Annotated in this window: 56 protein-coding genes and 1 pseudogene (1 of these 57 cut by a window edge); 9 read left to right on the top strand and 48 right to left on the bottom strand. The window is 61.1% G+C overall.

What is annotated here, in order from left to right; all coding sequences use genetic code 11:
* Nucleotides 1-441 precede the first annotated feature (441 nt).
* The 10 genes from ACF8FB_RS15570 to ccmA are packed head-to-tail and all read right to left on the bottom strand — an operon-like array spanning nt 442 to nt 7,787.
* Nucleotides 442-858 (bottom strand): hypothetical protein, encoded by a 417-nt coding sequence (locus ACF8FB_RS15570; protein WP_003254373.1) that lies wholly within the window; start codon nt 856-858, stop codon nt 442-444.
* 12 nt (nt 859-870) lie between these two features.
* Entirely contained in the window at nt 871-2,067 is a 1,197-nt protein-coding gene (gene ccmI / locus ACF8FB_RS15575) for a c-type cytochrome biogenesis protein CcmI (RefSeq protein ID WP_392511535.1), read from the bottom strand.
* Entirely contained in the window at nt 2,060-2,536 is a 477-nt protein-coding gene (locus ACF8FB_RS15580; protein WP_392511536.1) for a cytochrome c-type biogenesis protein, read from the bottom strand. Before ACF8FB_RS15580 ends, ccmI begins: the two co-directional genes overlap by 8 nt.
* A complete protein-coding gene (locus tag ACF8FB_RS15585) occupies nt 2,533-3,069 on the bottom strand; it encodes a DsbE family thiol:disulfide interchange protein (RefSeq protein ID WP_392511537.1) in 537 nt (178 codons plus the stop codon). The genes ACF8FB_RS15580 and ACF8FB_RS15585 overlap by 4 nt, the downstream gene beginning before the upstream one ends.
* Entirely contained in the window at nt 3,066-5,054 is a 1,989-nt protein-coding gene (locus ACF8FB_RS15590) for a heme lyase CcmF/NrfE family subunit (RefSeq protein ID WP_392511538.1), read from the bottom strand. The genes ACF8FB_RS15585 and ACF8FB_RS15590 overlap by 4 nt, the downstream gene beginning before the upstream one ends.
* Nucleotides 5,051-5,506, bottom strand: coding sequence for a cytochrome c maturation protein CcmE (gene ccmE / locus ACF8FB_RS15595; protein WP_003254379.1), 456 nt, complete (start codon nt 5,504-5,506; stop codon nt 5,051-5,053). Before ccmE ends, ACF8FB_RS15590 begins: the two co-directional genes overlap by 4 nt.
* The gene (gene ccmD, locus ACF8FB_RS15600; RefSeq protein ID WP_003254380.1) at nt 5,503-5,679 is read right to left on the bottom strand and encodes a heme exporter protein CcmD; all 177 of its coding nucleotides are present in this window, start codon (nt 5,677-5,679) and stop codon (nt 5,503-5,505) included. Before ccmD ends, ccmE begins: the two co-directional genes overlap by 4 nt.
* Complete coding sequence (locus ACF8FB_RS15605; RefSeq protein WP_010955058.1) at nt 5,676-6,443, bottom strand: heme ABC transporter permease; 768 nt, start codon at nt 6,441-6,443, stop codon at nt 5,676-5,678. The genes ccmD and ACF8FB_RS15605 overlap by 4 nt, the downstream gene beginning before the upstream one ends.
* A gap of 46 nt (nt 6,444-6,489) precedes the next feature.
* Complete coding sequence (ccmB, locus tag ACF8FB_RS15610; protein WP_012273477.1) at nt 6,490-7,158, bottom strand: heme exporter protein CcmB; 669 nt, start codon at nt 7,156-7,158, stop codon at nt 6,490-6,492.
* Nucleotides 7,155-7,787, bottom strand: coding sequence for a cytochrome c biogenesis heme-transporting ATPase CcmA (gene ccmA, locus ACF8FB_RS15615; RefSeq protein WP_003254385.1), 633 nt, complete (start codon nt 7,785-7,787; stop codon nt 7,155-7,157). Before ccmA ends, ccmB begins: the two co-directional genes overlap by 4 nt.
* A 170-nt stretch (nt 7,788-7,957) precedes the next feature.
* Here ccmA and ACF8FB_RS15620 point away from each other — a divergent pair, with 170 nt between their 5' ends.
* The 3 genes from ACF8FB_RS15620 to ACF8FB_RS15630 all read left to right on the top strand — a co-directional run bounded on the left by ACF8FB_RS15620 (nt 7,958) and on the right by ACF8FB_RS15630 (nt 12,629).
* A complete protein-coding gene (locus ACF8FB_RS15620) occupies nt 7,958-9,514 on the top strand; it encodes a flagellar hook-length control protein FliK (protein ID WP_392511539.1) in 1,557 nt (518 codons plus the stop codon).
* On the top strand, nt 9,511-9,849 hold the full coding sequence (locus ACF8FB_RS15625) for an EscU/YscU/HrcU family type III secretion system export apparatus switch protein (RefSeq protein ID WP_010955060.1): 339 nt from the start codon (nt 9,511-9,513) through the stop codon (nt 9,847-9,849). The genes ACF8FB_RS15620 and ACF8FB_RS15625 overlap by 4 nt, the downstream gene beginning before the upstream one ends.
* 68 nt (nt 9,850-9,917) lie before the next feature.
* Nucleotides 9,918-12,629 carry a dermonecrotic toxin domain-containing protein gene (locus ACF8FB_RS15630; RefSeq protein WP_392511540.1) on the top strand — a complete coding sequence of 904 codons (2,712 nt, stop codon included), beginning with the start codon at nt 9,918-9,920 and terminating at the stop codon, nt 12,627-12,629.
* A 107-nt stretch (nt 12,630-12,736) separates the two neighbouring features.
* On the opposite strand, the gene ACF8FB_RS15635 is transcribed toward ACF8FB_RS15630, so the two are convergent.
* The 14 genes from ACF8FB_RS15635 to flhA all read right to left on the bottom strand — a co-directional run bounded on the left by ACF8FB_RS15635 (nt 12,737) and on the right by flhA (nt 26,938).
* Nucleotides 12,737-13,132, bottom strand: coding sequence for a DUF2802 domain-containing protein (locus ACF8FB_RS15635; RefSeq protein WP_010955062.1), 396 nt, complete (start codon nt 13,130-13,132; stop codon nt 12,737-12,739).
* Between the two features lies 1 nt (nt 13,133).
* Complete coding sequence (locus tag ACF8FB_RS15640) at nt 13,134-13,613, bottom strand: chemotaxis protein CheW (protein WP_003254393.1); 480 nt, start codon at nt 13,611-13,613, stop codon at nt 13,134-13,136.
* 41 nt (nt 13,614-13,654) lie between these two features.
* Complete coding sequence (locus ACF8FB_RS15645) at nt 13,655-14,551, bottom strand: CheW domain-containing protein (RefSeq protein ID WP_012051648.1); 897 nt, start codon at nt 14,549-14,551, stop codon at nt 13,655-13,657.
* Nucleotides 14,551-15,339 (bottom strand): ParA family protein, encoded by a 789-nt coding sequence (locus ACF8FB_RS15650; RefSeq protein WP_010955064.1) that lies wholly within the window; start codon nt 15,337-15,339, stop codon nt 14,551-14,553. The genes ACF8FB_RS15645 and ACF8FB_RS15650 overlap by 1 nt, the downstream gene beginning before the upstream one ends.
* A 184-nt stretch (nt 15,340-15,523) precedes the next feature.
* A complete protein-coding gene (gene motD, locus ACF8FB_RS15655) occupies nt 15,524-16,381 on the bottom strand; it encodes a flagellar motor protein MotD (protein WP_010955065.1) in 858 nt (285 codons plus the stop codon).
* 3 nt (nt 16,382-16,384) lie between these two features.
* A complete protein-coding gene (locus ACF8FB_RS15660; RefSeq protein ID WP_392511541.1) occupies nt 16,385-17,125 on the bottom strand; it encodes a flagellar motor protein in 741 nt (246 codons plus the stop codon).
* Nucleotides 17,125-18,237 carry a chemotaxis response regulator protein-glutamate methylesterase gene (locus ACF8FB_RS15665; RefSeq protein ID WP_010955067.1) on the bottom strand — a complete coding sequence of 371 codons (1,113 nt, stop codon included), beginning with the start codon at nt 18,235-18,237 and terminating at the stop codon, nt 17,125-17,127. Before ACF8FB_RS15665 ends, ACF8FB_RS15660 begins: the two co-directional genes overlap by 1 nt.
* 46 nt (nt 18,238-18,283) lie before the next feature.
* The gene (locus tag ACF8FB_RS15670; RefSeq protein ID WP_392509077.1) at nt 18,284-20,521 is read right to left on the bottom strand and encodes a chemotaxis protein CheA; all 2,238 of its coding nucleotides are present in this window, start codon (nt 20,519-20,521) and stop codon (nt 18,284-18,286) included.
* A gap of 12 nt (nt 20,522-20,533) precedes the next feature.
* Nucleotides 20,534-21,322: a protein phosphatase CheZ gene (locus ACF8FB_RS15675; RefSeq protein ID WP_010955069.1), complete on the bottom strand. Its 789-nt coding sequence runs from the start codon at nt 21,320-21,322 to the stop codon at nt 20,534-20,536.
* 21 nt (nt 21,323-21,343) lie between these two features.
* Nucleotides 21,344-21,718, bottom strand: coding sequence for a chemotaxis response regulator CheY (locus ACF8FB_RS15680; protein ID WP_010955070.1), 375 nt, complete (start codon nt 21,716-21,718; stop codon nt 21,344-21,346).
* Between the two features lie 107 nt (nt 21,719-21,825).
* The gene (gene fliA / locus ACF8FB_RS15685) at nt 21,826-22,566 is read right to left on the bottom strand and encodes an RNA polymerase sigma factor FliA (RefSeq protein ID WP_003254406.1); all 741 of its coding nucleotides are present in this window, start codon (nt 22,564-22,566) and stop codon (nt 21,826-21,828) included.
* Nucleotides 22,563-23,396: a flagellar synthesis regulator FleN gene (gene fleN / locus ACF8FB_RS15690; protein WP_003254408.1), complete on the bottom strand. Its 834-nt coding sequence runs from the start codon at nt 23,394-23,396 to the stop codon at nt 22,563-22,565. The genes fliA and fleN overlap by 4 nt, the downstream gene beginning before the upstream one ends.
* A gap of 93 nt (nt 23,397-23,489) precedes the next feature.
* Complete coding sequence (gene flhF / locus ACF8FB_RS15695) at nt 23,490-24,797, bottom strand: flagellar biosynthesis protein FlhF (protein WP_010955071.1); 1,308 nt, start codon at nt 24,795-24,797, stop codon at nt 23,490-23,492.
* An 11-nt stretch (nt 24,798-24,808) separates the two neighbouring features.
* A complete protein-coding gene (flhA, locus tag ACF8FB_RS15700) occupies nt 24,809-26,938 on the bottom strand; it encodes a flagellar biosynthesis protein FlhA (RefSeq protein WP_088513375.1) in 2,130 nt (709 codons plus the stop codon).
* A gap of 414 nt (nt 26,939-27,352) precedes the next feature.
* Between flhA and ACF8FB_RS15705 the strand changes: the two genes are divergently transcribed.
* Entirely contained in the window at nt 27,353-28,048 is a 696-nt protein-coding gene (locus ACF8FB_RS15705; protein WP_049586776.1) for a GntR family transcriptional regulator, read from the top strand.
* Here ACF8FB_RS15705 and ACF8FB_RS15710 read toward each other — a convergent pair.
* Nucleotides 28,043-29,101 carry a D-alanine--D-alanine ligase family protein gene (locus ACF8FB_RS15710; RefSeq protein WP_392510194.1) on the bottom strand — a complete coding sequence of 353 codons (1,059 nt, stop codon included), beginning with the start codon at nt 29,099-29,101 and terminating at the stop codon, nt 28,043-28,045. The two genes, ACF8FB_RS15705 and ACF8FB_RS15710, sit on opposite strands and share 6 nt — an antisense overlap.
* A 93-nt stretch (nt 29,102-29,194) precedes the next feature.
* On the opposite strand from ACF8FB_RS15710, the gene ACF8FB_RS15715 reads away from it, so the two are divergent.
* The 5 genes from ACF8FB_RS15715 to ACF8FB_RS15735 are packed head-to-tail and all read left to right on the top strand — an operon-like array spanning nt 29,195 to nt 34,988.
* Nucleotides 29,195-30,823, top strand: a complete 1,629-nt coding sequence (locus ACF8FB_RS15715; RefSeq protein ID WP_392511542.1) for a B12-binding domain/radical SAM domain-containing protein — start codon at nt 29,195-29,197, stop codon at nt 30,821-30,823.
* Nucleotide 30,824: 1 nt separating this feature from the next.
* Nucleotides 30,825-31,991, top strand: a complete 1,167-nt coding sequence (locus tag ACF8FB_RS15720; RefSeq protein WP_049586791.1) for a PLP-dependent transferase — start codon at nt 30,825-30,827, stop codon at nt 31,989-31,991.
* Between the two features lie 33 nt (nt 31,992-32,024).
* Nucleotides 32,025-32,903, top strand: coding sequence for an LPD16 domain-containing protein (locus ACF8FB_RS15725; RefSeq protein ID WP_010955077.1), 879 nt, complete (start codon nt 32,025-32,027; stop codon nt 32,901-32,903).
* Nucleotides 32,904-32,913: 10 nt separating this feature from the next.
* Entirely contained in the window at nt 32,914-34,077 is a 1,164-nt protein-coding gene (locus ACF8FB_RS15730) for a cysteine desulfurase family protein (RefSeq protein WP_010955078.1), read from the top strand.
* Entirely contained in the window at nt 34,074-34,988 is a 915-nt protein-coding gene (locus ACF8FB_RS15735) for a D-alanine--D-alanine ligase (RefSeq protein ID WP_049586774.1), read from the top strand. Before ACF8FB_RS15730 ends, ACF8FB_RS15735 begins: the two co-directional genes overlap by 4 nt.
* 180 nt (nt 34,989-35,168) lie before the next feature.
* Here ACF8FB_RS15735 and ACF8FB_RS15740 read toward each other — a convergent pair.
* From ACF8FB_RS15740 to ACF8FB_RS15850, 23 genes and pseudogenes are all read right to left on the bottom strand, one after another.
* Nucleotides 35,169-35,405, bottom strand: a pseudogene (locus ACF8FB_RS15740) (FHIPEP family type III secretion protein); the annotation flags it as partial.
* 380 nt (nt 35,406-35,785) lie between these two features.
* Entirely contained in the window at nt 35,786-36,928 is a 1,143-nt protein-coding gene (gene flhB / locus ACF8FB_RS15745; RefSeq protein WP_010955079.1) for a flagellar biosynthesis protein FlhB, read from the bottom strand.
* 2 nt (nt 36,929-36,930) lie between these two features.
* The gene (fliR, locus tag ACF8FB_RS15750; RefSeq protein WP_010955080.1) at nt 36,931-37,707 is read right to left on the bottom strand and encodes a flagellar biosynthetic protein FliR; all 777 of its coding nucleotides are present in this window, start codon (nt 37,705-37,707) and stop codon (nt 36,931-36,933) included.
* Nucleotides 37,708-37,714: 7 nt separating this feature from the next.
* Nucleotides 37,715-37,984 (bottom strand): flagellar biosynthesis protein FliQ, encoded by a 270-nt coding sequence (gene fliQ, locus ACF8FB_RS15755; RefSeq protein WP_003254414.1) that lies wholly within the window; start codon nt 37,982-37,984, stop codon nt 37,715-37,717.
* Between the two features lie 21 nt (nt 37,985-38,005).
* Nucleotides 38,006-38,761 (bottom strand): flagellar type III secretion system pore protein FliP, encoded by a 756-nt coding sequence (gene fliP, locus ACF8FB_RS15760; RefSeq protein ID WP_003254415.1) that lies wholly within the window; start codon nt 38,759-38,761, stop codon nt 38,006-38,008.
* The gene (gene fliO, locus ACF8FB_RS15765; protein ID WP_010955081.1) at nt 38,761-39,195 is read right to left on the bottom strand and encodes a flagellar biosynthetic protein FliO; all 435 of its coding nucleotides are present in this window, start codon (nt 39,193-39,195) and stop codon (nt 38,761-38,763) included. Before fliO ends, fliP begins: the two co-directional genes overlap by 1 nt.
* Before the next feature lie 12 nt (nt 39,196-39,207).
* Nucleotides 39,208-39,675: a flagellar motor switch protein FliN gene (fliN, locus tag ACF8FB_RS15770; RefSeq protein ID WP_029615633.1), complete on the bottom strand. Its 468-nt coding sequence runs from the start codon at nt 39,673-39,675 to the stop codon at nt 39,208-39,210.
* A gap of 47 nt (nt 39,676-39,722) precedes the next feature.
* A complete protein-coding gene (gene fliM, locus ACF8FB_RS15775) occupies nt 39,723-40,691 on the bottom strand; it encodes a flagellar motor switch protein FliM (RefSeq protein WP_003254418.1) in 969 nt (322 codons plus the stop codon).
* 9 nt (nt 40,692-40,700) lie between these two features.
* Nucleotides 40,701-41,198: a flagellar basal body-associated protein FliL gene (fliL, locus tag ACF8FB_RS15780; RefSeq protein WP_010955083.1), complete on the bottom strand. Its 498-nt coding sequence runs from the start codon at nt 41,196-41,198 to the stop codon at nt 40,701-40,703.
* Nucleotides 41,199-41,549: 351 nt separating this feature from the next.
* A complete protein-coding gene (locus ACF8FB_RS15785; RefSeq protein WP_392511543.1) occupies nt 41,550-42,815 on the bottom strand; it encodes a flagellar hook-length control protein FliK in 1,266 nt (421 codons plus the stop codon).
* Nucleotides 42,816-42,886: 71 nt separating this feature from the next.
* The gene (locus tag ACF8FB_RS15790) at nt 42,887-43,234 is read right to left on the bottom strand and encodes an Hpt domain-containing protein (protein ID WP_004577674.1); all 348 of its coding nucleotides are present in this window, start codon (nt 43,232-43,234) and stop codon (nt 42,887-42,889) included.
* 48 nt (nt 43,235-43,282) lie between these two features.
* On the bottom strand, nt 43,283-44,974 hold the full coding sequence (locus ACF8FB_RS15795) for a fused response regulator/phosphatase (RefSeq protein WP_010955086.1): 1,692 nt from the start codon (nt 44,972-44,974) through the stop codon (nt 43,283-43,285).
* An 8-nt stretch (nt 44,975-44,982) separates the two neighbouring features.
* Nucleotides 44,983-45,288: an STAS domain-containing protein gene (locus tag ACF8FB_RS15800; protein ID WP_003254426.1), complete on the bottom strand. Its 306-nt coding sequence runs from the start codon at nt 45,286-45,288 to the stop codon at nt 44,983-44,985.
* 176 nt (nt 45,289-45,464) lie between these two features.
* Entirely contained in the window at nt 45,465-45,917 is a 453-nt protein-coding gene (gene fliJ, locus ACF8FB_RS15805; RefSeq protein WP_392511544.1) for a flagellar export protein FliJ, read from the bottom strand.
* Between the two features lie 6 nt (nt 45,918-45,923).
* Entirely contained in the window at nt 45,924-47,279 is a 1,356-nt protein-coding gene (gene fliI, locus ACF8FB_RS15810; RefSeq protein WP_010955088.1) for a flagellar protein export ATPase FliI, read from the bottom strand.
* Nucleotides 47,269-48,060 carry a flagellar assembly protein FliH gene (gene fliH / locus ACF8FB_RS15815; protein ID WP_392511545.1) on the bottom strand — a complete coding sequence of 264 codons (792 nt, stop codon included), beginning with the start codon at nt 48,058-48,060 and terminating at the stop codon, nt 47,269-47,271. Before fliH ends, fliI begins: the two co-directional genes overlap by 11 nt.
* Before the next feature lie 162 nt (nt 48,061-48,222).
* Nucleotides 48,223-49,242 (bottom strand): flagellar motor switch protein FliG, encoded by a 1,020-nt coding sequence (gene fliG / locus ACF8FB_RS15820; protein WP_003254434.1) that lies wholly within the window; start codon nt 49,240-49,242, stop codon nt 48,223-48,225.
* Nucleotides 49,235-51,013, bottom strand: a complete 1,779-nt coding sequence (fliF, locus tag ACF8FB_RS15825) for a flagellar basal-body MS-ring/collar protein FliF (protein ID WP_010955090.1) — start codon at nt 51,011-51,013, stop codon at nt 49,235-49,237. Before fliF ends, fliG begins: the two co-directional genes overlap by 8 nt.
* 15 nt (nt 51,014-51,028) lie before the next feature.
* Nucleotides 51,029-51,361: a flagellar hook-basal body complex protein FliE gene (gene fliE, locus ACF8FB_RS15830; RefSeq protein ID WP_003254438.1), complete on the bottom strand. Its 333-nt coding sequence runs from the start codon at nt 51,359-51,361 to the stop codon at nt 51,029-51,031.
* 261 nt (nt 51,362-51,622) lie between these two features.
* Entirely contained in the window at nt 51,623-52,978 is a 1,356-nt protein-coding gene (locus ACF8FB_RS15835) for a sigma-54 dependent transcriptional regulator (protein ID WP_064491809.1), read from the bottom strand.
* The gene (locus ACF8FB_RS15840; RefSeq protein ID WP_064491810.1) at nt 52,978-54,195 is read right to left on the bottom strand and encodes a PAS domain-containing sensor histidine kinase; all 1,218 of its coding nucleotides are present in this window, start codon (nt 54,193-54,195) and stop codon (nt 52,978-52,980) included. Before ACF8FB_RS15840 ends, ACF8FB_RS15835 begins: the two co-directional genes overlap by 1 nt.
* Before the next feature lie 439 nt (nt 54,196-54,634).
* Nucleotides 54,635-56,110, bottom strand: a complete 1,476-nt coding sequence (gene fleQ / locus ACF8FB_RS15845) for a transcriptional regulator FleQ (RefSeq protein WP_010955093.1) — start codon at nt 56,108-56,110, stop codon at nt 54,635-54,637.
* A 170-nt stretch (nt 56,111-56,280) separates the two neighbouring features.
* Nucleotides 56,281-56,509 carry the 3' portion of a flagellar protein FliT gene (locus ACF8FB_RS15850; protein ID WP_100774184.1) on the bottom strand. Its footprint extends 65 nt past the window's final position, so the window shows 229 of its 294 coding nt (coding positions 66-294); its start codon lies off the right edge, out of view — the gene reads right to left on this strand; the stop codon is at nt 56,281-56,283.

Genomic DNA, 56,509 nt, shown 5'->3' on the forward strand with positions numbered 1-56,509 from the left:
GGACGGTTCGCTGAGTCAAAACAGACGAGTTCGCATCTTGCTTCTTGCTTCTTGCTTCTTGCTTCTTGGATGTGGGCATCCACATCGCGTAGGTATTCATTCGCGCAGGGGGCGCATAGTCACCTTTCCGCCCTTACGGCGGGTCACTTTTTGTCAAACGCGACAAAAAGTAACCAAAAAACGCTGGCTCCTATCATCCGGCCCCTGCGCTACGCTCCGGGGTTCCCTCGCTACGGTCTTGCTCCCGGGAGTACGCGCTGCAGGCCCCATCCATGGGGCCTCAGCGCTTGACGGGCATCCATGCCCGTCACCTCCCTTCGCAAGCCCTGCGCTCGGCCTTCTGAAGTCGCAATCTGCGTCGCCTGAACTACCGCGCGCTTACAAGCAAAAGCAGAAGCAGAAGCAGAAGCAGAAGCAGCAGAAGCAGATACAGAAACAGTGTTACTGTGCGAACGCCCGCCCTAACCCACCTGGTACACCACTGCTGTCAGTTTCCTGCCAAGGCCCATTCGGGCTCAACGACCAGCTCCAGCCGTTATCAAACCGATAGTAGGTACGCTGCCGGTAGAAGGTATTGGGCTGCTTCTCCAATACATATACACCCAGCTTGGGATCCCAGTGGCTTGCCCCGCCAGGCGGTGGCGCAAAGCTGGCCGAGGTACGCGGCATGGGCTTGGGTATCGCCGCCGGCTTGCTCGGCGAAGTGGCAGGCTGCCTGCCCGGCAAGGGCTTGACCACCGGCCCCGACGGCGGCACACGCTCGATCGGTGGCGCGGGCTGCTCGTACGGCTCATGCACCGTACACGCAGACAAACCCAAGGCCAGGGTAATCAGGGTCAGGCGGACGGTGCTGTGCATGGCATTGCTCTCTTACTGGTCTGGAGTGTCGATGGTCAGGCGCTGGGTAGCCTGGGTGGCGCTAGACAACGGAGCACCCCGGCCAACCCACTCACCCTGGGTAGGCTGACCCGCGCGTGAAACACGTGCAACCAGTTGGACTTCGGCATACTGCGACAGTTTCATCTGCGGCATCATCGCATCAGCATCAGACAACTCCACCTCGATCGGCAACTGCGCCACGGTCACCCGCTTGGCCGCCAGCGGCATCGGCGGGCCATTGCTGGCGCGAGCGAAGATAAACACCGTGTCGTCCGGCTGAACCTTGTCCTTCAAGGCAGCCGCCAGTTCCACCCGCACTTTCAGGCGAGCCGCCACAGGTGCAGGCTCGGTCGCCTCTGCTGGCACCCCACCCAGGCGCTCGGCGGCGCGGTCGATACCACCCTGCAACGCCGCTCGCGATGCATCACCTTCTGGCAACTGCGCCAGCAAACGCTTCCAGTAGTCGATGGCTTCCTGATAACGCTCGCCTTCAAACGCAGCAATACCGCGCAGGCCCAGGCTGGTCACCTCGTTGGGGTCAGCCTTCAACGCTTCGTCAGTCAGCGCCTGCAATTGCGGGCTCCACTGCTTGTTGGCGGCAAAGTACTGGGCCTGGGCCCACTGCCCCAGCAGCTCGGGCTGGCGGCCAGCCAAGGCCACGGCCCGTTCGAACGTACGCGCGGCATCGGCCGGGCGCTGCTCGGCCATGTAGGCCCGGCCAAGGAAATACATGGCCTCGGCCGAATCCGGCTGGGCCTGCACCACGCGTTCAAGGCGCGTAGTCATTTCCTCCATCGACTTGGGTGCCTCGGCAAACTCCTGGGTCAGCGCCACCTTGTCGGCCGCCCCAAAATGCAGGTACAGCCCCAGCGCCATCAGCGGCACCAGTACCGCAGCCAGCAGCGGCAGGGCCTTGCCCAAATGCCCCTGGCGCGGGGCCTCGGCACCTTCGGTATCGGCCAGCAGCTCGCGGGCAGCCTCGTCCCGGCCCTTGGCCATCTGCGCCTCATCGAGCACACCGGCGGCTTGCTGGGCCGCCAGTTCGGCGACACGTTCCTGATAAAGGGCCACGTTCAAGGCCGTGCGGTCTTCTTCCTGCTGGCGACGGCGGCCACGCAGGATCGGGAGCAGCAAAAAGCTGAGGGCAGCGAGCAGCAGAAGGCCCGCGCTAAGCCAGAATTCAATCATGGGTCTGTTCTTTTTCCAGCAGTTTGGCGAGACGCTCGCGTTCTTCGGCAGACAACTCATCGGCGCCCTGCACGGCCGTAGCACGGCGCCGGCGTACGATCACCGCCAGCACCACGAAGCCACCGGCCAGCAAGATCCCCGGGCCAAACCACAGCAGCCAGGTACGCCCGCTGAGCGCCGGCTTGTAGCGCACGAAGTCGCCATAGCGGTCGACCATGAAATCGATGATCTGCTGGTTGCTCTGGCCTTCGCCAAGCATGCGGAAGATTTCTCGACGCAGGTCGGCAGCAATCGGCGCGTTGGAGTCGGCAATATCCTGGTTCTGGCACTTGGGGCAGCGCAGTTCCTTGGTCAACTGTTGGTAACGCTCGCGCTCTGCCTCGTCGCGAAACTGGTAGGTGTCGATAGCCGCCTTGGCCACACCGGCCAGGGTCAGGCCCAGCACCGCAGCTGCCAGCCAGCGCCTCATGGCTTGGCCTCGTCGATCAGGCCCTGGTACAACGGCGCCAGCTGTTCACGCCAGACCGTGGCATCGATGATGCCGACGTGCTTGTAGCGGATGATGCCCTTGGCATCGATCAGGAAGGTTTCCGGCGCCCCATACACCCCAAGGTCCAGGCCCAGACTGCCCTGTTCGTCACGAATATCCAGCTGATAGGGGTTGTGGAACTCGGCCAACCACTTCTGCGCGGCGGCGTTGTCATCCTTGTAGTTGACCCCATGGATCACCACACCCTGCTGTGCCAGCTGGTTCAGGTACGGGTGCTCGACCTTGCACGACGGGCACCAGGTGGCCCACACGTTGACCAGTGCCGGGCGCCCCTGCAAGTCGGCCTGAGTCAGGGTGCGGTCCCCCTGTGTCGACGCCAGGGAAAACGCCGGGAACGGTTTGCCGATCATTGCCGAAGGCAGCTCGTCGGGCTTGAGGAAAAGCCCCTTGTAGAGGAACACCGCCACCAGCAGGAACACTGCAAGGGGCACTACCATGATCCAACGCTTCATGCAGCTGCTCCAGACACGCCCAGGACATCACGCACCCGGGTCTTGACCTTGACGCGGTAGCGCCGGTCGAGGGCCGCCAGCAACCCGCCCAGGCCGGTCAGCAGACCGCCCAGCCAGATCCAGCGGACGTAAGGCTTAATATGTACGCGCACAGCCCAGGCGCCATTCTCCAGTGGCTCGCCAAGCGCGACGTACAGGTCGCGGGTAAAGCCGGCGTCGATGCCTGCTTCGGTCATCATCGACTGCTGCACGGTGTACAGGCGTTTCTCCGGGTACAGTGTGGTCACTTCACGGCCCTCGCGGCTGACCACGATGGTGCCCTTGTCAGAGATGAAGTTCGGCCCCTCGAAGTGCTTGGCGCCCTGGAACAGGAAGTGGTAGCCACCCAGCTCCACGCTTTCGCCCGGCACCATGCGCAGGTCACGCTCGGCGCTGTTGTTGCTGGACAACACCACGCCCAGCGCACAAACCGCCAGGCCCAGGTGCGCCAGTTGCATGCCCCAGTAGCTGCGGCCCAGGCCCGGCAGGCCTTTGACCAGGCCCTTGTGGCGGGTCTTGTCGAAAATGTCACGCAGCCCGCCAAGCACCACCCAGGCGGCCAGGGCGAAGGCCGTCAGCGTCGGCCAATCGAAGTCGTCGACGATAAAGCCGGCAACCGGGGCAAGGATGGCACTGCCGATCAATACCGGGGTCATCATGCTGGCCAGCCATTTGCCTGGGGTGTCCTTCCAGCGCACCACCACGCCCACGCTCAGCACCACCATCAGCAGCGCCATCAGCGGCAGGAACAAGGCGTCGAAATAGGGCGGGCCGACCGACAGCTTGGCCCCGGTCAGGGCATCGAGCACCAATGGGTACAGGGTACCGAGCAGAATCATCGAAGCCGCGACCACCAGCACCAGGTTGTTGGCCAGCAGCAGCGTTTCACGCGACCACAGGGCGAAACCGACCTGGCTCTTGACCACCGGTGCGCGCAGGGCGAACAGGGTGAGCGAGCCGCCGACCACGAACAGCAGGAAAAACAGGATGAAAATACCCCGCGACGGGTCGGCGGCAAACGCGTGCACCGAGGTCAGCACTCCGGAACGCACCAGGAAGGTACCCAGCAGGCTCAGGGAGAATGCGGCAATTGCCAGCAGCACGGTCCAGCTCTTGAACACCCCGCGTTTCTCGGTCACCGCCAGCGAGTGGATCAGTGCGGTGCCCACCAGCCAAGGCATGAACGAGGCGTTTTCCACCGGGTCCCAGAACCACCAGCCACCCCAGCCCAGTTCGTAGTAGGCCCACCACGACCCCAAGGTGATGCCAACACCCAGGAACGCCCAGGCGACGATGGTCCACGGCCGAGACCAGCGCGCCCAGGCAGCGTCCAGCCGGCCGCCGAGCAAGGCGGCAATCGCGAACGCGAAGGCCACCGAGAAGCCCACGTAGCCCATGTACAGCATCGGCGGATGCACGATCAGGCCAAAGTCCTGCAACAGCGGGTTGAGGTCACGGCCATCGGTCGGCACCTGCGGCAGCAGGCGCTGGAACGGGTTGGAAGTAATGATCAGGAAGCTCAGGAAGCCCACGCTGATCATGCCCATTACTGCCAGCACGCGGGCCAGCATCACCTGCGGCAACTGCCGGGAGAACACCGACACGGCAAAGGTCCAGCCGCCGAGGATCAGCGCCCAAAGCAGCAACGAACCCTCATGGGCGCCCCACACCGCACTGAACTTGTAGTACCAGGGCAAGGCGCTGTTGGAGTTGCTGGCCACATAGGCGACCGAGAAATTGTCTGTCATGAAGGCATGGGTCAGGCAGGCAAAGGCAAACGCCAGGAAGGCGAACTGCCCCCACGCTGCCGGCCGCGCCAGGCTCATCCACAGGCTGTCGCCACGCCACGCGCCAAGCAACGGCACACTGGCCTGTACGACGGCAAAGCAGATGGCCAGAATCATCGCCAACTGGCCCAGTTCGGGGACTACCAGTGCTGCGTTCATGGCTTCGTCTCCCCGCCGGCAGCGGCCTGGCCGCTTTCCTTCAGGGCCTTGGTGACTTCGGGCGGCATGTATTTCTCGTCGTGCTTGGCCAGCACTTCATCGGCTACCACCACACCGTCGGCATTGAGCTTGCCAAGGGCGACGATGCCCTGCCCTTCGCGGAACAGGTCGGGGAGGATGCCGCGGTAGGTGATGGGTACCGACTTGTTGAAGTCGGTTACCACGAAACGCACGTCCAGCGAGTCGGCCGAACGCTGCACCGAGCCTTTCTCCACCATGCCGCCGGCGCGGATGCGCGTGTCCAGCGGGGCTTCGCCGTTGGCGATCTGGGTCGGTGTATAGAACAGGTTGATGTTCTGCTGCAATGCGCTCAAGGCAAAGCCGACGGCAACCCCGACGCCGACCAGCAGGCCGACGATGAGCAACAGGCGTTTCTTGCGCTGCGGATTCACTGGTTGTTCTCCCGGCGCAAACGGCGCGCCTCTTCTTGCAAATAGCGACGACGGGCCAGCAGTGGCGCACCGACATTCAGCGCCAGCACCGCCAGGCAGATGCCATAGGCCGACCACACGTACAGGCCATGGTGGCCCATGGCGAGAAAGTCACCGAAGGTGGCAAAGCTCATTGTGCGGCCCTCCGCCCCAAGCTGTTCAATACTTCGTCCCTGACCCAACTGGCGCGTGCTTCGCGCTTGAGCACTTCAAGGCGCATGCGCAGCAGCAGTACGGCGCCGAAGAAACAGTAGAAACCCAGCGCCGTGCACAACAGCGGCAGCCACATTTCGGCCGGCATCGCCGGCTTTTCGGTAAGGGTGAAGGTGGCCCCCTGGTGCAGGGTGTTCCACCACTCCACCGAATACTTGATGATCGGGATATTCACCACACCGACAATCGCAAGCACCGCACAGGCCTTGGCTGCACTGTCACGATTACTGATCGCCTGGCCCAGCGCAATAATGCCGAAGTACAGGAACAGCAGGATGAGCATGGACGTAAGGCGGGCATCCCACACCCACCAGCTGCCCCAGGTCGGCTTGCCCCAGATGGCGCCGGTAACCAGCGCCACGGCGGTCATCCAGGCGCCAATGGGCGCGGCACACTGCAGGGCGACGTCGGCCAGTTTCATCTTCCACACCAGCCCCACCACCCCGGCCACCGCCAGCAGCACATAGCAGGACTGCGCCAGCATCGCCGCCGGCACATGGATATAGATGATGCGGAAGCTGTTGCCCTGCTGGTAGTCCTGGGGGGCGAAGGCCAGGCCCCAGGTGATGCCGACCAGCAGCAGGAGCACGGCAGCACCGGCCAGCCACGGCAGCATGCGGCCGCTGATGGCATAGAACCATTTCGGGGAGCCCAGCTTGTGGAACCACGTCCAGCTTATTTTCATCAGGGTACATCCAGGGTATTTGCCGGGCTTGAGAGCCCGGGACTCGTTATTCGCCGACGCTGATCTTCAGGCCGGCCGCTATCGCAAAGGGTGCCAGGGTAACGGCCAGGGCCGTCAGGCTGGCGAGCCAGAGCAGATGGCCGGTTGCCGGCATATTTTGCAACGCCGCTTGCAACGCACCACTGCCCAGGATCAATACAGGGATATACAACGGCAGAATCAGCAACGCCAGTAACAAACCTCCGCGTTTAAGGCCGACGGTCAGTGCCGCACCTACCGCGCCCAGCAAGCTCAATACCGGCGTACCCAGCAGCAGCGAACCGAGCAGCACCGGCAGGCAATGGCTTGGCAGCCCCAGCATCAGTGCCAGCAGTGGCGCCAACAATACCAGCGCCAGCCCGGAAAAGATCCAGTGCGCCAGCACCTTGGCCAGCACCAGCAGCGCCAGTGGGTGCGGCGATAGCACCCATTGCTCCAGCGAGCCGTCTTCGAAATCGCTGCGGAACAGGCCGTCCAGCGACAACAGCACGGCCAGCAACGCTGCCACCCAGACCAGGCCCGGCGACAAGGTTTGCAACAATTGGCTTTCCGGGCCGACCGCCAGCGGGAACAGGGCCACGACGATGGCGAAGAACACCAACGGGTTGGCCAGTTCGGCCGGTCGACGGAACAGCAGGCGCGCTTCGCGGCGCAGCAGCAAAATGAATACGCTCATGCAGCCCATTGCCCCAGGTTCAGTTCTCGGTAACCGGAGGGCTTGCGTTCCAGTGTGTGGTGAGTCGTCAGCACCACCGTGCCGCCCTGCTCGCAGTGGGCTGCCAGGTGCGCTTCAAGCTGCGCCACGCCTTGCTTGTCCAGCGCGGTGAACGGCTCGTCGAGAATCCATAGCGGCGGGCAAGCCAGGTGCAGCCGGGCCAGCGCCACGCGGCGCTGCTGGCCGGCCGACAGGGTATGGCAGGGGACGTCTTCGAAACCGCGCAGGCCGACAGCCTCCAGCGCCGCCCAGATCGCCTCGCGGCTGGCCGGCTGGTGCAAGGCGCACAGCCAGGTGAGATTCTCCTCGGCGGTGAGCAAGTCCTTGATGCCGGCGGCGTGGCCAATCCACAGCAGGGCGCTGGCCAGGGCATGACGCTGCTCTGCCAGTGGCTTGCCACCCAGCAGAATCTGCCCGGCCGTCGGCTGCATCAGCCCGGCCAACAGGCGCAACAGGCTGGTCTTGCCGCTGCCGTTGGGGCCACTGATCTGCAGCATGTCGCCGGCGCCCAGCTCGAAATCGAGCTGTTCGAACAGCAGGCGCCAGTCGCGCTCGCAGGCCAGGCCTGCGGCTTGGAGGTGAAGGGTCACGGTTTCGCCTTATCTTCAGTAGGGCTTTGAAGCAGCCAACACCGCTCCAGAACCCTTGTGTCTCAAGTCGCCCCGCGCGCTGCCGTTATACTGGCAACCACAGGCGCGCGGCATTATTACACGCGCCGCCGCGCTGCCAAGAGGCCGGGCTCGACAGGTTGTATACAATCATGACTGAAATCAATAGTCTCGGCGCACAAACCGCGATCAACAGCCAAGCCATGAAGGCGGGCATGACCGGCGATCTGCTGCGCCTGATCCAGGCGCAGCCTGGGTTGCTGGCTCCTGGCGAAACCGCGCAAGCCGAGGTTTTATCGTTGCGTCAGACGGGCCAGGACTTTCAGCTGGTGCTACGGCTGATGCAGGCCAACGGCGTGCAGACCCAGCTTCAGGCCAACGCCAGCCAGCCGCTGCCACAAGGCAGCCAGATCACCGTCAGTCAGACCGAAAGCAACCGCCTGGCGATCATGCTGCAACAGGCCAGCGCCAGCCAGGTCGCCACCCTCACCCAGCTGGACACCAGCAAGGTGCCGGTCGGCACCTTGCTGCAAGGCAAGGTCCTGACCAACCAGCTGCTGGCCCAGGCACCCGGCCAACCGGCCGTGTACCGGGCGCTGGTCAGCCTGCTCAACAGCAACCAGGCCGGTGCCACGCTGAGCATCGACAGCCCGCGCCCGCTGGCCATTGGCAGCCTGCTCAGCGCCCTGGTGCAGGGTGATCAGTCATTGCGCTTCGTGCCGCTCAGCGGCAGGCAGGACCAACTCAGCATTGCCCAACAGCTGCTGACCCAGCAAAACCGCCAAGCCTCGCTACCCGGCCTGCTCAACGCCCTGCAACAGCTCACCCGCGACCCAGGCGTCGATGGCGACCTGCGCGCCAGCGCCGAACGCCTGCTGGCAAGCCTGCCGGACGCCCGACAACTGGGCGACGCCAAGGCAGTGGCCCAGGCCCTGAACAACAGCGGCAGCTTTCTCGAAGCGAAGCTGCTGAGTGGGTCCACCGCCAGCGTCGCCACCGACCTCAAGGCGCATTTGCTGCGGCTGATGGCCCAGGCCCCTGCCCTCCCGGCAAGCACTGCCAATCTCAACCCCGCCAGCCTGGCCGTGACTATGCCGGCTTTGGCGCGCAGCGCACTGGGCATGCTCGAGCGGGTCAGCCCCAAGCCGCAGCCGGGCGCGTTCCCATTACCGTCGCGCCTGCTCAAGGCCATGGAAGAGGAAGGCGACCTGCAACAGCTGCTGCGCCTGGCTGCCGCTGCCGTTTCACGCTTGCAGAGCCACGCCATGAGCAGCCTGCAACAAACCGGCACGCTGGAAAACGGCAACCTGCAGACCACCTGGCAAACTGAAGTGCCGATCCGCCACGGCCAGGACTTCATCCCGCTGCAAGTCAAACTGCAGCGCGAAGAAACCCCACAACAACAGGCCGACCGCCAACATGAAGCCCAAGACCCTCGACAAGCCCTGTGGCGCATCGAGCTGGCCTTCGACCTGTCCCCGCTCGGCCCCCTGCAAGTGCAGGCACAACTGAGCGAGGGCCGCCTGAGCGGGCAGCTATGGGCGGAGCGTGAGCAGACCGCGCGGTTGATCGACACCCAGCTTGGCGCGCTGCGCGCGCGCCTGCTGGCCCGGGGCCTGGAAGTCGGCGACCTGGAGTGCCACCCGGGCATCCCGCCGCAGGGGCCACGCACACGGATGGAACAACGCTGGGTGGACGAAACCGCATGAACGATACGACACCACGCCAAGCCATAGCGCTGAACTACGACGGCCATCAGGCACCGACCCTCACCGCCAAGGGCGACGAGGACCTGGCCGAGGCCATCCTTGCGCTCGCCCGCGAACACGAAGTGCCGATCTACGAAAACGCCGAGCTGGTGCGGCTGCTGGCGCGGCTGGAGCTGGGCGAGCAAATACCCGAGGCGCTGTACCTGACCATTGCCGAGATCATCGCCTTCGCCTGGCACCTGCGCGGCAAGGTACCCGCCGGCTTCGATGATCCGGGCCCGGCAGAGCGCGATATCACCCCACCATTGCCCCCGCTGCCCGGCACTGGCCAGTAACTATCTACCACCCCCTCCGCCTCCATGCGCCCAACCTTGTCGGCCTCCCACGTACAAGGTGTACCGTCATGATCGACAGCAGAATCAACGCCAAAGGCGTGCAGTTCGTAGTAGACCATCTGGCCAACATCCCTCGCCCGGACCGCGAAGCCCATCGCTTGATCCGGCAGTGGCTTGCCGGGCAAGGTGTGCATATCGACCCCGATCGCGTCGATGTGGTCACCCTGCACTACCGGCCGGATGACCAAGGGTATGTGGCAGCGGTCCAGCAGACCCAGAGCATGACCCAGGCGCTGCTGGGCAACTGGCAAGGGGAGTCCGATAACAACCTCATCGGCGCACTGTTCGCCAACCCTTGGGCAGGCACCTTCCCCCAAGGGCCGTTGAAGCTGGTCGATCGCCTGCCAACGCTGGGCTTTGGCCATCAGGGCGCCGCCTTCGAGGTGTATAACGGCCTGTTCCAGCGATCGTCCCCCGCCCGTTACGATGCCTCGACCCACATTCAGGTTCCGGCTGAAGCCTTCCAGCGGTTCATCGAAGCGCTGGACTTTCACCAGCCGTTCAAAGTCATGCTCGACGCTTACTGGCAGGAGCATCAGGACACTCACCGCCTGGCCAGCAAGCTCAATTTCATCGCCGCCTGCAACGCCCAGGTCAGCCAGGGGCGCCTGAGCAATGCTGCCAGGGAGCTGGCATGGCAAGCCGCCGGCATGATGCCGCAGCGCTTCAAGATACGGGTGAGCACGCTGAGCATCTATGGCTATGCGGCCACCGACCTGCTGTACATCAATGCCCCCCACAGCGATCTGACCCTGCTGTACATGCCAGGTAACAGCTCGCCCTTGCTCGAATTCGCCAGCGAGAACCTGCTCAAGGACTGGGTGGGCGATCAGTGCAAGGACCCCGCCCGACGCGAAGCGCTAAAGCAACACTTCAGGCTCGCCGACCGTCCCCAGGGCCTGGATTTCAGTGGCCTGGACACCGCGCTCGAGGGCCTTGGCGACTATCCGGACCGGCACCGGCTGCCGCCTGAACACGGTTATTTCAACGATGATGGCGTCTGGCCCCCCAGAACCTACGTGAACTACAAACCTGGCAAATACAACCCCAAACTGACCGGGGATATGTTCGCAGCCCTGACCGAGCGCCAGCGCCAGCGCAGCTATGACGATGCCGATTTTGTCATCACCACCGACAGCCAGGTTACCAAAGCCAAATGGCGAGGCTACCTCACCAATACGCTCAACCTGCTAGCGCCACTGTGCCTGGTGGTGCCGGGGCTGGCGCCACTGCTGGCGCTCGGTGGCATTGCCCAGTTGGGCCTGGGCCTGGATCAGGTGATCAACGGCCACAGCCTGAAAGCCAAACAGGAGGGGGTGGGCGACATCGCCTGGGGGCTGTTCAACGCCGTACCGCTGGCAACGGAGGGCACAGCAGGCATCAAGGCCCTGTTCGAGTTCAAAAGCGATGGTTTTGTCATGCCGCGCGAGGTCAACGGGCAGCTCGGCTATCCGCTAAGCCCGACCAGCCCACCGCGGCTTCCAGAGCCAGAAGGCGCGGAGTACTTCCACCACCACGAGCCGATTACACCGCTTGACGAAGGCGACCCGGCTGTTGCCGGCGCGGTGATACGCTTGCCACACTACGATGGCGAACTGGACGACCTGGAATGCAGCATCGAAACCTACAATGCACGCGTGGTCTATGACCTGGAGCACGACGCATTCATCATCAAGGAAACCGTCAACGAGGTCGAGCCGCAAGCCTACATCGCAGTGCCTGGCAGCCGTGACCTTGTGGCGCTCGACAGGCAGCGCCCAGTCACCGACGCCATGCGCACCCGAACCTTGCGCGCGCTGGGTGTCGACCTGCCACTGCCAGTCACCATTCCGACACCGGCCCCGGACAGCGCCCCCATCCCCAAACTTATCTCCAGCCTCTGGGTCGGCGACAAAGTCATTAGCGAGCCATTGCTGGCCAACCTTGCCGCCAACGCCGCGCGCCTGAGCGACAGTGAATACAGCATGCGCCTGTTTCTGTCGAAGGCTTCGCCTACCGCTTACGAACAGAACGCAAGGCTATTGGCAGCCCGGGCCCCAGGGCTGCAGGTATTGCCGCTTGAAGAGCAAGGCTTCTTCCGGGCCTTCTGCCAGAGCCGCTATTACGCGCAGTACGAGGCAGCGCTGGATGGCAACGGTGGCATCGCCACCAATTACGCGTCTGCGACCGATGTGCTGCGCTACCGGATGCTGCACCATGAGGGTGGGCTGTACATGGACGTGGACGACTTCCTGCTGCCGGACGGCAAGGGCGAAACGATCGATCAGGTCGAGCTGCGCACCCCACCCGATGGGCTGCTGCTGCCACCGCCGATGTCCAACGAGAAAATGAGCATGAATTGCCTGTACAACACCAGCCTCATTGGTAGCCACCCAGGCAACCCACTGCTGGATGCGATCTCCGATGAAATGCTCGCACGTTTCCAGACCCATGCAGACTTCTACGAAAGCCGACCGAGCCTGGAACAGGACCCGAGCGGTTTCTACCGCTATGCCAACACGCTCAGCTACCTCACCGGGCCGGCACTGCTCACTGAAGTGGTCGATCGCCATCTACCCGGGTTGCGGACCCTGCGCCAGATCATCAACCTGCACACCATGCCACGCGTCAACACCTATCCATTCATCAACCCTTCGCAAGCCAATACAGCCCTGAAGCAACTGCTGCCCCTGAACCGGTTCGCCGGCGTGGGCGGCAATCACTCCTGGGTTCGCAATTGAAATGAACAGCGGGTACTGAACGAGCCTGGCGACACCTTTCAGATCGAGCGGAGCATGGGGCGCCGCTCGATTTCCCATGCGACGAACCTGCTGCCGAGGGTACCCCGTCAAGGAGCCCGGTACACCTTGCTCATCAACTCCGCCTCGGCCTGGGTCAGGCCGCAGCTCTGGGTCAACTCATCGATACTCGCCCCCATCCCCACCAGCTTGGCCGCCTGGCTGAAAGTTACGTTGCTGGGGTCGCGCTGCTCGAGGCGTTCCAGCCGGTCCGGCAGGGTGGCCACCGCCGCACGCAGCTCATGGATGGCCTCACCCATGCGCACCGTGCCGTTCTGGTAGTCATCCAGACGCTTGGCCAAGTCCTTGATGCGCTGGTCACGCAGCGCATCCCCCTCGGCCTGCTGCGCAGCCAGCTCGCGCTGGCGCTTGCTGTAGTTGAGGAAAAACCACAGGCTCAGCGCCCAGGCCAGCGCCAGGAAGATGACAGCAACCTCTAGGATCAACTCAGATGTTCTCCAGCTCGGACCACTCTTCCTCGGTCATCATCTTGTCCAGTTCGACCAGGATCAGCAGTTCGCCATTCTTGTTGCACACGCCTTGAATGAACTTGGCCGACTCTTCGTTACCCACGTTCGGCGCGGTTTCGATTTCGGACTGGCGCAGGTAAACCACTTCGGCCACGCTGTCGACCAGGATGCCGACCACTTGCTTGTCGGCTTCGATGATGACGATACGGGTGTTGTCGGTCACTTCGGTCGGCATCAGGCCAAAACGCTGACGCGTGTCGATCACCGTCACCACGTTGCCGCGCAAGTTGATGATGCCCAGCACGTAGCTCGGCGCACCCGGTACCGGGGCAATCTCGGTGTAGCGCAGGACTTCCTGCACCTGCATGACATTGATGCCGTAGGACTCGTTGTCCAGACGGAAGGTAACCCACTGCAGGATCGGATCTTCGGAACCTTGTGCAGACGACTTTTTCATTCCCCTACCCTCAAAATCCGCCGTTGGCGGTATGTTCTGTGTCATTTCTGTTTGGCGTGCATCTGCTTGACCGCACCGCTGGCGATCAGCTCGGCCAGTGCGGCGACGTCGAGCAGTGCGCACATGTGTTCGATTACGGTGCCGGCCAGCCACGGGCGCTGGCCACGCTGGCTGCGCCACTTGATCTCCGACGGGTCCAGGCGCAGCGAGCGGCTGACCTGATGCACCGCCAGCCCCCATTCATAGCCCTGAACCGAAATCACGTATTGCAGGCCCTGGCGAAAATCATCGCGGTAGCGGTCGGGCATTACCCAACGCGCAGTGTCCAGCACCTTCAGGTTGCCGGCCTGGCAGGTCAGGATGCCGAGGAACCAGTCGGGCTGGCCGAACAGTGGCGTCAGCTCCTGGCCAGCCAGGGTGTAGATCGAGCCCAGGCACACCAACGGCACCGCCAGGGTCAGGCCGGCAACGTCGAACAGCAGGCATTCGAACGGCTCGGCCGCCCACACCGGACGACCGTCGACAGTGGCCGGGGGCACGGGCAGGTTGGGTGCCGGCAGATGCACATCGACCAGCGGCACAGCCGGTTCCACGGTTTGTTCTTCGACCAGTACCGGGATGCTGGCTTCGGCCACGACCTCCTGCTCGACCACCGTCACCACCGGGGCTTCCACCGGCATCACGCTGGGCAGTACCGCCAGCCGGGGTTCGGCGAACGGCCGCGGGGCAAAGCTGGCGGCGGCGGCTTCGGCGGGCTCAGGCCGGGCTGGCTGTCGGGCATCGCGTGCCTGCTCCTCGCGCACCGCCTCGGCGAACTCATCCGCCACTGCCGGCTGCTCGCTCAGGTCTTCGGCCTCGGTGGCCTCCTGCAGCAGGCCGTCCAGGTACGATTGCAGGGCCATCTGGGGCCGGGTGCTGGTTTGCCGGGTTTGAGTCATCAGGCTACCTGCACTGCGTTCTTGTAGGTGAGCAGGTGCTTGAGCAGCGCCCTGTAGGCGATCAACCCACGGCTCTTGCTGTCGAACTGCGAAGGCGTGACGCCCTTGCGACTGGCATCGCGCAGGCGCGTATCCACCGGAATGTAGCCCTGCCATACATGCTGCCCGTAGGTGTCACGCAGCAGCTTGAGGGTGCCCAGCGACGCCTGGGTACGACGGTCGAACAGGGTCGGTACGATCTGGTACGGCAGCGCCTGCTTGCGCGAACGGTTGACCATGGCCAAGGTGCCGACCATGCGTTCCAGGCCCTTCACCGCAAGGAATTCGGTTTGCACCGGGATCACCAGCTGCTGGCTGGCGGCCAGGGCATTGACCATCAGCACACCCAGCAAGGGTGGGCTGTCGATCAGGGCATAGTCGAAATCCTGCCACAGCTGCGCCAGACTCTTGGCGATTACCAGGCCCAGGCCATTCTGCCCTGGCGACTGGCGCTCCAGCACCGCCAGGGCGGTACTCGACGGCAACAGCGAAATGCGCTCATCGCTGGTGGGCAGCAGCAGTTGCCCGGGCAAGCCTTCGGGCACCGTGCCCTTGTGCAGGAACAGGTCGTAGCAGCTGTGCTCCAGGGCATCCGGGTTGTGCCCGAAGTAGCTGGTCATCGAGCCGTGCGGGTCGAGGTCGACGACGACCACGCGCTTGCCGGCCTCGGCCAGCAGGCCGGCCAGGGCAATGGTAGTGGTGGTCTTGCCGACACCACCTTTTTGATTGGCTACTGCCCAGACTCTCATCAAGCAAACTCTATCTATTGATTTGGCAGGGACACTGCCTTGCTCAAAATTCGAAAGCTCGCGCAATCAATGTAGGAGCGGGTTTACCCGCGAACACCGGTGCAACCGGTGCCATACACCGCGTCGCCCGGCTCGCGGGTAAACCCGCGCCTGCAGGGGACAGCGGCGACGGGGAATTGACGTATCACGGCCTCGCTACCGTTGCTTGTATTGCCGGTGCACTTTGTGTGCCAGCCCGGCGCAATGCGGCATCCGGTGTGGCATTGGCGCTGCCCGAGCCGGTCAGGCTGCGGCGCACTTCCAGGTTACGGGAAATCACCAGCACCACCCGGCGGTTGCGTGCGCGCCCTTCGGCGGTATCGTTGCTGGCCACCGGCTGGTACTCGCCATAGCCCACCGAAGCCATGCGTGCCGGGTTGACGCCCTCCATGGCCAGCAGCCGCACGATGCTGGCCGCGCGCGCCGAGGACAACTCCCAGTTGGTAGGGTACTGCGCGGTGCGGATTGGCAGGTTGTCAGTGAAGCCTTCGACGTGCACCGGGTTGGCGAACGGCTTGAGGATGCTGGCCACCTTCTCGATGATCGCAAACGCCTTGTCACTGGGCATCGCGTCACCACTGCCAAACAGCAGCGAAGAGTTGAGCTCGATCTCGATCCACAGCTCGTTGCCGCGCACGGTCATCTGGTCGCTGTTGATCAGGTCGCCGAAGGCATCGCGCACGTCATCGCTGATGGTTTTCAACGGGTCGACATTGGTCGCCGCCAGGCCCGCTTCGGTCTGCTCGCTGTCTTTGACCAGCGGTTCGGCCGGGCGCACGCTGAGCGGCTGCTCATCGCCAATCGGGATCGGCTTCATGCTGCGCTCGGGATCGTTGAATACCCCGAGCAAGGCCTGGGAAATAACCTTGTACTTGCCCTCGTTGATCGAGGAAATGGAATACATCACCACGAAGAAGGCGAACAGCAACGTGATGAAGTCGGCGTACGACACCAGCCAGCGCTCGTGGTTTTCGTGTTCCTCGGTATGACGACGGCGACGCATGGGTTACTCCATGAAGCCTTGCAGCTTCAGCTCGATCGAGCGCGGGTTTTCACCTTCGGCAATCGACAGCAGGCCTTCGAGCAGCATTTCGCGGTAGCGCGACTGGCGCATGACGATGGACTTGAGCTTGCTGGCGACCGGCAATAGCACAAGGTTGGCACTGGCCACACCGTAAATGGTCGCAACAAAAGCCACGGCAATGCCATTGCCCAGTTGCGACGGGTCGGCCAGATTGCCCATCACATGGATAAGGCCCATGACCGCACCGATGATGCCGATGGTCGGCGCATAGCCGCCCATGCTTTCGAATACCTTGGCTGCCTGGATGTCACGGCCCTCCTGGGTAAGGAGGTCGACCTCAAGGATGCTGCGGATGGCTTCCGGCTCGGCGCCATCCACCAGCAGTTGCAGGCCCTTGCGCGCATAGGGGTCGGGCTCGCTGTCCGCTACCCCTTCCAGGCCCAGCAGGCCTTCTTTGCGAGCGGTCAGGCTCCAGTTCACCACGCGGTCGATGCCGCCCGCCAGGTCGACCCGCGGAGGAAACAGGATCCAGCGCAAAATCTGCAAGGCGCGCTTGAACGACGTTAGCGGCGACTGCAACAACGCCGCCGCCAGGGTGCCACCCAGCACGATCAGAGCCGCCGGGCCATTGACCAGAGCACCGACATGACCGCCTTCAAGGAAGTTGCCACCGACAATGGCAACGAAAGCCAGGATCAGACCGATCAGGCTGAGGACGTCCATCAGACGCACGCCTCCACCAGGTGCTTGCCGATTTCGTCGAGGCTGTACACGGCATCCGCCAGGTTCGCCTTGACGATGGCCATGGGCATGCCATAAATCACGCAGCTGGCTTCATCCTGGGCCCACACCGTGCTGCCCCCCTGCTTGAGCAGGCGCGCGCCCTCTCGGCCATCGGCGCCCATGCCGGTGAGCACCACCGACAACACCTTGTCACCGTACGACTTGGCCGCCGAACCGAAGGTGATGTCCACGCACGGCTTGTAGTTCAGGCGCTCGTCGCCGGGCAGGATCTTCACCGTGCCACGGCCATCGATCATCATCTGCTTGCCACCGGGGGCCAGCAGGGCCAGGCCCGGGCGCAGCATGTCGCCGTCTTCGGCTTCCTTGACGCTGATGCGGCACAGCTTGTCCAGGCGTTCGGCAAACGCTTTGGTGAAGGCCGCCGGCATGTGCTGGATCAACACGATCGGCGCCGGGAAATTGGCCGGCAGCTGGGTCAGTACCCGCTGCAGCGCCACCGGCCCCCCCGTGGAGGTACCGATGGCCACCAGTTTGTAGGGTTTGCGCTTGGGTGCCGGCGACTGCGAGGCCGCCGGCGTCGGGGCCGCCGCACGGGCAGGCGCTGCCGGGCGCGTCTGCGCCTGGCTGGTAAAGGTGCTGGCCGGCGCTGGCGCGGCGACCGGCGCCGTTCTGGCATAGCTGCCGATCCGGCGGTTGCTGCGCGAAATGGTGTGCACCTTCTCGCACAGCAACTGCTTGACCTTGTCAGGGTTGCGCGAGATGTCCTCGAAGTTTTTCGGCAGGTAGTCCACTGCGCCGGCATCCAGCGCGTCGAGGGTGACGCGGGCGCCTTCATGGGTCAGCGACGAGAACATCAACACGGGCGTCGGGCAGCGCTGCATGATGTGCCGCACGGCGGTAATGCCATCCATCATGGGCATTTCGTAGTCCATGGTGATCACATCGGGCTTGAGCGCCAGCGCCTGGTCGATTGCTTCCTTGCCGTTGGTCGCGGTACCCACTACCTGGATCGTTGGATCCGCCGAGAGGATTTCCGAGACACGGCGGCGGAAGAAACCAGAATCATCCACCACCAGGACCTTGACTGCCATAAACACTCCATTAGGCGGCGCAACCCGCCAGGGCGCGCCACCGAAATCAAATACGCCGCGCGGCGTAACGCTTGAGCATGCTCGGGACGTCGAGAATCAACGCGATGCGACCGTCGCCGGTAATGGTGGCCCCGGACATGCCCGGGGTGCCTTGCAGCATCTTGCCCAGCGGCTTGATGACCACTTCTTCCTGGCCCACCAGTTGGTCGACGACAAAACCGATGCGCTGGGTGCCGACCGACAGAATCACCACGTGGCCCTCGTGCTGCTCTTCGTGCACCTGGCCCTGGACCAGCCAGCGCTTGAGGTAGAACAGCGGCAGCGCCTTGTCGCGCACGATCACCACTTCCTGGCCGTCGACCACGTTGGTACGCGACAGGTCGAGGTGGAAGATCTCGTTGACGTTGACCAGCGGGAAGGCAAACGCCTGGTTGCCCAGCATCACCATCAGGGTGGGCATGATCGCCAGGGTCAGCGGCACCTTGATGACGATCTTGGAGCCTTGGCCCTTGGCCGAGAAAATGTTGATCGAGCCGTTGAGCTGGGAGATCTTGGTTTTCACCACGTCCATGCCCACGCCACGCCCGGACACATCGGAAATCTCGGTCTTGGTCGAGAAGCCAGGGGCGAAGATCAGGTTGTAGCAGTCCGACTCGCTCAGGCGCTCGGCGGCGTCCTTGTCCATCAGGCCCTTTTCCACGGCCTTGGCACGCAGGATGTTCGGGTCCATGCCCTTGCCGTCGTCCGAGATCGACAGCAGGATGTGGTCGCCTTCCTGTTCGGCCGACAGCACTACGCGGCCGGTACGCGCCTTGCCAGACGCTTCACGCTCGTCGGGCATCTCGATACCGTGGTCGACCGCATTGCGCACCAAGTGCACCAGCGGGTCGGCCAAGGCTTCTACGAGGTTCTTGTCAAGGTCGGTCTCTTCGCCGACCAGTTCCAGATTGATCTCTTTCTTCAGCTGGCGCGCCAGGTCGCGAACCAGGCGCGGGAAGCGGCCGAAGACCTTCTTGATCGGCTGCATACGGGTTTTCATCACCGCGGTCTGCAGGTCGGCGGTGACCACGTCAAGGTTGGACACGGCCTTGGACATGGCCTCGTCGCCGCTGTTCAGGCCCAGGCGCACCAGGCGGTTACGCACCAGCACCAGTTCGCCGACCATGTTCATGATCTCGTCCAGGCGCGCGGTGTCGACGCGCACGGTGGTTTCCGCTTCGCTGGCGGCGTGCTTCTCGGCGGCCGGGGCCGGCGCGCGAGGCGCCGCGGCAGGTTTGCTGGCCGGCGAAGGCGCTGGCGCGGCAGCGGGCTTGGCCACCGGCTGGCTTTCGGCCTTGGCGGCAGCCGGCGCTTGCGCCTGGACAGCAGCCGGGGCTTCTACAGCGGCAACATCGCCACCGAACTTGCCCTTGCCGTGCAACTGGTCCAGCAGGGCTTCGAACTCGTGCTCGCTGATTTCATCGCTGGCGGCACTGTTGTCGGGTGCGGCAGGCGCTGGTGCCTGGACGGCTGGCAAGGCGCCAGCCTGGAAGGTGCCCTTGCCATGCAGCTGGTCGAGCAGCGATTCGAATTCGGCGTCGGTGATCTCATCACTGACCGCTTCGCTGCTGACGGCCACCGGCGGCGCGGCAACCTCGGCATTGAACTGGCCCTTGCCGTGCAACTGGTCGAGCAGCGATTCGAACTCGGCGTCGGTGATTTCATCACCCGCACCGCTGACAGTCTCGCCCTGCATCTGCTCGTCGGCCGCCGCTTGCGCCTTGACCGCATCGAGCGAATCGAGCAACTGCTCGAATTCACTGTCAGTGATGTCCTGGTGTTGCTCCTCGGCCTCAGCCGGCGCGGCAACCGCCACGTCGGCAACCGGTGCCGGTGCTGCAACAATTTCGGCTGCGCCAGGTTCGGCCAGGCGCGACAACGCTGCCAGCAGTGCGGGGGTGGCCGGTGTCACTTCGGCACGCTCGCGCACCTGGCCAAACATGCTGTTGACCGTATCCAGTGCCTCGAGCACCACATCCATCAGTTCCGCATCGACCCGGCGCTCACCTTTGCGCAGGACGTCGAACACGTTCTCGGCGATATGGCAGCACTCCACCAGCTCGTTCAGCTGGAGGAAGCCGGCGCCCCCTTTTACAGTGTGGAAACCGCGAAAGATCGCATTGAGCAGGTCGGCATCGTCAGGTCGGCTTTCCAGCTCGACCAGTTGCTCGGACAATTGCTCAAGTATTTCGCCGGCCTCTACCAGGAAATCCTGGAGGATTTCTTCATCGGCGCCGAAGCTCATCAAACGTGCTCCTTAAAAACCAAGGCTGGACAGCAGATCATCGACATCGTCCTGACCGGACACGACGTCTTCACGCTTATCGGCATGAATCTGCGGACCTTCACCCCGAGTCGGATGTTTTTCTCGATCTTTTTCTGCACGCAATTGATCGTGGTCATGTTTTATACCGGCAAAGCGGTCGACCTGGCTGGCCATCAGCACCAGCTTGAGCAGGTTGCTTTCCACCTCGGTCACCAGTGTGGTGACGCGCTTGATCACCTGGCCGGTCAGGTCCTGATAGTCCTGGGCCAGCAAAATGTCGTTGAGGTGCCCGGAAACCTTGCGGTTACCCTCGGCGCTGTGCGTCAGGAAACTGTCGACTCGCTTGACCAGATCACGAAATTCCGGCGCAGCCACTTCGCGGCGCATGAAGCGCTGCCAGTCGGTGCTCAGGGCCTTGGCCTCGTTGGCCAGCTCATTGAGCACCGGTGTGCTTTCCTCGACCAGGTCCATGGTGCGGTTGGCCGCGCCCTCGGTGAGCTTGACCACATACGACAGGCGCTCGGTGGCGTCGGTAATCTGCGACACCTCTTCTGCCTGCGGCATGGTGGGGTCGATCTGGAAACTGACGATGGCACTGTGCAGCTCGCGAGTCAGCTTGCCGACTTCCTGGTACAGGCCGCGGTCGCGGGTCTGGTTCAGTTCGTGAATCAACTGCACCGCCTCGCCGAAACGGCCCCGCTCCAGGCTTTCGACCAACTCCTGGGCATGCTTCTTCAGGGTCGACTCGAACTCGCCCAAAGACGTTTGTGATGAATCCATGACGCGCCCCCCTGACGTGACTCAGCCGTTGACGCGTTCGAAGATCTTCTCGATCTTCTCTTTGAGCACCTGAGCGGTGAACGGCTTGACCACGTAACCATTGACCCCGGCCTGTGCCGCTTCAATGATCTGGTCGCGCTTGGCTTCAGCGGTCACCATCAAGACCGGCATGCTTTTCAGCTTGTCGCTGGCACGCACTTTACGCAGCAGGTCGATGCCGGACATGCCCGGCATGTTCCAGTCGGTCACCAGGAAGTCGTAGTGACCGTTTTCCAGCATCGGCAACGCCGTGGTGCCGTCATCGGCTTCGTCGGTGTTGGTGAAACCCAGGTCACGCAACAGGTTCTTGATGATCCGCCGCATCGTCGAAAAGTCGTCAACGATGAGGATTTTCATGTTCTTGTCCAATTAGACCTCCAAGCAGTCTCAAACGCGCTCGGCCTACCGAGCACGCACTCATTCAATTCGGTACAACGTGGAAAACGACTGCAACGACAGTGGGCTCAACGCGCCCGCCATTCCCCCAGGCGGCTGCGCAGGCGCGCGGCACACTGGCTGTGCAACTGGCTGACCCGCGACTCGCTGACACCCAGCACCTCACCGATTTCCTTGAGGTTCAGCTCTTCGTCGTAGTACAGCGCCAGCACCAGGCGCTCACGCTCCGGCAGGTTGGCGATAGCCTCGGTCAGGGCAGCCTGGAAGCGCTCCTCCTCCAGGCCGCGCGCAGGTTCGACCTGGCCACTGGCGCCATCCTCATGCAGCCCTTCGTGCTCGCCGTCCTGCAACAGGTCGTCGAAGCTGAACAGGCGGCTGCCCAGGGTATCGTTCAAGATCCCGTAGTAATCATCGAGACTCAATTGGAGTTCGGCAGCAACTTCATGATCTTTAGCGTCACGGCCTGTTCTGGCCTCAACTGCACGCATGGCATCACTGACCATACGGGTGTTGCGGTGTACCGAACGCGGTGCCCAATCGCCTTTGCGCACTTCGTCCAGCATGGCCCCGCGGATGCGGATGCCGGCGTAAGTCTCAAAGCTGGCGCCCTTGCTGGCGTCGTATTTGTTGGCCACTTCCAGCAGGCCGATCATGCCGGCCTGGATCAGGTCCTCGACTTGCACGTTGGCCGGCAACCGCGCCAACAGGTGGTACGCGATGCGCTTGACCAGCGGGGCGTAGCGTTCGATCAGCTCGTACTGGGCGTCCTTCGCCGCCCGGCTGTACATCTTGAAGCCGCTGGCGTTCATAGTACGGGTCCCGCGCTGGTGGGTTGCACCAAGCGCTCGACAAAGAACTCCAGATGGCCGCGCGGATTGGCCGGCAGCGGCCAGCTGTCGACCTTCTGGGCAATCGCCTTGAAGGCCAGCGCGCACTTGGAGCGAGGGAAGGCTTCGTAGACGGCACGCTGCTTCTGCACCGCCTTGCGCACGCACTCGTCGTACGGCACGGCACCCACGTACTGCAGGGCAACGTCAAGGAAGCGGTCGGTGACCTTGGTCAGCTTGGCAAACAGGTTGCGCCCTTCCTGAGGGCTCTGCGCCATGTTGGCCAACACACGGAAACGGTTCATGCCATAGTCGCGATTGAGCAGCTTGATCAACGCGTAGGCGTCGGTAATCGAGGTAGGTTCATCACACACCACCAGCAGCACTTCCTGGGCGGCGCGAACGAAGCTGACCACCGAGTCACCGATACCCGCAGCGGTATCGATCACCAACACATCGAGGTTGTCGCCGATCTCGCTGAACGCCTGGATCAGCCCGGCATGCTGGGCCGGGGCCAGATGCACCATGCTCTGGGTGCCCGAGGCTGCCGGTACGATGCGCACACCGCCGGGACCCTGCAGCATCACGTCACGCAGCTCGCAACGCCCTTCAATCACATCGGCGAGGGTACGTTTGGGGGTAAGGCCCAGCAACACGTCGACATTGGCCAGGCCCAGGTCGGCGTCCAGCAGCATGACCCTGCGGCCAAGCTCGGCCAGCGCCAGGGACAAGTTCACTGAAACGTTAGTCTTGCCGACGCCACCTTTGCCACCGGTCACGGCGATCACCTGTACGGGATGCATGCTACCCATGTCTGTTCTTTACCTTGTCTCGCTGGGACTCAGGCCACACGTAGGGCAATTCTGCGTGCCCCTTGGCATAGCGACTTTGCACACGCTTCATGGTCAACCCGCTCGCCGTGGGTTGTGATAGAGATCAGCGAACATGTCGGCCATGGCCTCTTCGCTGGGCTCGTCCTGCTGCTGCACATTCACCGCCCGCGTGACCAGCTGGTGGCCCCGCGGCAGGTGCAGGTCGTCAGGAATGCGTGGGCCATCGGTAAGATAGGCCACTGGCAGTTCATGACTGATGGCAAGGCTCAACACATCGCCAAGGCTTGCCGTTTCATCGAGTTTGGTCAGGATGCAGCCGGCCAGGCCACAGCGCTTGTAGCTGTGGTAGGCGGCGGTCAGCACCTGCTTCTGGCTGGTGGTGGCCAGCACCAGGTAGTTCTTCGCGGCAATGCCACGCCCGGCCAAGGTTTCCAGCTGCATGCGCAGCGCAGGGTCGCTGGCTTGCAGGCCGGCAGTATCGATCAGCACCACGCGTTTGCGCAGCAGTGGTTCCAGCGCTGCTGCCAGCGACTGGCCCGGGTCGACGTAAGTCACCGGCACGTTGAGGATGCGGCCCAGGGTCTTGAGCTGCTCCTGAGCGCCGATACGGAAGCTGTCCATGCTCACCAGCGCCAGGTTCTGCGCGCCGTACTTGAGCACGTAGCGCGCGGCCAGCTTGGCCAGGGTGGTGGTCTTGCCCATGCCCGCCGGGCCGACCATGGCGATCACCCCACCCTCTTCGATCGGCTCGATTTCAGGCACTTCGATCATCCGTGCCAAGTGAGCCAGCAGCATGCGCCAGGCCTGGCGCGGCTCTTCGATCTCGGCGGTCAGGTCCAGCAGCTCGCGGGCGATCGGCCCGGACAGGCCGATGCGCTGCAGGCGGCGCCAAAGGTTGGCCTGCTGCGGCTTGCTGCCCTGCAGCTGATTCCAGGCCAGCGAACCGAGTTGCACTTCCAGCAGCTCGCGCAGGCCCGACAGCTCGGAGCGCATGGCATCGAACAGGCGTGGGTCAACCGGCGCAGCAGCCGGTACGGCGGCGGCTTCCGGGACCTCGACGTGCGGCTCGATCAACGGTTCGGCAGCGGTCAAAGATTGCCCGGCGAACAATTGGCGGTTGTTGTCACTGCTGTCCTGACGCTGGTCCAGCTCGGCCTGGGCAGTGGCAATGCGCGTGTGGGTCTTGCGCAGCTCTTCTTCCAGCTCGGCGTTGGGCACACGCGGGGCCAGGGCGGACAGCTTGTAGTCCAGCGCGGCCGTCAGCTCGACACCACCGGCAATGCGGCGGTTGCCAATGATTGCGGCATCGGCGCCCAGCTCGTCACGGACCAGTTTCATGGCCTGACGCATATCGGCGGCGAAAAATCGCTTAACTTGCATTATCCCCTACCTCAGCCGTTAGGGCCCACGGTGGCAACGATGGTGACTTGCTTGTTGTCAGGTATTTCCTGATACGCCAGAACATGCAAATTCGGTACAGCCAGGCGACCGAAACGCGACAACATGGCGCGGATCGGGCCGGCGACCAGCAGAATGGCCGGCTGACCCTGCATTTCCTGGCGCTGGGCCGCCTCGATCAGCGAACGTTGCAGCTTCTCGGCCATGCTAGGTTCCAGAAGAACACCGTCTTCCTGACCCTGCCCGGCCCTTTGCAGACTATTCAGCAAAATCTGTTCCAACCTTGGCTCCAGGGTAATCACTGGTAGCTCCGACTCAACGCCGACAATGCTTTGCACGATGGCGCGACACAATCCGACGCGCACCGCCGCCACCAGTGCGGCGGTATCTTGACTCTTGCCCGCGTTGTTCGCGATGGCCTCGGCAATACTGCGAATATCGCGCACTGGCACCTGTTCCGACAACAGGGCTTGCAGCACCTTGAGCAGCCCCGACAAGGAAATGACACCCGGCACCAGCTCTTCTGCAAGTTTAGGCGATGCCTTGGCCAGCACCTGCAGCAACTGCTGAACCTCTTCGTGGCCGATCAGCTCGTGGCAGTGTTTCTGCAGGATCTGGTTGAGGTGGGTGGCCACCACAGTGCTGGCATCGACCACGGTGTAACCCAGCGACTGCGCCTGTGAGCGCTGGCCGACGTCGATCCACACCGCTTCCAGGCCAAACGCCGGGTCGCGCGCGGCAATACCGTTGAGGGTGCCAAACACCTGCCCAGGGTTGATCGCCAGTTCGCGGTCCGGGTAGATCTCCGCCTCGGCCAGAATCACCCCCATCAGGGTCAGGCGGTACGCGCTGGGTTGCAGGTCGAGGTTGTCACGAATGTGCACGGTGGGCATCAGGAAACCCAGGTCCTGCGACAGCTTCTTGCGCACGCCCTTGATCCGCGCCAGCAGCTGGCCGCCCTGGTTGCGATCGACCAGCGGGATCAGCCGATAGCCGACTTCCAGGCCGATCATGTCGATGGGGGTGACGTCGTCCCAACCCAGCTCCTTGGTTTCCAGCGCGCGCTGTGGCGAGGGCAACAGGTCCTGCTGACGCTGCGCCTCTTGCTGGGCTTTGACCTTGGCCTGTTGCTGCTTCTTCCACACCAGGTAGGCGCCGCCGGCCGCCATCAGGCCGAGGCTGAGGAAGGCAATGTGCGGCATGCCCGGCACCAGGCCCATGACAATCATCAGCCCCGCCGACACCGCCAGCGCCTTGGGCGAATCGAACATCTGCCGGTTAATCAGCTTGCCCATGTCTTCAGAGCCTGAAGCACGGGTGACCATGATCGCGGCGGCGGTGGACAGCAGCAGAGATGGCAATTGCGCCACCAAACCGTCACCGATGGTCAGCAGGGCATAGACCTTGCCGGCCTCGCTGAACGACATATTGTGCTGCAGCATGCCGATGAGCATGCCACCGATCAGGTTGATGAACAGGATCAGCAAGCCGGCGATGGCGTCGCCGCGCACGAACTTGCTGGCACCGTCCATCGAACCGTAGAACTCGGCCTCCTGCGCCACCTCGGCACGGCGGTGCTTGGCCTGGGCCTGGTCGATCAGGCCGGCATTGAGGTCGGCGTCGATGGCCATCTGCTTGCCAGGCATGGCGTCGAGGGTGAAACGCGCACTCACTTCCGAGATACGCCCGGCACCCTTGGTCACCACCACGAAGTTGATGATCATGAGGATGGCGAACACCACGGCACCGACCACATAGTTACCGCCGATCACCACCTCACCGAAGGCCTGGATCACTTTACCGGCAGCGCCATGGCCCTCCTGGCCATGCAGCATGACCACACGGGTGGACGCCACGTTCAGGGCCAGGCGCAACAACGTGGCCACCAGCAGGATGGTGGGGAACGCAGCAAAGTCGAGCGGGCGCAAGGCGTATACACAGACCAGCAGCACCACGATCGACAGGGCGATGTTGAAGGTGAAGAACACGTCGAGCAGGAACGGCGGTATCGGCAACATCATCATTGCCAACATCACCAGCAGCAACAGCGGCACCCCCAGGTTGCCCCGGCCGAGCCCGGCCAGGTTGTTGCGGGCGTTGCTGATTAACTGAGTGCGATCCACCGCGAGTCCTCTTGATGCAAAACTTTGACGCCCAGGGGGCGCCTGCGGCTGGCATTGCAAGAAGCTTTCCAACTTTGGCAGACACCCACACGAAAAGATGAACCGGGCGAGCACCACCGCGTTGACGGGTGGCTCATGAGCAAGCAATCACCAAGAAAAACGAGACCTCCCGCCCAATCGCCTCTACGGCAATGGCCAAAGGCTTAAGCTCTTGGAAAGCCACAGAGAGGGTGGCGCCACGACAAAAAAAATCTGAGCGACTTGATCATGCAAAAGCTCACGGTTTCTATGCGGATGTAGAGAGCCAATGACTACTCAAAGGCATGAACATCATGCCAACTGCTCGATGGTAGCTCTAGTGAGTCTGTGATACCTTCGCCAGCGCTTTTGACTACATCGCTAGACCCGGAGAACATGGTGGCGAACTCTCTCGATAGCTTTATCGTTCCTGACAAACATCGCCATAAAACCGCGATGGATTATGTGGTCGAGTCGCTACGCGAAGGCATACTTTCTGGCGCAATAGCCGAAGGTACGGCTTTGCGCCAAGAAGAGCTAGCCTCGAAATTCGGTTTGAGTCGTATGCCGGTAAGGGACGCCATAAGGCAGTTGGAGGCCGAAGGGCTTGTTACCTACGAAGTCCATAAGGGGGCCTCTGTAGCGATCATGACGATTGAAGACATTGTCGAGATCTATGATATGCGGATCATGGCAGAATGCACCGCCTTGGACTTTGGCTTTGACAACATCGTAGAAAATGATCTGGCGCAGATGTACGAACTCTTATCTACCATGGAGCATGCCACCGACCCGCACCACCTTAGCGAACTCAATGAAAAGTTTCATCACTTTCTTTATTCAAAAGCAAAGCGCCCCAGATTACTTGCATTGATTAAGTCCCTTCATGACTCGGTGGATCGCCATCTTCGTTTTTTGTTGACAAATCTCGACTATCACAAGAAATCGCAACAGGATCATAAAAGCATTTTGAGCGCTTGCGCCAAGGGTGATCGCGAAGCCGCCAAGCAATTTTTAGCCGAGCACCTTGCCGAGGGACGAGATGCAATCGTTACGTTTCTTGAGAAGCGGCGTCGGCAGGACGTGTCATAAACGTTCTTTAGATGCTGATGAGAGCCCATATTCGACTAGCGCTCCTACCAACTTCGGCGGAGGGTAACCGGAGCACTCAAACATCTTCGGGTACATACTGGCACTCGTAAATCCGGGTAAGGTATTGATCTCATTGAGAATAATTTCACCCTCTTCTGTCAAGAAAAAATCCACCCTGGCGTACCCCTTCAGTTCAAGGCATCTAAACGCCTGGACAGATAAAGCCTGGATGCGCGCGACAATGTCAGGTGGCAACAAGCTTGGCACACGAAGACCTGTCACACTGTTGGAATCGTATTTCGCCTGATAATCGTAATAGGCGTGCCCTTCCTTTTTGATTATTTCACCCACCACCGAGGCCATCAAACCCTCCTCAAGTTCGAGCACACCACACTCTATCTCTCTTCCACAGACAGCAGCCTCCACCAGCACCTTTGTGTCCTCTCGTGCTGCAATAGCAAATGCCGCAGCATATTCCAAGGCGTTGGAGACCCTAGACACACCAATCGATGAGCCCGAAGTAGCGGGCTTTACGAAGAGCGTGCTGCTACCCAGGCACTCAACCAGTTCCTCCCAAGGACGCATGGAGTTCATGGCCAGCCAAGGCACCACAACAAGCCCGGCAGACTGGACCATTCTCTTTGTGACATCTTTATCCATGGCCATTGCCGAACCTAGCACCCCGGAGCCCACACACGGCAAACCGCACATCGCTGCCAATCCTTGAATTGTTCCATCCTCCCCCCACCGACCATGCAGTGCCGGGAAAAGCAAATCGATCCCAATCTCCACCGTGCCGCTCTCTTGAGTTGTGTATGAGAGCGAGCGATGGCCTGGACGAATTGAAATCAACGGAGCCGACCGATCAACCGCACCAGGGAACTGGCACGGCTCTCCTTGATACCTCCAGTTGCCCACACGATCTATCCCTACACAGTGCACCCTGTGACCGAGAGCCATCAGCGCCGCGTGGATTGTAGCGGCGGAGCGTAGCGCCACTGAATGCTCTGAGCTCCGCCCCCCAAAAACCAGTGCGATCACATTTTGTTTCATTTCGACAGGCCTCAGTCAGGAGATTTTGGCTACTGTATCCAATATCCAATAAAAATAACAACGGCATTTGCCGATATTCAGGAATGGAAGAGCATGCCTTTGCAAATCACTAAGGGGGCGACCCTGGGCGAGCGGTCGTCCGCCCCCAAAATCGTCACGCCTCATCTACAGATTCGAGCGATCGCGGTCTCTGCGCCGGAATGCATCAGCGGCCACAAATCAGGCAGGGCTTTGAACAGCACTGACCCTGTCAGCCTCTTTAACGCATGCCGCTATGCGGCAAGCCTCGCTAAACAAAGGAAAGGTGCTTGGGGAAACAGCAACTGGGGGCGACTCGACAAAAAGTTGAGAGAGCATTTTTTGCTCATGTACTCACTGGATGACATGCATCGCTATGAAAATTTAATACAAGCATCTCGACCCAACATTCTATTCATTGGCGCCATGACGCTCTGCATGCCTGGCGCAGTGGAATGTGCAAAAGTCGCTAGAAAAATGTTCGGCGATAGATTACTCATCGTACTGGGTGGGCGGCACGTTAATGAAACGATATACCTTGCTGACGAAAGAAAGAGGCTACCCTCCCTCGTCAAACACCATAGAGCCTCGCCGGGGCGCCTTATCAGAGAGTGTGAAATCCCTCCACTATTTGACGTCATAATTTCCGGAGAGGCGGAAAAATTGATTGCAGAGATTGGCGAGCTTTTTAGTCGCTGCAATCAAAGCCCAGCGACGTTCATTGCAGAAAACCTGGATATGAAAACTGAAGGGCGATGGATCGCTGACTTCCCACGCATCGATAACACACTTGTAAGTGATGGCGTACCTCTGAAGCGCGACGAATTACCCTCAGTGGTCGGTACATTTGGGGTCACCGCTTCATTTGATGTTTTCGAGGGGCGCATGACCTCACATATATTCAGCGATACTGGGCCTGGGTGTATCTATGATTGTAATTTTTGCAGTGAACGCCGCAGCATTGCCGGAAACATCCAGGACATACAAGGCGCCCCACGACGACTCTACAATCAACTCAACGAGACAGTTAGCGCAGTAATGCAAGATCACCCCAGCAAGGGGGCAAGCGCATTCGTCGAAGATTCGATATTCCTTAGCGGTAGCCCAGTCGCAATCACACAGTTGTGTCAATTACTTGAGAAAGCCCCTTTAGAAGTCATTTTCGGAGGCCAATTCACGATCGATCAGATTCTTAGAAAAAAGGACCTTATTCAAAGGCTAGCCAAATGTGGCCTTAGGTATATATTCATCGGACTCGAAACGCTTGAACCACAAGAAATTGGGGGCATGAGCAAAGACGTTGACGGCAATAAACAAACGTGGAAAGACCGATTCTTAAAAGCTCTGGACTTTATGGCTGCAAATCATATCGATTGCGGGTGCGCATTACTTTTTGGCTTGGGTGAAGCACATATCAGTCGCCGAAACTTGCTTAATGGACTCATAAAGCTTAAGCAGGAGACAGGACAGCCTATTACCTTAAGTGCAAACTGGGCGGTCCGGCACCCACTGCGGAGTAGCCGCGAAAGCGAGAATGAAAATTACCTGCGCTGGGGCACTCCCGAAGGTGAACTGCTGGAGTATTTCCATAGATTCGGTGAAGCCTCCCTCGAATATCCCTTACCCAATGTCTGTGCACCTCAGGTTGGCGAAGTTAAAGAAATAATCCTTCTTCTCAATGAGTTCGAGGCAAGCGATGCCTGAGATGACACGTAGTAAACTGGCCCAGGTTGGCCTCTTCCCCACAGGAGGAATCCAATCCACACAAACGCCAGCCATGGAGTGCACCAGCTATTTAGTCGACACCTTTGATCAGCTGCCACCCATCAATGAAGAAAGCCTAGCAGACATAGACAATGATCTTTTCAGTGGTCTGTACTATGGCGGCGTTGACACACCAACGACTCGACAACTTTCTCAGCGGGTAGCCGACCTCGAGAAGGGCAAGTTCGCAGTCTTAACACCTTCCGGGCAGTCCGCCTTCAACCTGTTGCTGACAACATTCGTGAAACCAGGTGATCACGTACTTGCTGGAGATACCATCGTTTACTCCACACGATGGCTGCTGAATCACTTTGAAAATATTGGTGTAAAAATTGAATACTTCACACCTAGCGAAGCCGCGACTCTAAAAAATAAACTAACTCTAAAGACAAAATTAATCATATTTGAAAACCCAGGCGCATTCACGTACGAGGTCATGGATATTAGTGCGATCGTCGAATCAAGACACGACCACCCAGCGCTGATTGTGGCCGACAACACATGGGCAGCATCACTATTTCACCACCCCTTATCACTCGGCGCGGACATCAGCTTGATTTCAATGAGCAAATACCACGGGGCTGTAGAGGGCATCTCTCTCGGAGCACTAATAACCAAGCGAAAAGATCTGTATGTAAACCTTAAAACCACCTCCGCATTAACGGGCAACCATGTGAGCTCACACGCCTGCTCAGCAGCAATTCGATCAATCAGCACGCTCGGCGCTCGCCTATCATTTCAAATGAGTACGACTCGCAAGGTACTTAGAAGCCTCAAGCCACTGCCTCTTTTAAAACAGGCAATACATCCCATTCTCCAAAACACTGAGCTCCACCTACAAAACTCGATGATCTATGGATTCAACAGCCTTTTCACCGCTGAATTTTCATGCTCTCGCAACGAACTGATATCTCGCCTGAACCGACTAAACCTAATAAAGATCGGCTATGGATGGGGCGGCACGACAAGCCTCGTCAATCTTATTGATACTCACGACATGCCCTCAGCAAAAAGACTAGGCATTAACAGTGAGTGCGCAAGGATATACCTCGGACTTGAAGACCCAGACGAATTAACTCGCGATCTTACCAATGCATTTACTCAATAACCCTCACCCCAAAACTACCCACAAGGATAAATTATGAAAAAAATAACAACACATGAAAGCTTTGCATTTACAGAAGCCGAGCTAAAAAGTCGCATTTTCAACTTCATGGATGCCGAACCCTTGAATGCCGCTCACATCATGGCCGGCCACTTCATGCTATTTTATGACAAACAGAGCGATCGACTGGCACCAGGAGTCTTTGAGGACATACAAGACCCTACATTAAAAGCACAAATCAAGGAGCGAGTGGGCATATTTCCCACCTATTCTTGGAAGTTAGCTATAGAATTCGCAGAGCACCATATAGTCAAGAATAACCAAAGCGGAAACCTACTCCTTTTGATCAACGATTGGCAATACGTCCCAAGCGACAAAATCACTCAAGACTATAGGGCCGAATTTTACAACCACTTCGAGCAACTTCCAACAAGCTACCTCACGCACCTTAACTCATCCTCAATCGTCACTACAAAAAATATCACACCCAGTCGCAAACATACACTTTGTTTCCCCGAGACATGGTTGAAAAATCGCTTTCAAAATGAGGCTTCTCGACTGGTGAAGCAAGGAAAACTCGAGAAACGATGTATTCCAGATCAACCAGAAATGTCCGAGATTTCATTCACTGACTCTTCGGGCACACCTTTACCACTGGTCAGTTGCGGCATGACCGGTTGCGCAGGTGAAATAACAGAAATGATTTCCGAAGCCTACAGAGCAGGCGCTCGGCTTTTGATTCTCCTCGCCCCAAATGAATGCCATGCTCCAATTAGAAAGGGAGTTGAGATCGCCCTCTCACTTTACGAGTTCGATCCTGTAAGCATATTGGTGGCAGATCTGGGAGGGAGCGGGGAGCTCACGACCGAAGAAATATACAGCAAAGGCATCCATATCGTCACCTATAGAACTTGAGAGGCCAGCAATGCAACCAGACTCGGTAATCTATCTAGATGCTGCAGCCACTACTCCGTGCGCTGATGACGTCATAAAGGAAATGGCGAAATATGACAACATCAACTACGGAAACCCCTCATCTGCGCACATTCTAGGCCGTCTTGCACGGAGTGCTGTCTTTGAAAGTGCTTCACATATTTCTGAGCTACTAGGCTGCACACCGGCTGAAATAGTTTTCACATCTGGCGCCACGGAAAGCAATAACATTGCGATTCTTGGAAGCGCCACCACCGCAAGAAGCAATATAATTATATGCCCTATCGACCACAAATCCAGTATTTTAGCCGCAGAAGAATTAGAAAAACGCAACATAGAGATTCGACGAATGAAAATCGATTCGGACGGACGAGTCAATCTAACGCATCTAAACAGCCTACTGGATGAAAACACATCACTGCTCTCTATTTCTTATGTGAATTCCGAAATAGGCACATTTCAAAACCTTCTAGAAATCAAAAAGGCATTAGAAAACTCAAATGCACTTTTCCATGTCGATGCCGCTCAAGCGTTGGGCAAGCTACCTATCAACGTCAAAGAACTTGGCGTAGATTGCGCTTCGATTTCAGCCCATAAAATCGAAGGGCCAAAGGGCATCGGCGCCCTCTATGTTTCTTCCTCCAGCTTTTCTCGGTTGCGTCCTCTCACATTTGGCGGCGGTCAATCTTCACTCCGTAGCGGCACACTTCCCACTCAACTGATCGCCGGATTCGGCGCTGCGGCACGTCGACTAAAGAACAAGGATTACCCTGCCTCATGGTCCGCTGCGAAACAACTGAGAAATGCAATCCTTGAAACACTAAACAAGCATGACATCGCGTTCCTAATTAATTCTCCAGACGCTGTTTCGACACCTCACATCTTGAATATTTCCATTCTTGGGATGCGCTCAGAAACCTTGATTAGTAGCTTGAGAAACGTCTGCATCTCTTCCGGATCAGCCTGCAACTCTAACAATCTTTCCCCCTCTTACGTCATCACCGGGATTGGGCACAGCGCAATGAGGGCCAACAGTGCGATCCGCTTATCCTTCACCAGCGACATGGACATCAAAACCGTTCGAGCAGGTGCAGAATCGCTTTCACAAAAGGTGCTTCAGCTTATCCACTTAAATCATAGGGGGCAAATGAAATGATTGAAAATATTGCAATTATAACGGGTGGAAACTCCTCGGAGCGGGAGGTCTCCCTTCAAACTTCCGAAGCTGTCTCACAATCGTTGAAAACCCTCCAAATCAGCCATGAGATTCTCACCATTTCGGACTATAGAGAACTGCTTAGTCTGGACCTCGCTAAATTCACCAGAGTCTTTTTGGCGCTTCATGGCGGTTTCGGTGAAAACGGGATGGCACAAGCATATTTAGAAGGACTAGGGATCCCATATAATGGCCCTTCTCCTCAGGCCAGCGCAATCTGCATGGACAAGCTTCTAACGAAGCATATTGCAAGAGGACTTGGAATAAATGTCGCAAACTATCTTTACTCGAAAAACGGTGATGACGTTTGTTTTGAAGAGATCAGTGAACGTCTAGGAACACCCTGCATCGTCAAACCTAACCGTGAAGGATGTAGCTTCGGTGTGTCCCTGGTCCGCGACCTCAAAGCTGACCTCCAGCCTGCTATAAACGCAGCAGCAAAATTTCACACTGGAATTCTAATAGAAGAATTTATAAGTGGGCCCGAGTTATCCGTATGCTATTTAAACAAATCCACGCTACCCATCTATACAGTTGAATTTGAGAGTGATTTCTTCTCTTATGATGCGAAATTCATATCCACCAAGACGAATGCCACCCTCACCATCCTAGACAGGAGCACCCATCAACTAGTCACCAACTACTGCTCTGCTATCGCTGAGGCACTTGAGCTTGATTACTTTAGAGCAGACTTCATCGTCCACAACACAGAGCCGTACCTTATTGAGCTTAACACCCTTCCCGGGCTTACAAGCCATAGTCTTTTTCCGAAAGCATGCCAGCAACATGGTATCGAATTTGACAAACTGGTACTTATCTTAAACAACTTGGATCCTAGCCAATACTGCTGACCGAACAACAAGTATAATTCGTACCATCAGGCTATTGGATGTCGTTGGTGTTTTTCGGATGGTAATTTATTGATCACCCAATTGAGATTAAGCGCCGCTCAAACGGCGCTCGATCTTGAGCAATCCCAGAAACGGTCAAGAAACTTTCAACTGTCACGCCGCAAATCCGGCGGAATCGGAAAGCAGGATGGTCGGGAACGCGGCAAAGTCGAGCGGGCGCAAGGCGTATACACAGACCAGCAGCACCACGATCGACAGGGCGATGTTGAAGGTGAAGAACACGTCGAGCAGGAACGGCGGTATCGGCAACATCATCATTGCCAACATCACCAGCAGTAACAGCGGCACACCCAGGTTGCCCCGGCCGAGCCCGGCCAGGTTGTTGCGGGCGTTGCTGATTAACTGAGTGCGATCCACCGCGAGTCCTCTTGATGCAAAACTTTGACGCCCAGGGGGCGCCTGGGCGTGGCTTTGCAAGAAGCCTTCCAACTTTGTGATCTGCTGTGAATCGGGGTGTTCGCCGTGAGGTTTTTGTCGCCTGTGAGATCGAGCGCCGCCCGCGCGGCGCATCGCGAGCAAGCTCGCTCCTACATTTGTTTCGGGCCAGTTATTCCTGCGGGATTTACGCGCGACCGCCTTCGCGTACACCTCGATATTGCGCCGTACAAGCAAGGCGGTCGCGCGCGCCGGGCACAGGAGGGACTGGCCCGAAACAAATGTAGGAGCGAGCTTGCTCGCGATGCGCCGCGCGGGCGGCGCTCGATCTCACAGGCAACGCAAACCTATCGCCGAACAGATCAACTGTCGCGGCGCAGGTCCGGCGGGATCGGCAGGTCGTCCTTCAGCGGCTCTGGGCGCTTGCCCTTGCCGGCGCGGTATTGGCGAATCTGGAACACATACGCCAGCACCTGCGCCACCGCCAGGTACAGCCCCGCCGGGATCTCCTGCTCAAGTTCGGTGGAGTAATAGATCGCCCGCGCCAGCGCCGGCGATTCGAGGATCTGGATGTTGTGTTCCACGCCAATTTCACGAATCTTCAACGCCATGAAATCGCTACCCTTGGCCAGCAGCAACGGCGCCGCACCGCCTTTCTCCGGGTCGTATTGCAACGCCACCGCATAATGCGTCGGGTTGGTGATGATCACATCTGCATCCGGTACCGCCGCCATCATGCGCCGCTGCGACACCTCGCGCTGCAGTTGGCGAATACGTTGCTTGACCTCGGGCTTGCCCTCGCTGTCCTTGTACTCGTCGCGCACTTCCTGCTTGGTCATCTTCATTTTCTTGTGCGTCTGGTACAGCTGGAACGGCACATCTGCCGCGGCAATCAGCAACAGCCCGGCCGACATCCACAAGGCACTCCAGCCCACCACCTGCAAGCTATGGATGATCGCCTGCTCCAGCGGCTCGTTGGCAATCGACAGCAAGGCCTGGCGGTCACCGGAGAGCACCACCACCGCCACCACCAGAATCACGAAAAACTTGGCCAGCGCCTTGAGCAATTCAGTCAAGGCCTGCATCGAGAACATGCGCTTGATCCCCGACAGCGGGTTCATGCGGCTGAATTTGGGCTGCAGCAAGCTGCCCGAGAACAAGAAGCCGCTAAGCGCGATGGGCGCCACGAAGGAAACCACGAACAGCAGGATCAGCACCGGCTGCACCGCCCATATGGCCATCTTGCCCGAGGCCAGCAGGAAGGCACCCATGGCCCGTTCATCGACGATGATGTCGCGGGTCAAACTGAAGTTCATGCGCATCAACGCAAGCAATGTCTCGGCCACGTGGCCGCCGAACGCCAGGAGGCCACCGGCACCCGCCAGGGTCACCGCCACCGTGTTCAGCTCCTTGGAGCGGGCGACCTCGCCCTTCTCGCGGGCGTCGCGCTTGCGCTTTTCGGTGGGGTCTTCTGTCTTGTCCTGACCGCTCTCGCTTTCTGCCATGCTCAGCGCACCCTCGCCAGCTCACGCAGCCATTGCAGCGTTTCGCTGGCCAATGCCTGATAGTGGGACAGGACGTCGGCCAGGCCAACCCAGAAGATGAACATGCCCATGACCAAGGTCAGCGGGAAGCCGATGGAGAAAATGTTCAGCTGCGGCGCTGCGCGGGTCATTACGCCAAAGGCAATGTTCACCACCAGCAGCGCAGCGATCACCGGCAGAATCAACAGCAGGCCGGCACCGAACACCCAGCCCATGCGCCCGGCCAGCTCCCAGAAGTGATTGACCACCAGCGCACTCCCCACCGGCAAGGTGGTAAAACTTTCGGTCAGTACCTCGAACACCACCAGGTGGCCGTTCATCAACAGGAACAACACACTCACCAGCATGGTCATGAACTGGCTGATTACCGTGACGTTGACCCCGTTGGCGGGGTCGACCATCGAGGCGAACGCCATACCCATCTGTACCGCGACGATTTGCCCGGCAACCACGAAAGCCTGAAACAGCAACTGCAAGGCCAGGCCAAACAGCGCACCGACGATGATCTGCTCGGCGCACAGCAGCATACCGCGCAGGCTCAACGGGTCGAACTCGGGCAGCGGCGGCAATGCCGGCACGATCACAACGGTCACCGCCACCGCTACGTACAGGCGAATCCGCGCTGGCAACATGCGGGTACCGAAGATCGGCATGGTCATCAGCACCGCAGTCACCCTGAACAACGGCAGGATGAAGGTGGCGACCCAGGTGCCGATCTGCGTGTCGGTCAGCTCCAGCATCGCCGCATCAACCTATGAGCTGCGGGATGTTGGTGTAGAGCGTGGTGATGTACTCCATGAACTTCTGCACCAGCCACGGCCCGGCGATGATCAGCGTGATCAGCATCACCAGCAGGCGCGGCAAAAAGCTCAAGGTCTGTTCGTTGATCTGCGTGGCAGCCTGGAACATCGCCACCACCAGGCCCACCAACAGGCTCGGCACCACCAGCACGGCGACCATGAGGGTGGTCAGCCACAGGGCATCACGAAACAGGTCGACAGCGACTTCAGGTGTCATCGGCGGCTCTCCTTGACGGCGTCAGACGCCGCCGAAACTGCTGGCCAGGGTGCCCATGATCAGCGCCCAGCCGTCGACCAGCACGAACAGCATGATCTTGAACGGCAGCGAGATGATCAGCGGCGACAGCATCATCATACCCATGGCCATCAGCACACTGGCCACGACCATGTCGATGATCAGGAACGGGATGAAGATCATGAAACCGATCTGGAACGCCGTCTTCAGCTCGGAAGTGACGAACGCCGGCACCAGGATCGTCAGCGGCACCTGGTCGGGGCCGGCGATGTCGGTGCGCTTGGACAGGCGCATGAACAGGTCAAGGTCGCTCTGCCGGGTTTGCGCCAGCATGAAGTCCTTGAGCGGCCCCTGGGCCTTGTCGATCGCCTGCTGGGCAGTCATCTGCTCCTTCAGGTACGGCTGCAGCGCGTCCTGGTTCACCCGATCGAACACCGGCGCCATGATGAACATGGTCAGAAACAGCGCCATGCCGGTCAGCAACTGGTTGGACGGCGTCTGCTGCAGGCCCAGCGCCTGGCGCAGGATCGAGAACACGATGATGATGCGGGTAAAGCTGGTCATCAGGATGACGAACGCCGGGATGAAGCTCAGCGCGGTCATGATCAGCAGGATTTGCAGGCTGACCGAATATTCCTGTTGCCCGTCCGGGGTGTTGGACAGGGTGATGGCCGGGATCGACAGCGGGTCGGCGGCCAGGGCCAGCGGCGCAGCCAGCAGCAGCGCCAGAGTCAACAACGTACGCAGCGCGCCGCTCATCACTTGTTGTCCTTAGGGTCCTTGCCCATCAGCTCCATCAGCCGCTGGGCAAACTCCGGCGTCGCCTGACGGGCGCTTGCCGGCACTTCCACGGGTTCGGCCAGTACGTGCAGGGCCTCGATGGTGCCGGGGGTATGGCCGATCAGGATCTGCTCCTTGCCCACCTGCACCAGCAGCAGGCGGTCACGCGGGCCGATGGCACGGCTGCCGACAATCTCGATCACCTGCCCACCCTTCACTGCGGTGCTCTGCAGGCGCCGCAGCAGCCAGGCCAGAAAGAAGATCAGGCCCACCACCAGCAGCAGGCCCAAGACCATCTGCGCCAGCTGCCCGCCAAGACTGCCAGGTTGAGCCGCCGGGGTGGCTGCTGGCGTGGCCGCAGCCAGGCAGGCGTGGCTGGCGAACAGCACCGCTGCCGCAGCGATGGCGCGCATCGTGCCCTTCACTCAGCGCAGCTTCTTGATACGTTCGCTGGGGCTGATCACGTCGGTCAGGCGGATGCCGAACTTTTCGTTGACCACGACCACTTCGCCATGGGCGATCAGCGTGCCGTTGACCAGCACGTCGAGCGGCTCGCCGGCCAGGCGGTCGAGCTCGATCACCGAGCCCTGGTTGAGCTGCAGCAGGTTGCGGATGTTGATCTCGGTGCTGCCCACTTCCATGGAAATGTTCACCGGGATGTCCAGGATCACGTCCAGGTTCGGGCCTTCGAGGCTGACATTTTCATTCGGCTTCGGCGAGCTGGCGAATTCTTCCATCGGCAGGCGGCCCGGGCCGCTGCTGCTGCCGGTGTCCCCGCCCAGCAGTGCATCGATGTCGGCCTGGCCGGCAGAACCGGTTTCTTCCAACGCTGCGGCCCACTCATCGGCCAGTGCCTGGTCCTCTGGGGAGGTGATCTCGTTTTCGTTAGCCATGATTTCCTCGACAGGCATTCAATTCGTTGTAAGCGACCGGCACACCGTCAGCGGCGTTCGATCGGGTCGATGATCTGCAGGGCCAGGTTGCCCTTGTGCGAGCCCAGCCGCGCCTTGAACGCTGGCACCCCGTTAGCGCGCAGCACCAGGTGCTCGGGCAGCTCCACCGGGATCACGTCACCCGGCTGCATGTGCAGGATGTCGCGCAGCTTCAGCTGGCGTCGGGCGACCGTGGCGGTCATTGGCACGGCCACGTCCAGCACGTCCTCGCGCAGGGCCTTGACCCAGCGCTCGTCCTGGTCGTCCAGGTCCGACTGGAAACCGGCATCGAGCATTTCCCGCACCGGCTCGATCATCGAGTACGGCATGGTCACGTGCAGATCGCCGCCGCCACCGTCCAGTTCGATGTGGAAGGTGGACACCACCACCGCTTCGCTGGGGCCGACAATGTTGGCCATGGCCGGGTTGACCTCGGAGTTCATGTACTCGAAGCTGACCGGCATGATCGCCTGCCAGGCTTCCTTCAGGTCGACGAAACACTGGTCCAGCACCATGCGCACCACACGCAGTTCGGTCGGGGTGAACTCACGCCCTTCGATCTTGGCGTGGCGGCCATCGCCGCCAAAGAAATTGTCCACCAGCTTGAACACCAGCTTGGCGTCGAGGATGAACAGCGAAGTGCCGCGCAGCGGCTTGATCTTGACCAGGTTGAGGCTGGTGGGCACGTACAGCGAGTGCACGTATTCGCCGAACTTCATTACCTGCACGCCACCCACGGCCACGTCAGCGGAGCGGCGCAGCAGGTTGAACATGCTGATACGGGTATAGCGGGCGAAGCGCTCGTTGATCATTTCCAGGGTCGGCATGCGACCCCGCACGATACGGTCCTGACTGGTCAGGTCGTAGCTTTTGATACTGCCAGGCTCGGATGCACTCTCGGTCTGCACCAGCCCGTCGTCGACGCCATGCAACAGGGCATCGATTTCATCCTGGGACAGCAGGTCCTGTACGGCCATTGCGGACTCCTACTGCAATACGAAATTGGTGAACAGCAACTGGTCGATGACCGGCTTGCCGACTTCCTTCTGCGCCACTTCCTGGACCACCGCGGTGGCCTTCTGGCGCAGCATCTCCTGCCCTACCGGGCTGCTGGCGAGGGTGTCGAACCCTTGCCCGGAGAACATCATCACCAGGTTGTTGCGGATCACCGGCATGTGCACCTTGAGGGCATCCAGGTCGGCCTGGTTACGCGCCTGCAGGGTGATGCTCAGCTGCATGTAGCGCTGGCGGCCGTTCTGGTTGAAGTTGACCACGAAGGCCGGGGTCAGCGCCTCGTATATCGCCCCTGGCTTGACGTTGCTGGCCGTGGCCTCAGCGGCCGGAGCCGGCTCGCTCTTGTGCATGATGAACCAGGTAGCGCCCACCGAAAGGCCGATCGCCAGCAACAGGCCGACGACAGCCAGCAGGATCAGCTTGAGTTTGCCTTTAGTGGCGGGGTCTTTGACTGCTTCGCTCTTCGCCATGCCAATAATCCGTCGTCCATCGGGGGTTCAAAGGAGAATGGCTTGGCTTGAGCAAGTGTTATGCCAGAATTCGGCTTGAGGGATTTTACGTCTGTGAGATCGAGCGCCGCCCGCGCGGCGCATCGCGAGCAAGCTCGCTCCTACATTTATTTCGGGCCAATTATTCCTAAGGATTTGCGCGCGGGCCCTTGGCGCATGGCGCGATATCGTGTCGCACACACAAAGCGGTCGCGCGCGTTGGCACTGGCGTAACTGGCCCGAAACAAATGTAGGAGCGAGCTTGCTCGCGATGCGCCGCGCGGGCGGCGCTCGATCTCACAGCCCCCCAAAAACAAAGCCATGCACCAGACATCAGGCGTAGTAATCGACCGCACTGTCGCCGACAACCACCTGCTGCTCCAAAGGCCGGGCGCTATCGACCGCTTCGGCCCCACCCTGCTCGGCCCGGCGCGCCGCCACCCCGGAAAGGTTGCTGCCCTGCGCCTGCCCCTGCTGTTGTTGCTGCCCGCGCGACTGGTCAGCCACGTTGACATCCGGCTGCGCCAACCCCTGCTGGGCAAACAGTTCGCGCAGGCGGTGCACCTGGCTGTCGAGGGCGTCACGTACGCCGGCGTGGCCGCTGATGAAGGTGACCTGGGTGGCCTGGTCCGCCGCAACATTGACGCGAATGTCGAGGCGACCGAGTTCTGCTGGCTCCAGTTGGATATCAGCCGACTTGAGGTTCTGGCTGGACAGGTACATGACCCGGTTGACCAGGCCCTCGGCCCAAGCGTTCTGGTTCATCGGCAATGGCTGATGCAGCGGGTTCGCAGTGGCCGGTACGGCGTTGGCGGTCTTGGCCGTGGCCGCCTGGGTCAGGCTGGCCAGGCGGTTGGCAAAATCATCGATGCGGGTGTCGCCGCTGGCACTCTTGGTGTCTTTCAGGCCGTCTTCAAGCAAGGCGCCAAAGGCCTTGCCACCGGATTCGGCGCTTTCGCCATCGGTATCCTCGACCAGATTCGCCAAGGTATTGACGGCTGCCTGCCCTTCCTCGCCCTGAGCCTGGGCAGCATCAAGGGCATGTGCAGAGGTGCCACCTTTGGCCTGGGCACTGTGCTCCAGCGCCAGGCGCAGGGTCGGCAGGTTGGCCAGGGGGTCAGCATCCGGATCGAAGGCTTCCTCGGCGGACGGCTCTTCAGGCAGTGCCGCGGCAGCCTGGGTTTGCGCCGTGGCCGCCTGCAGCACGGGCGCCACCGCCTCGGCCTGCGCCTGAATCAGTTGTGCGCCGGGCTGGGCATCAGTGACCTGACCGGCCACCAGGCTGGCATCACGTACACCCGTCTCGGCCTGGGCCGAATCCTCTTCTGGCAACTTGTTGCCGTCATCGGCAACTGCAGCTTTGCCAGCCGGGTCTTTCTTGCCGCCAGCTGCCGCATCAGGTTTGTCCTTGGGCTTGGCCTGAGCAACCTTGTCGTCCTGCCCGGTAACCTTGTCGCGGCCCTGCCTGGCCATCACCTGGCCAAAGGCATCGCCCTTGTCACCCAGCGCCTGCAGCGGTTTGTCCGCCTGCACGGTGGCCGAACGCGAGGTTTTGGCAATGGCATTGGCTTGCAGCAAAGGGTTGGGTGCGACAGGCATCGAGCGGTCTCCGCGCCAGAAACAAAAAATCATTCAGGCAGAGACAGGCAAGACTCGCGCCAACTCGCGTATCAGCCTGCGGAAATACGTTGCTGCTCACCACGGTAAAAGTGCTGCACAACGACGAATTCCATGTCGATGCGGCTGATCAAGTCTTCAATACCGTACAACGGGGGCCGCCGCGCGCGCTCTTCGAGCTGCTGACACAGGCTGGCCAAGGCCACCGCGCCCATGTTGCTGCTGCTGCCCTTGAAACTGTGGGCTGCCGCGCCAAGCTCCTCGGCGCTTTTGGCCGCGTGCAACTGCCCAAGACGCCGCTCCGAGTCGTCCAGAAAAGTCTGCACCAACTGCAGGTAGCCATCTTCCATGACCTCACGCAGGTCACTGAGTACCTTGTGGTCAATATGCATGTCAGTCACTTGTTCACTCCTTGATCAAGCCAGATTATGCCCGAGCCAACCCGTGGCTCACCATACGAACTCCACATGCGCGCAACGCCCGCCCTCACTCCAGCGCGCGTCACTGGCCAACTGCCGCACCAGATTCAGACCGCGGCCGCTCAGCCCCTGGTCCGGCGAAGGCCGCGCAAGCACGCGCTGCACGTCGAAGCCGGCACCGCTGTCGCGCACTTCGATCATCAGACGCCCACCGCCGCCATGCGGTTCAACCTTGAAATCGATGCTTACAAAGCCTTCGGTCAGCGAGCCCAGGCGCCGGGCACGCTCCTGGTAATAGTCGGTAAAGCCTTGCACATCGCGCTTGAGCTGCGAGTCCAGGCCCAGCACACCATGCTCCAGCGCATTGGAATACAACTCGCTAAGCACACTGTGCAGGTTGCCGGTACGTGCGCGCAGGCCATGAATTTCCTGCAACAATTGCACCAGGTACGGCACAGGGTTGAAGCGTTTCAGGCTTTCGCCACGCACCTCGAAGCTCAGCGACCAGTCCAGCGGGCTGGAGCGGCCACTATCAGAGTAGATCATCGGGGCCGCCACCCGCTCCTCGGCAGTGAACATGCGAATATCGCACAAGCTGATGTCATCGCGTGGCTGCCCACCAAAACGCTCCAGGGCCAGCATCAGCTCATCGAACAACTTCACCGGGTCGCGGTTGTCGGCCAGCACCGCTCGCAGGCGCTGTACGCCAAACAGGCATTCCTGGTCGTCGGCGGTATCGATCACACCGTCTGACAGCAGCAACAGGCGCTCGCCCGGTGCCAGCGGCAACACCTCCGTGCTGTCATCGAAACGCTCAGCGGCCAGAATGCCCAGCGGCAGGTGCCGCGAACTCAGTGCCGACAGCACTTGGCCATCCACCGACAGGCGATAGCCATCAGGCATACCGCCATTCCACACCTCCACCGAGCCGCGCTGCATGCTGAGGTTGAGCAGCAGCGCACAGCAGAACATATCCACCGGCAGGATGCGCTTGAGCTTGGCATTCATCTCGCGCAGGATCTGCGCCATGCCGTAGCCCTTGGCGGTCATGCCGTAGAACACCTCAGCCATCGGCATGGCGCCGACCGCCGCCGGCAGGCCGTGACCGGTGAAATCGCCAAGCAGCACACGCATGTCGCCGGCCGGGGTAAATGCCGCCAGCATCAGGTCGCCATTGAACAGCGCGTAAGGCGATTGCAGGTAGCGAATGTTGGGCGCAGAAAGGCAACCCGAGTGGGCCACCTTGTCGAACACCGCCTTGGCGACCCGCTGCTCGTTAAGCAGGTGATGGTGATGCCGGGTGATCTGGTCACGCTGTTCCAGTACCGTTGCCTGCAAGCGACGCAGGCGGTCCATGGCGCGAATCTTGGCAGCCAGGATCACCGCGCTGTAGGGCTTGGCCATGAAATCATCGCCCCCCGCCTCCAGGCAACGCACCAGCCCCTCTTCTTCATTCAGCGACGTCAGGAAAATGATCGGCACCAGCGCTTCGCCAGCCAATGCCTTGATCTGCCGCGCCGCCTCGAAGCCATCCATGACCGGCATCAGGGCGTCCAGCAGCACCAGTTGCGGGCGCCGCTCGAGGTACAGCGCTACCGCCTGCTCGCCGTTTTCAGCGGTGAATACCTGATGCCCCTGGCGGCGCACGATCTGCGCAAGCAGAAGGCGATCGACAGCACTGTCTTCGGCGACCAGCACGGTTAACGCCTGTTCGGCAGGCATGTCGGCGCTCAACTGATATCGAAGAGTTTTTCGAAATTGGAGATAGCGAGAATCTTGCGCACATCGGAGCTGGCATGCACCACCCGCACATCCGACTCGTCGCCGCCCGCGTGGTCGCGCAGCAACAGCAGCATGCCGAGCGCGGAGCTGTCGAGGTAGGTGGTGTCCTTCAGGTCGACGACCACCGAATCCGGCCGCCTGGGCTGGCGTTCGTAGGCGTCGCGAAACTCCTGATGCTTGCCGAAATCGAAGCGCCCCTTGATCTTGATGGTCAGTTTTTTCCCGTCCTGCGAAAAATCAGTCTCGACTGCCATGCTAGCGATTCCTTCGATGATGGCGGATGCAACTGCTTTAAGGTTTAGCAGGCGATGGTGGGGGAGGCAAGCGGATGCAGGCTCATGGCTTTGATGGCCTGTACCGGCCTCTTCGCGGGCAAGACCTCTCATTTGTTTCGGGCCAATTATTCCGCTGCAAGGCCTGCGGCGAACACCTATAGAGGGTTTTGCCGCGGCAGGCGCTGCGACAGCTCATCCAACAAACGCTGCTCGCGCTTGTCTTCAGCGCGCCGGGCCTCGTCCTGGTAGCGCTGTACCAGCTTGCGCAAACCTTCCACCCGGGCATAAGCCTGCTGCCAGGTACCACGGGCGTTGCTGAGGTTGTTCTGGTGCCAGACCAGGCTCTGGCGCTGCTGGGTCATGGCCGTTTCCAGCTGCCCCAGAAAGCGCTGGTAATTGACCAGCCAGCTGCCATTGACCCCTTGCCCGCCGCGGTTGATCCACTGCAGCTGGTAATCCTCGCGAAAGCGCTCCAGCTCGGCCAGCTTGGCCTGGGCCGTGGCCACCTGCTGCTGGAAATGGCCAAGGCGCTGAGCCGCCTTGCGCTCGGCCTCTTCGGCCATGTCCACCACCGGCGCCATGCGCGCGGCACGTCCGGGCAGCGCCATGGCTTATCAACCTGCCGGGGGCGTGAAAATCGCCCCCAGCTGTTCGCGGCTCTGCGCCATGCCCACGTTCTCGCGCAGGCCCTGGCGCAGAAACTCAACCAGCTTCGATTGCAAGGCAATGGCCAGGTCAGTCTCCGGATCACCGCCAGCTACATAGGCACCCACGCTGATCAGGTCGCGGCTTTGCGACAGGCGCGACCACAGTTGCTTGAACTTCTGCGCCTGGCGCAAGTGGTCGGCATCGACCACTTGGGGCATGACCCGGCTGATCGACGCTTCGATGTCGATGGCCGGGTAATGGCCTTCCTCAGCCAGCCGACGCGACAGTACAAAGTGGCCGTCAAGCACGCCCCGCGCCGAGTCGGCGATCGGGTCTTGCTGATCGTCGCCTTCAGACAGCACGGTATAGAACGCAGTGATCGAACCACCGCCAGGTTCGCCATTGCCTGCCCGCTCCACCAGCTTGGGCAGCTTGGCGAACACCGAGGGCGGGTAACCCCGGGTGGCTGGCGGCTCGCCGATGGCCAGGGCAATTTCCCGCTGGGCCTGGGCGAAACGGGTCAACGAGTCCATCAGCAACAGCACATTCTTGCCTTTGTCGCGGAAGTACTCGGCAATGCGTGTGCAATACATGGCGGCGCGCAGACGCATCAGCGGCGCATCGTCGGCCGGCGAAGCCACCACCACCGAGCGCTTGAGGCCCTCTTCACCAAGGATGTGCTCGATGAATTCCTTCACCTCGCGCCCCCGCTCACCGATCAGGCCGACCACGATGATTTCGGCTTCGGTGAACCGGGTCATCATGCCCAGCAATACCGATTTACCCACACCGGTACCGGCGAACAGACCTAACCGCTGGCCACGGCCGACGGTAAGCAGGCCGTTGATACTGCGAATGCCCACATCCAACGGCTTGCTGATAGGGTCGCGGTTGAGCGGGTTGATCACCGGGCCGTCCATCGGCACCCAGTCCTCGGCCTTCATCCCGCCCTTGCCATCCAGCGCACGGCCGGCGCCGTCGAGCACCCGGCCCAGCATGCTCATGCCCATGGGCAGGCGGCCGCCGTCATCCAGCGGCACGACCCGGGCCCCCGGCGCGATACCGACGATGCTGCCCACCGGCATCAGAAACACCTTGGGCCCGGCAAAGCCCATGACTTCGGCCTCGACCTGCACGGGGTGATAACTGTCATCGTTGATCACCAGACAGCGGCTGCCCACTGCAGCGCGCAGGCCTTCGGCTTCCAGGGTGAGGCCGACCATACGCAGCAAGCGGCCTTCGACGATGGGTTGCGCCGGCAGCTCGATGGCCTCAGCGTAAGTGCCCAGGCGCTTGCCGAAGCTGGTGCGTTCAAGGCGCATCTGGGCTGTCCACGGCACGCTCGACCGGCGCGTCCAGGTCTATCGACATGTCTGGCGCCGCCGGGTGCAGGGAATGATCGTGCAACTGGTCGAACAGCTGCGCCACCGCTTTTTCGATACGCGTTTCCATGGTGGCATCGATACGGCTGTGGGCCGTCTCGATGCGGCAACCACCCGGTAGCAGCGCGCTGTCTTCCAGCAGCCGCCAGTTCTCCTCATGGCGTTCGCGCAGGGCCTTGGCCAGCTCGAAATCCTGCGGGTTGAGGTGGATGCGGATATTGTCCGCGCCCATGGGCAGCAGCTTGAGCGCTTCGCGCAGCACTTGGGTGATCTGGCTGGAATCGTTGCGCAGCTCGCGGCCGATCACCTGGCGGCTCATGTGCGCGATCAGGTGCACCAGGCTTTTCTCGATCTGCGTGTCCTGCTCGGCAATCGGCTCCATCAGGTTGGCCATCAGCCGTTCGAGGCTGTCGAGTTTGGTTTTCAGGGCCTCTTCGGCCTCCTGGCGAACCTTGAGCTGGGTGCTGTGGAAGCCCTCGCGCTCACCGGTTGCGAAGCCCTCGTTGTAAGCCTCCTGACGGATGGCTTCGAGTTCTTCCAGGGTCAACGGCTGGACTTCTTCCAGCGGCACTTCCTCGACTTCCTCGATGACCTCGGGCTCAGGCTCAGGCTCCGGTTCGGGCTCCGGTTCCGGGTCGAAGCTTGGCAGCGTCCACACATCCACGCCCTCGAGGTCGCGGGCACGGATCAGGTCGCTGGGGTGGTGTTCTTTGGTGGGCATGCTGTCATGTTCTCAAACCGTGTTCGGCCGACACGGTCCCTTGTAGGAGCGGGTTAACCCGCGAATGCGTCGGCAGCGACAACCTCGATTGCCAGGACCGACGCCTTCGCGGGTAAACCCGCTCCTACAAAAGGCGGCGTCGGCTATGGGATCGCGAATACCTTAGATCATTTCCTCGGCGCCCTTGCCGCCGAGGACGATCTCGCCGGCCTCGGCCATACGCCGGGCAATGGTGAGGATTTCTTTCTGCGCGGTTTCCACATCGCTGACCCGTACCGGCCCTTTGGCCTCCAGATCGTCGCGCAGCAGCTCCGAAGCACGTTTGGACATGTTCTTGAAGATCTTGTCCTTGACCCGCTCGTCAGCGCCCTTGAGCGACACCACCAACACGTCGGAGGACACTTCGCGCAACAGCGCCTGGATGCCCCGGTCGTCGACGTCGGCCAGGTTGTTGAAGACAAACATCAGGTCTTCGATCTGCTCCGACAGGTCGCTGTCGATTTCACGGATCGCGTCCATCAGTGCGCCTTCCACCGAGCTGTCGAGGAAGTTCATGATGTCGGCAGCACGTTTGATACCACCCAGGGTGGTGCGCGCGGCGTTGGAGTTGCCCGAGAACTGCTTCTCGAGGATCTGGTTCAGCTCCTTCAGCGCCGCCGGCTGCACGGTGTTCAGCGATGACACGCGCAGGACGATGTCCAGGCGCACCTTGTGGTCGAAGTTGCTCAGCACTTCACCGGCCTGGTCGGGGTCGAGGTAGGCGACCACGATGGCCTGGATCTGCGGGTGCTCATAGCGGATCACGTCGGCCACGGCACGCGGCTCCATCCACTTGAGGCTGTCCAGGCCGCTGGTATTGCCGCCGAGCAGGATGCGGTCGACCAGGCCGTTGGCCTTGTCCTCGCCCAGGGCCTGGTTGAGCATCTTGCGGATGTACGCATCAGAACCGACGCCCAGGCTGGTCTGGTCGCCGACGATGTCGACGAACTCGCTCATCACCTGTTCGACCTGGTCACGGTGCACATTGCCCATCTGCGCCATGGCCACACCCACCCGCTGCACTTCCTTCGGGCCCATGTGCCGCAGCACCTGGGCCGCATCGGTCTCGCCCAGCGAGAGCAGGAGGATCGCCGCCTTGTCGACGCGGCTCAGCTTGGCGGTAACGGCTCGGTTATCACTCATCGGCGTTGATCCAGTCTTTCACGACCTGAGCCACACGGCCCGGGTCTTCGGCCACCAGGCCTTTGATTGCGTTGAGCTGTGCCTCGTAACCCTCGCTCGGGCTAGGCAGCAGAATGCTTGTCGGGCCACCCAGGCTGACGCGGTCGTTGGCCAGTTCGCCATCCAGACCCATCATGCCGCCCAGCTCCATGTCGCTGTCCGGGGCAGCCTGCTTGCCGCCCCCGGTAATGTTGTTCAGCACTGGCCGCAGCACGCCAAACACCAGCACCAGGATGAACACCACGCCCAGCACCTGCTTGACGATATCCCAGAACCACGGCTGCTGGTAGAAGGCGATGTCGGCGATTTCCTCGCCACGGTCGGCGGCGAACGGCACGTTGATCACCGTCACGCTGTCGCCACGGCTGGCATCGAAGCCAACTGCGTCCTGCACCAGGCGGGTAAAGCGCGCCAGGTCCTCGGCACCCCATGGCGCCCGCGTGGTATCGCCAGTGGCCGGGTCGATCTTGACCTGGTCGTCCACCACCACCGCTACCGACAGGCGGGCCATGCGCCCCTGCTGCTGGCGGGTGTGGCTGATGGAACGGTCCAGCTCGAAGTTCTTGGTGCTTTGCTGACGTTTGTCTGACGGGTACGGCGCGAGCATCGGCTGACCGGTGGCCGGGTCCATGATCTGCTGGCCGTTGGCATCCACCAGCGGTTGGCCAGGCTGAATGGCGGCAGCCGGGGTAGCCGCGCCACCAGTGGTCTGCGGTGCCGAAGCGGCGCCTGGCGGCTGGTTGCTCAGCGCGCCAGGTACGCCTTGCGGGCCTTGGCTGCTGGCACGTTGTTCGTCGACCGACTGCTCGCTGCGCAACGCCGGCTGGTCGGGGTTGAACTGTTCGGAGGTGGACTCGACCGCGCTGAAGTCGAGGTCGGCGGACACTTCGGCCTTGTAGCGGTCGTTACCCAACACCGGCTGCAGAATGTTGTGCACACGCTGGGTGAGCATGCTTTCCACCCGGCGGCTGTAGTCGAACTGCTTGCCGGCCTGGGTCAGCGCGGAATCCTGAATCTGCTCGGACAGCAGGTTGCCCTTCTGGTCGACGACGGTGACCTGGGATTTGTCCAGTTCCGGCACGCTGGTGGCGACCAGGTTGACGATGGCCATCACCTGCCCGGCTTCCAGTGCACGGCCTGGGTACAGCTCGACCAGTACCGAGGCGCTGGGCTTGCGTTCATCACGCACGAACACCGAACTTTTCGGGATGGCCAGGTGCACGCGCGCGGCCTTGACGTTGTTGAGGCTGGAAACGGTACGTGCCAGTTCGCCTTCCAGGCTGCGGCGGTAGCGGGTGGCTTCCATGAACTGGCTGGTGCCCAGGCCCTGCTCCTTGTCGAGCAGTTCGAAGCCGACATTGCCGTCGCTCGGCGCCACGCCGGCGGCTGCCAGTTTCAGGCGCGCACGGGAAAGGTCGTCGGCCTTGACCAGCAGGGCCCCCGAGTTGGGCTCCACGTTATAGGGGATGTCAGCAGCGGCCAGGGTGTCCATGACCTGCTTGGTGTCCATGCCCGACAGGCTGCCGTACAACGGACGGTAATCGGGTTGTTGCGACCACAGCACCACGGCAAAGCCGATGGCCACGCTGGCCGCCAGGCCGACCAGGAGGCCGATCTGGCGCAGCATGGGCATCTGCGAGATGTTTTCCAGAAACGCCATGCCAAACAGCGGCGGCTTGGCCGCTGGCGAGCCAGCTTTGGCGGGGGCGTTTTCGACGACTGCTTCAGCCATGGGTTACATCCGTCCTCAAACCGGCATCTGCATGATGTCCTGGTACGCCTGGACCAGCTTGTTGCGTACCTGGGTCATGGCTTGCATCGACACGCTGGCCTTTTGCGAAGCGATCATCACGTCAGTCAGGTCGACGCCGCTCTTGCCGATTTCGAACGCGTTGGCCAGTTGGGTCGAGGCTTGCTGCGTCTCATGCACCTTGCCGATGGCCTGGCCGAGCATGTCGGCGAAGGTGCTTTGCCCTGGCGCCAGTTCGGGGGCGGCAGTTACCTTGGGCAGCGACATGGCATCGGCCTGCATGGCCCGCATGTCCAACATCAGACGATTGAATTCAACACCTTGGCTCATGACCCTTCTCTCTCCTGCGGCCGCATTTTTTTGACAGTCATGCGGCGAATGACCTACCTAAAGCAACAAAGGTGCCAGCCTTCGCAACTCATTTCCCAGAGATCACACAATTCCTGCGGGAGCGGCCTTGCGTCGCGATAGGGCCGCAGAGCGGCCCCGGCGATCTTTGCGGCGGAGCTGAAGACATGGGCCGCTTCGCGCCCATTCGCGACACAAGGCCGTTCCCACAGAGGTCCGCGCCAGTTGCAGATGATTTGCCAGTCAGCCGAACAGGCTGGCCTCGACGTCAAACCCGGCATCGCGCATCTGCGCCAGCTTGTAGCGCAACGTCCGCGGACTGATCCCCAGGCGTTCGGCCGCCTCTTTGCGGCGGCCGCGCTCGGCGCGCAGGGTGTCGATGATCATCTGGTACTCGTGACGACGCATGTCATCCCCCAGGCCGCCGGCATCAGCAACCACCTCGAGAGATGGCTCGGTGCCAGCCGACAATGGAATGGCGCCTGCCAGACAAAAATCCGCCGCCTCGATCACGCCACCCTGCTGCAGAATCAACGCCCGCTGCAGGGCGTTGTCCAGTTCGCGCACGTTGCCCGGCCAGGCATATGCCTGCAGGCAGGCCCGAGCCGCTGGCGAGAGGCGCACCGGGGCATGCTTCATCTTGGCCACATGGCGCGCCAGCAGGCGCTCGGCCAACTGCAGGATATCGCCCGGCCGCTCACGCAGCGGGCGCCAGGCCAGCGGGAACACCGACAGGCGGTAGTACAGGTCTTCGCGGAAGCGCCCGGCCGCCACCTCGCCAGCTAGGTCGCGGTTGGTGGTGGCCAGCACCCGAATGTCCAGGCTGATCGGCTTGCGCCCGCCTACCCGCTCCACCTCGCGCTCCTGCAGCACACGCAGCAGCTTGGCCTGCAAGGCCATGGGCATTTCCGAGATTTCGTCGAGCAGCAAGGTGCCGCCTTCGGCCTGCTCGAACTTGCCCGCCTGAGCCGCAATAGCACCGGTGAAGGCCCCCTTCTCGTGGCCGAACAGGGTGGCCTCGAGCATGTTGTCGGGGATCGCCGCGCAGTTGATCGCCACGAAGGGCTGCGCCGCACGCGGCGACTGCTGGTGAATGTAGCGCGCCAGCACTTCCTTGCCAGTACCGGACTCGCCGGAAATCAGTACGGTCGAGTCACTGCGCGCCACACGGGCCGCCAGCTCCAGCAACTGGCGACTGGCCGGCTCGCAGGCCACCGGCCCTTCTTCGCCGGTCACACGCCCGGCGGCATGCCGCTCCACGAGGTTGAGCAGCGCCTTGGGCTCGAACGGTTTGACCAGGTAGTCGGCGGCGCCTTGGCGCATGGCCTCGACCGCACGCTCGACGGCGGCATGCGCCGTCATCAACAGCACCGGCAACTGTGGCTGCTGGCGGCGCAACTGGCTCAGCAACTGGTGCCCGTCCATACCGGGCATGTTGACGTCACTGACCACCAGGCTGAACGCGTCTTCGAGTACGGCCTCCAGCGCTTCTTCGGCACTGCCCACTGCCTGATAGGCGAAACCGCCGATTTCCAGGGTATCGCCCAGCGCCTGGCGCAATACGCGGTCATCCTCGACCAGCAGCACCTTGATTGCCATTACACCCCCTCCGCCAATTGCCCGTCGATCAACGGCAGCTCTACCCGCACGCAGGTACCACGGCCGACTTTCGAGCGCAGGTTGATCGTGCCCTGATGCGCACGCACCACCGCCTTGACCACGGCCAGGCCCAGGCCGGTACCGGTGGCCTTGGTGGTAAGGAACGGTTCGCCCAAACGACCGAGCAAGCCTGCATCGATGCCACTGCCGGCATCGCTGACGCACAGGTGCAAGCTACGTTCGCGGCGGTACAGGTGCACCTTCAGCCGCGCCGGGCCATCGCTGGCCTGCAGGGCATTTTCAATCAGGTTGAGCAAGGCGCCGACCAGGGTGTCGCGGTTGCACAGCAGCTCACCCAGATGACTGTCGCACTGCCAGCGCACGGCGTGCCCCTGCACATGCGCCTGGGCCGCCTGTTGCAGGGCCTGGAACAGCGCTTTCGGGGTCACCCGATCCCCCAGCGGCAACTCGCCACGGGCAAACACCAGCATGTCGCGCACCTGGTGTTCCAGCTCGTGCAGGCGCTCCTTCAAGGTTGCGGCGAAACGCAGGCGGGTTTCCGCGCTCAGCGCTTGCTCGCTATCGGCCAGGTGGCTGGCATACAGCATGGCTGCGGACAGCGGCGTGCGGATCTGGTGGGCCAGCGAGGCAACCATGCGCCCCAACGACGACAAGCGCTCGTGGCGAGCCAGCTGGTCCTGGAGGCGACGGGTTTCAGTCAGGTCGTTGAGCAGCACCAATTGGCCAGGTTCGGCATCCAGCGAGCGGGTGGCGATCGACAGGCGGCGACCGTCGCGCAGCGAGACTTCGTGGCCGTCGTCCTTGCGCGGGGCAAAACTACGGGCGATCACCTGGCGCCACAATTGGCCGATCAGAGGCTCACCGAGCAACTCGCAGGCGGCCGGGTTGGCTTCGCGCACCAGGCCTTGGCCGTCGATCACGATAACCCCGCCGGGTAGCAAGTCCAGCAGGTTCTGCAGGCGGTTGGCCAGGCGTTCCTTTTCACTCAGTTCGTCGATGCGCTGGGCGCTGACCACGGCCAGCTCACCTTTGAGCTCACTGACCCGGGCTTCAAGCAGGCTGTAGGACTGGCTCAGCTGGCTGGACACCTGATTGAACAGGGCAAAGGCTTGCGCGATACCCTGGCCGCTGTCCTGCGCGACCGGGGTTTGCCCCTGCTGATCGGGGGCTCGGGATACGTGGGCGGCCTGGGGCATCGTGCTCTCTCGCGTGGCTGACCGTCATAAAAACGGTGTGTTGCCAGCGGTGTAGCAATAGCCGTGCCGGAGATGGGGGTTTGGGTTTGACGTAGGATTGCGTTAAGACCGAGAAGGGTTCGCCGTGAGTTTTGTTGTGCCGCGGAGATCGAGCGCCGCCCGCGCGGCGCATCGCGAGCAAGCTCGCTCCTACGTTTGTTTCGGGCCAGTCCATCCTGTACAGGCGCGCGCGACCGCCTTGTTTGTACTGCGCAATATCGAGCCATGCACCAGGCGTTCGCGCGCAAATCCCACAGGCATAATTGGCCCGAAACAAATGTAGGAGCGAGCTTGCTCGCGATGCGCCGCGCGGGCGGCGCTCGATCTCCGCCCAAACAAAAACCTCAAGGCGAACACCCCGCCCAAACGCAACCCCCAAGGCGAACACCCAGCCCAAACATCAATCCTCCGCCTGGTCCTCACCGCCCTGGCGGCTCATGCCGTACTTGCGCATTTTCTCGACCAGGGTTGTACGGCGAATACGCAAACGTTCAGCCGCGCGCGCAACGATACCGTTGGCATCGTCCAGCGCCTGCTGGATCAGGCCCTGCTCCAGGCTACCCAGGTAGTCCTTGAGGTCCAGGCCTTCGGGCGGCAGCATGGCGTGGTTGCTGAAGTTTGGTGTGTGGCCATTGATCGCCACGCGCTCTTCCAGGTCGCTGCGCAGGCTGTCGACCATCTGCTCGTCTTCGTCATCGACATAGCGGAATTTCTTCGGCAGTTCCGACACGCCAATGACCCCGTACGGGTGCATGATCGCCATGCGCTCGACCAGGTTGGCCAGCTCGCGCACGTTGCCCGGCCAGCCGTGACGACACAGCGACATGATCGAGGCGGAATTGAAGCGAATGGAACCGCGCTTCTCGTGCTCCATGCGCGAAATCAGCTCGTTCATCAGCAACGGGATGTCTTCCACCCGCTCACGCAGCGGCGCCATTTCGATAGGGAACACGTTCAGGCGGTAGTACAGGTCTTCGCGGAAGGTGCCGTCCTCGATCATGGTTTCGAGGTTCTTGTGCGTCGCAGCGATGATGCGCACGTCGATGCTCTGGGTCTTGTTGCTGCCCACGCGCTCGAAGGTACGCTCCTGCAGCACACGCAGCAGCTTGACCTGCATCGGCAACGGCATGTCGCCGATTTCATCGAGGAACAGGGTACCGCCGTTGGCCAACTCGAAACGCCCGGCACGGCTGGTGATGGCCCCGGTAAAGGCGCCCTTCTCGTGGCCGAACAGTTCGCTCTCCAGCAGCTCGGCCGGGATCGCGCCACAGTTGACCGGCACGAACGGCGCTTCGCGGCGCTTGGAATGATAGTGCAGGTTACGCGCCACCACTTCCTTGCCGGTGCCCGACTCACCCAGGATCAGCACGCTGGCGTCGGTGTCCGCCACTTGCTGCATCATCTGCCGCACGTGCTGAATGGCACGACTGGTGCCCACCAGGCTGCGGAACAGATTGGGCTCGCGCTGGCGACCGCGCTCGCGCGCCTGGTCGTACATTTCGCGGTAGACCTGGGCACGGTGCAGCGAATCCAGCAGCTGGCTGTAGCTTGGCGGCATTTCCAGGTTGGACAGCACCCGGCGGCGAAGGTCTTCCGGCAGCTCGGCGGAAGAAATTTCACCTAAAAGCAGAACCGGAAGGAACTCATCCCAGGTAGCCACTGTCTTAAGCAACCCAAGCAGATTGCCCGGAGCATTCACGGTGCCGATGAGCACGCACAGCACTTCGCGGCTCGAGGACAATGGCTCGACCGCCTGCTGCCAGTCATGGCTGGCACACGCGAGGTTTTCTTCGCCGAGGAAGTTCAGCACCACCGCAAGGTCGCGGCGGCGCGCGCTGTCGTCATCGATCAGCAGAATCTTGGTTTCACGCCACATGCAATAGCAACTTCCCTAGTCATATCGGCGCCCTGCAGGGGCGTGCTCGACATCATTCCGACTGAATGGTCAGTGTTCGGACGTCTGAAATTCGAAAACAGCCACTAGTAAAGTCAAAAACTTAAAGGCAGTCAAATTTATGGCGCCGAAGCGTTGCTCTCTGCCCAGCTTCAGCTGAACAGATGGTATACCTTTGTGGCGTGTTTCGCTTGGTTGATATTCGACATTTGTGCGACCAAGGATTGACGCTCGTCACTTGCAACGTCGATCAGCTGGCGATAAACCGCCATCAACGCTTCCAGATTGGCCCGGATTGCGGCCTCATCATCCTGATTCTCTTGCAGTAATTCATCCATCAGCGCACGACAGGCCAAGTCCAACTCACCAATGGCCGCCCAG

It is taken from the genome of Pseudomonas sp. yb_2 (genome assembly GCF_043103905.1).
GTDB classification, from domain to species: Bacteria; Pseudomonadota; Gammaproteobacteria; order Pseudomonadales; family Pseudomonadaceae; genus Aquipseudomonas; species Aquipseudomonas alloputida.

Bases quoted from the DNA above. Each gene is read 5' to 3' on its own strand.
- fliP (WP_003254415.1), bottom strand. From the start codon at position 38,761: ATGAGCGGCGCGCTGCGTACGTTGTTGACTCTGGCGCTGCTGCTGGCT.
- ccmD (WP_003254380.1), bottom strand. From the start codon at position 5,679: ATGAGCTTTGCCACCTTCGGTGACTTTCTCGCCATGGGCCACCATGGC.
- ACF8FB_RS15580 (WP_392511536.1), bottom strand. From the start codon at position 2,536: ATGAGGCGCTGGCTGGCAGCTGCGGTGCTGGGCCTGACCCTGGCCGGT.
- ACF8FB_RS15730 (WP_010955078.1), top strand. From the start codon at position 32,914: ATGCAACCAGACTCGGTAATCTATCTAGATGCTGCAGCCACTACTCCG.
- flhF (WP_010955071.1), bottom strand. From the start codon at position 24,797: ATGCAAGTTAAGCGATTTTTCGCCGCCGATATGCGTCAGGCCATGAAA.
- ACF8FB_RS15680 (WP_010955070.1), bottom strand. From the start codon at position 21,718: ATGAAAATCCTCATCGTTGACGACTTTTCGACGATGCGGCGGATCATC.
- ACF8FB_RS15795 (WP_010955086.1), bottom strand. From the start codon at position 44,974: ATGCCTGCCGAACAGGCGTTAACCGTGCTGGTCGCCGAAGACAGTGCT.
- ACF8FB_RS15840 (WP_064491810.1), bottom strand. From the start codon at position 54,195: ATGCCCCAGGCCGCCCACGTATCCCGAGCCCCCGATCAGCAGGGGCAA.
- ccmB (WP_012273477.1), bottom strand. From the start codon at position 7,158: ATGAGCGTATTCATTTTGCTGCTGCGCCGCGAAGCGCGCCTGCTGTTC.
- ACF8FB_RS15620 (WP_392511539.1), top strand. From the start codon at position 7,958: ATGACTGAAATCAATAGTCTCGGCGCACAAACCGCGATCAACAGCCAA.
- ACF8FB_RS15675 (WP_010955069.1), bottom strand. From the start codon at position 21,322: ATGGATTCATCACAAACGTCTTTGGGCGAGTTCGAGTCGACCCTGAAG.
- ACF8FB_RS15725 (WP_010955077.1), top strand. From the start codon at position 32,025: ATGAAAAAAATAACAACACATGAAAGCTTTGCATTTACAGAAGCCGAG.
- ACF8FB_RS15660 (WP_392511541.1), bottom strand. From the start codon at position 17,125: ATGGACGTCCTCAGCCTGATCGGTCTGATCCTGGCTTTCGTTGCCATT.
- ccmI (WP_392511535.1), bottom strand. From the start codon at position 2,067: ATGATTGAATTCTGGCTTAGCGCGGGCCTTCTGCTGCTCGCTGCCCTC.
- ACF8FB_RS15645 (WP_012051648.1), bottom strand. From the start codon at position 14,551: ATGACTCAAACCCGGCAAACCAGCACCCGGCCCCAGATGGCCCTGCAA.
- ACF8FB_RS15705 (WP_049586776.1), top strand. From the start codon at position 27,353: ATGGTGGCGAACTCTCTCGATAGCTTTATCGTTCCTGACAAACATCGC.
- fliH (WP_392511545.1), bottom strand. From the start codon at position 48,060: ATGCCCACCAAAGAACACCACCCCAGCGACCTGATCCGTGCCCGCGAC.
- fliR (WP_010955080.1), bottom strand. From the start codon at position 37,707: ATGCTGGAGCTGACCGACACGCAGATCGGCACCTGGGTCGCCACCTTC.
- fliJ (WP_392511544.1), bottom strand. From the start codon at position 45,917: ATGGCGCTGCCCGGACGTGCCGCGCGCATGGCGCCGGTGGTGGACATG.
- ACF8FB_RS15590 (WP_392511538.1), bottom strand. From the start codon at position 5,054: ATGAACGCAGCACTGGTAGTCCCCGAACTGGGCCAGTTGGCGATGATT.
- ACF8FB_RS15605 (WP_010955058.1), bottom strand. From the start codon at position 6,443: ATGAAAATAAGCTGGACGTGGTTCCACAAGCTGGGCTCCCCGAAATGG.
- fliM (WP_003254418.1), bottom strand. From the start codon at position 40,691: ATGGCCGTACAGGACCTGCTGTCCCAGGATGAAATCGATGCCCTGTTG.
- ACF8FB_RS15640 (WP_003254393.1), bottom strand. From the start codon at position 13,613: ATGAAAAAGTCGTCTGCACAAGGTTCCGAAGATCCGATCCTGCAGTGG.
- ACF8FB_RS15710 (WP_392510194.1), bottom strand. From the start codon at position 29,101: ATGAAACAAAATGTGATCGCACTGGTTTTTGGGGGGCGGAGCTCAGAG.
- fliO (WP_010955081.1), bottom strand. From the start codon at position 39,195: ATGCGCGCCATCGCTGCGGCAGCGGTGCTGTTCGCCAGCCACGCCTGC.
- ACF8FB_RS15785 (WP_392511543.1), bottom strand. From the start codon at position 42,815: ATGCCTGTCGCACCCAACCCTTTGCTGCAAGCCAATGCCATTGCCAAA.
- fliG (WP_003254434.1), bottom strand. From the start codon at position 49,242: ATGAGTGATAACCGAGCCGTTACCGCCAAGCTGAGCCGCGTCGACAAG.
- fliL (WP_010955083.1), bottom strand. From the start codon at position 41,198: ATGGCGAAGAGCGAAGCAGTCAAAGACCCCGCCACTAAAGGCAAACTC.
- ACF8FB_RS15715 (WP_392511542.1), top strand. From the start codon at position 29,195: ATGCCTTTGCAAATCACTAAGGGGGCGACCCTGGGCGAGCGGTCGTCC.
- fleQ (WP_010955093.1), bottom strand. From the start codon at position 56,110: ATGTGGCGTGAAACCAAGATTCTGCTGATCGATGACGACAGCGCGCGC.
- ACF8FB_RS15800 (WP_003254426.1), bottom strand. From the start codon at position 45,288: ATGGCAGTCGAGACTGATTTTTCGCAGGACGGGAAAAAACTGACCATC.
- ACF8FB_RS15570 (WP_003254373.1), bottom strand. From the start codon at position 858: ATGCACAGCACCGTCCGCCTGACCCTGATTACCCTGGCCTTGGGTTTG.
- fliF (WP_010955090.1), bottom strand. From the start codon at position 51,013: ATGGCTGAAGCAGTCGTCGAAAACGCCCCCGCCAAAGCTGGCTCGCCA.
- fliI (WP_010955088.1), bottom strand. From the start codon at position 47,279: ATGCGCCTTGAACGCACCAGCTTCGGCAAGCGCCTGGGCACTTACGCT.
- flhB (WP_010955079.1), bottom strand. From the start codon at position 36,928: ATGGCAGAAAGCGAGAGCGGTCAGGACAAGACAGAAGACCCCACCGAA.
- ACF8FB_RS15585 (WP_392511537.1), bottom strand. From the start codon at position 3,069: ATGAAGCGTTGGATCATGGTAGTGCCCCTTGCAGTGTTCCTGCTGGTG.
- fliQ (WP_003254414.1), bottom strand. From the start codon at position 37,984: ATGACACCTGAAGTCGCTGTCGACCTGTTTCGTGATGCCCTGTGGCTG.
- ACF8FB_RS15665 (WP_010955067.1), bottom strand. From the start codon at position 18,237: ATGGCAGTCAAGGTCCTGGTGGTGGATGATTCTGGTTTCTTCCGCCGC.
- ACF8FB_RS15630 (WP_392511540.1), top strand. From the start codon at position 9,918: ATGATCGACAGCAGAATCAACGCCAAAGGCGTGCAGTTCGTAGTAGAC.
- fleN (WP_003254408.1), bottom strand. From the start codon at position 23,396: ATGGGTAGCATGCATCCCGTACAGGTGATCGCCGTGACCGGTGGCAAA.
- ACF8FB_RS15625 (WP_010955060.1), top strand. From the start codon at position 9,511: ATGAACGATACGACACCACGCCAAGCCATAGCGCTGAACTACGACGGC.
- fliE (WP_003254438.1), bottom strand. From the start codon at position 51,361: ATGAGCCAAGGTGTTGAATTCAATCGTCTGATGTTGGACATGCGGGCC.
- fliN (WP_029615633.1), bottom strand. From the start codon at position 39,675: ATGGCTAACGAAAACGAGATCACCTCCCCAGAGGACCAGGCACTGGCC.
- ACF8FB_RS15650 (WP_010955064.1), bottom strand. From the start codon at position 15,339: ATGAGAGTCTGGGCAGTAGCCAATCAAAAAGGTGGTGTCGGCAAGACC.
- ACF8FB_RS15735 (WP_049586774.1), top strand. From the start codon at position 34,074: ATGATTGAAAATATTGCAATTATAACGGGTGGAAACTCCTCGGAGCGG.
- ACF8FB_RS15720 (WP_049586791.1), top strand. From the start codon at position 30,825: ATGACACGTAGTAAACTGGCCCAGGTTGGCCTCTTCCCCACAGGAGGA.
- fliA (WP_003254406.1), bottom strand. From the start codon at position 22,566: ATGAACGCCAGCGGCTTCAAGATGTACAGCCGGGCGGCGAAGGACGCC.
- motD (WP_010955065.1), bottom strand. From the start codon at position 16,381: ATGCGTCGCCGTCGTCATACCGAGGAACACGAAAACCACGAGCGCTGG.
- ACF8FB_RS15670 (WP_392509077.1), bottom strand. From the start codon at position 20,521: ATGAGCTTCGGCGCCGATGAAGAAATCCTCCAGGATTTCCTGGTAGAG.
- ACF8FB_RS15835 (WP_064491809.1), bottom strand. From the start codon at position 52,978: ATGGCAATCAAGGTGCTGCTGGTCGAGGATGACCGCGTATTGCGCCAG.